The sequence below is a fragment of the Geodermatophilus sp. URMC 65 genome, from assembly GCF_053502545.1.
The window spans coordinates 5,560,314-5,616,346 of sequence record NZ_CP199954.1; the positions used below are offsets into that span (position 1 = coordinate 5,560,314).

General features: G+C 74.6%; 52 protein-coding genes, 1 pseudogene and 1 riboswitch (2 of these 54 cut by a window edge). Of the genes and pseudogenes, 21 read left to right on the plus strand and 32 right to left on the minus strand.

Annotated features, from left to right (window positions below):
• On the plus strand, window positions 1-171 hold the end of the coding sequence (locus ACWIX7_RS26770; RefSeq protein WP_448619430.1) for a CocE/NonD family hydrolase. 1,494 nt of this gene lie to the left of the window's left edge; the window shows 171 of its 1,665 coding nt (coding positions 1,495-1,665); the start codon falls outside the window, past its left edge; it ends in the stop codon at window positions 169-171.
• A 117-nt stretch (window positions 172-288) separates the two neighbouring features.
• Here ACWIX7_RS26770 and ACWIX7_RS26775 read toward each other — a convergent pair whose 3' ends face one another.
• Genes ACWIX7_RS26775 through ACWIX7_RS26785 form a run of 3 tightly spaced genes read right to left on the minus strand, consistent with a single transcriptional unit; the run spans window position 289 to window position 3,163 of the window.
• On the minus strand, window positions 289-1,314 hold the full coding sequence (locus ACWIX7_RS26775; protein WP_448619431.1) for an NAD(P)-dependent alcohol dehydrogenase: 1,026 nt from the start codon (window positions 1,312-1,314) through the stop codon (window positions 289-291).
• Entirely contained in the window at window positions 1,311-2,108 is a 798-nt protein-coding gene (locus ACWIX7_RS26780; protein ID WP_448619432.1) for a metal-sulfur cluster assembly factor, read from the minus strand. Before ACWIX7_RS26780 ends, ACWIX7_RS26775 begins: the two co-directional genes overlap by 4 nt.
• An 11-nt stretch (window positions 2,109-2,119) precedes the next feature.
• Entirely contained in the window at window positions 2,120-3,163 is a 1,044-nt protein-coding gene (locus tag ACWIX7_RS26785; RefSeq protein WP_448619433.1) for an amidohydrolase family protein, read from the minus strand.
• Window positions 3,164-3,351: 188 nt separating this feature from the next.
• Here ACWIX7_RS26785 and ACWIX7_RS26790 point away from each other — a divergent pair, with 188 nt between their 5' ends.
• Window positions 3,352-4,830 (plus strand): helix-turn-helix domain-containing protein, encoded by a 1,479-nt coding sequence (locus ACWIX7_RS26790; protein WP_448619434.1) that lies wholly within the window; start codon window positions 3,352-3,354, stop codon window positions 4,828-4,830.
• On the opposite strand, the gene acnA is transcribed toward ACWIX7_RS26790, so the two are convergent.
• Complete coding sequence (gene acnA, locus ACWIX7_RS26795) at window positions 4,805-7,555, minus strand: aconitate hydratase AcnA (RefSeq protein WP_448619435.1); 2,751 nt, start codon at window positions 7,553-7,555, stop codon at window positions 4,805-4,807. The genes ACWIX7_RS26790 and acnA overlap by 26 nt on opposite strands.
• A gap of 78 nt (window positions 7,556-7,633) precedes the next feature.
• Between acnA and ACWIX7_RS26800 the strand changes: the two genes are divergently transcribed.
• On the plus strand, window positions 7,634-8,296 hold the full coding sequence (locus ACWIX7_RS26800; RefSeq protein ID WP_448619436.1) for a GntR family transcriptional regulator: 663 nt from the start codon (window positions 7,634-7,636) through the stop codon (window positions 8,294-8,296).
• Window positions 8,297-8,315: 19 nt separating this feature from the next.
• Here ACWIX7_RS26800 and amaB read toward each other — a convergent pair whose 3' ends face one another.
• Window positions 8,316-9,845 (minus strand): L-piperidine-6-carboxylate dehydrogenase, encoded by a 1,530-nt coding sequence (gene amaB / locus ACWIX7_RS26805; protein ID WP_448619437.1) that lies wholly within the window; start codon window positions 9,843-9,845, stop codon window positions 8,316-8,318.
• 140 nt (window positions 9,846-9,985) lie between these two features.
• Window positions 9,986-11,152 carry an NAD(P)/FAD-dependent oxidoreductase gene (locus tag ACWIX7_RS26810; RefSeq protein WP_448619438.1) on the minus strand — a complete coding sequence of 389 codons (1,167 nt, stop codon included), beginning with the start codon at window positions 11,150-11,152 and terminating at the stop codon, window positions 9,986-9,988.
• A 110-nt stretch (window positions 11,153-11,262) separates the two neighbouring features.
• On the opposite strand from ACWIX7_RS26810, the gene ACWIX7_RS26815 reads away from it, so the two are divergent.
• Window positions 11,263-12,174, plus strand: a complete 912-nt coding sequence (locus ACWIX7_RS26815) for a LysR family transcriptional regulator (RefSeq protein WP_448619439.1) — start codon at window positions 11,263-11,265, stop codon at window positions 12,172-12,174.
• 54 nt (window positions 12,175-12,228) lie between these two features.
• On the plus strand, window positions 12,229-13,629 hold the full coding sequence (locus tag ACWIX7_RS26820) for a threonine/serine ThrE exporter family protein (RefSeq protein ID WP_448619440.1): 1,401 nt from the start codon (window positions 12,229-12,231) through the stop codon (window positions 13,627-13,629).
• 15 nt (window positions 13,630-13,644) lie between these two features.
• On the opposite strand, the gene ACWIX7_RS26825 is transcribed toward ACWIX7_RS26820, so the two are convergent.
• Window positions 13,645-15,171, minus strand: coding sequence for an amino acid permease (locus ACWIX7_RS26825; protein WP_448619441.1), 1,527 nt, complete (start codon window positions 15,169-15,171; stop codon window positions 13,645-13,647).
• A gap of 202 nt (window positions 15,172-15,373) precedes the next feature.
• Window positions 15,374-15,652 (minus strand): hypothetical protein, encoded by a 279-nt coding sequence (locus ACWIX7_RS26830; protein WP_448619442.1) that lies wholly within the window; start codon window positions 15,650-15,652, stop codon window positions 15,374-15,376.
• 335 nt (window positions 15,653-15,987) lie between these two features.
• Here ACWIX7_RS26830 and ACWIX7_RS26835 point away from each other — a divergent pair, with 335 nt between their 5' ends.
• Entirely contained in the window at window positions 15,988-16,728 is a 741-nt protein-coding gene (locus ACWIX7_RS26835; RefSeq protein ID WP_448619443.1) for a VOC family protein, read from the plus strand.
• Between the two features lie 70 nt (window positions 16,729-16,798).
• Here the strand turns inward: ACWIX7_RS26835 and ACWIX7_RS26840 are convergent, their stop codons facing one another.
• The 4 genes from ACWIX7_RS26840 to rocD form a co-directional block, all read right to left on the minus strand.
• A complete protein-coding gene (locus ACWIX7_RS26840) occupies window positions 16,799-17,914 on the minus strand; it encodes an NAD(P)/FAD-dependent oxidoreductase (RefSeq protein WP_448619444.1) in 1,116 nt (371 codons plus the stop codon).
• Complete coding sequence (locus ACWIX7_RS26845; RefSeq protein WP_448619445.1) at window positions 17,911-18,156, minus strand: helix-turn-helix domain-containing protein; 246 nt, start codon at window positions 18,154-18,156, stop codon at window positions 17,911-17,913. Before ACWIX7_RS26845 ends, ACWIX7_RS26840 begins: the two co-directional genes overlap by 4 nt.
• Entirely contained in the window at window positions 18,156-18,635 is a 480-nt protein-coding gene (locus ACWIX7_RS26850) for a DUF2975 domain-containing protein (RefSeq protein ID WP_448619446.1), read from the minus strand. Before ACWIX7_RS26850 ends, ACWIX7_RS26845 begins: the two co-directional genes overlap by 1 nt.
• Window positions 18,636-18,711: 76 nt before the next feature.
• A complete protein-coding gene (gene rocD, locus ACWIX7_RS26855) occupies window positions 18,712-19,950 on the minus strand; it encodes an ornithine--oxo-acid transaminase (protein ID WP_448619447.1) in 1,239 nt (412 codons plus the stop codon).
• A 153-nt stretch (window positions 19,951-20,103) separates the two neighbouring features.
• Here rocD and ACWIX7_RS26860 point away from each other — a divergent pair, with 153 nt between their 5' ends.
• Window positions 20,104-20,574, plus strand: a complete 471-nt coding sequence (locus ACWIX7_RS26860) for an Lrp/AsnC family transcriptional regulator (protein ID WP_448619448.1) — start codon at window positions 20,104-20,106, stop codon at window positions 20,572-20,574.
• 73 nt (window positions 20,575-20,647) lie between these two features.
• Here ACWIX7_RS26860 and ACWIX7_RS26865 read toward each other — a convergent pair whose 3' ends face one another.
• Window positions 20,648-22,168 carry a cation:proton antiporter domain-containing protein gene (locus tag ACWIX7_RS26865; RefSeq protein WP_448619449.1) on the minus strand — a complete coding sequence of 507 codons (1,521 nt, stop codon included), beginning with the start codon at window positions 22,166-22,168 and terminating at the stop codon, window positions 20,648-20,650.
• Between the two features lie 220 nt (window positions 22,169-22,388).
• Between ACWIX7_RS26865 and ACWIX7_RS26870 the strand changes: the two genes are divergently transcribed.
• Both ACWIX7_RS26870 and ACWIX7_RS26875 read left to right on the plus strand, forming a co-directional pair.
• A complete protein-coding gene (locus tag ACWIX7_RS26870; protein WP_448619450.1) occupies window positions 22,389-23,390 on the plus strand; it encodes a HAMP domain-containing sensor histidine kinase in 1,002 nt (333 codons plus the stop codon).
• Window positions 23,387-24,046, plus strand: a complete 660-nt coding sequence (locus tag ACWIX7_RS26875) for a response regulator (protein ID WP_448619451.1) — start codon at window positions 23,387-23,389, stop codon at window positions 24,044-24,046. The genes ACWIX7_RS26870 and ACWIX7_RS26875 overlap by 4 nt, the downstream gene beginning before the upstream one ends.
• 105 nt (window positions 24,047-24,151) lie before the next feature.
• Here the strand turns inward: ACWIX7_RS26875 and ACWIX7_RS26880 are convergent, their stop codons facing one another.
• Window positions 24,152-25,747 carry a carboxylesterase/lipase family protein gene (locus ACWIX7_RS26880; protein ID WP_448619452.1) on the minus strand — a complete coding sequence of 532 codons (1,596 nt, stop codon included), beginning with the start codon at window positions 25,745-25,747 and terminating at the stop codon, window positions 24,152-24,154.
• Between the two features lie 145 nt (window positions 25,748-25,892).
• Complete coding sequence (locus ACWIX7_RS26885) at window positions 25,893-26,330, minus strand: response regulator (RefSeq protein ID WP_448619453.1); 438 nt, start codon at window positions 26,328-26,330, stop codon at window positions 25,893-25,895.
• A 435-nt stretch (window positions 26,331-26,765) separates the two neighbouring features.
• Between ACWIX7_RS26885 and ACWIX7_RS26890 the strand changes: the two genes are divergently transcribed.
• Both ACWIX7_RS26890 and glpX read left to right on the plus strand, forming a co-directional pair.
• Window positions 26,766-29,324, plus strand: a complete 2,559-nt coding sequence (locus ACWIX7_RS26890) for an HAD-IC family P-type ATPase (protein WP_448619454.1) — start codon at window positions 26,766-26,768, stop codon at window positions 29,322-29,324.
• 243 nt (window positions 29,325-29,567) lie between these two features.
• The gene (gene glpX, locus ACWIX7_RS26895; protein ID WP_448619455.1) at window positions 29,568-30,575 is read left to right on the plus strand and encodes a class II fructose-bisphosphatase; all 1,008 of its coding nucleotides are present in this window, start codon (window positions 29,568-29,570) and stop codon (window positions 30,573-30,575) included.
• Between the two features lie 79 nt (window positions 30,576-30,654).
• Here the strand turns inward: glpX and ACWIX7_RS26900 are convergent.
• The 3 genes and pseudogenes from ACWIX7_RS26900 to ACWIX7_RS26910 all read right to left on the minus strand — a co-directional run.
• Window positions 30,655-30,894: pseudogene (locus ACWIX7_RS26900) on the minus strand (amidohydrolase family protein); the annotation flags it as partial.
• Window positions 30,895-30,927: 33 nt separating this feature from the next.
• Window positions 30,928-31,107, minus strand: coding sequence for a hypothetical protein (locus ACWIX7_RS26905; protein WP_448619456.1), 180 nt, complete (start codon window positions 31,105-31,107; stop codon window positions 30,928-30,930).
• A gap of 137 nt (window positions 31,108-31,244) precedes the next feature.
• Window positions 31,245-32,774, minus strand: a complete 1,530-nt coding sequence (locus ACWIX7_RS26910; RefSeq protein WP_448619457.1) for an aldehyde dehydrogenase family protein — start codon at window positions 32,772-32,774, stop codon at window positions 31,245-31,247.
• Window positions 32,775-32,863: 89 nt separating this feature from the next.
• On the opposite strand from ACWIX7_RS26910, the gene ACWIX7_RS26915 reads away from it, so the two are divergent.
• Both ACWIX7_RS26915 and ACWIX7_RS26920 read left to right on the plus strand, forming a co-directional pair.
• Complete coding sequence (locus ACWIX7_RS26915; RefSeq protein ID WP_448619458.1) at window positions 32,864-33,373, plus strand: PucR family transcriptional regulator ligand-binding domain-containing protein; 510 nt, start codon at window positions 32,864-32,866, stop codon at window positions 33,371-33,373.
• Window positions 33,306-34,046, plus strand: a complete 741-nt coding sequence (locus ACWIX7_RS26920; protein ID WP_448619459.1) for a hypothetical protein — start codon at window positions 33,306-33,308, stop codon at window positions 34,044-34,046. The genes ACWIX7_RS26915 and ACWIX7_RS26920 overlap by 68 nt, the downstream gene beginning before the upstream one ends.
• On the opposite strand, the gene ald is transcribed toward ACWIX7_RS26920, so the two are convergent.
• Window positions 33,976-35,106: an alanine dehydrogenase gene (gene ald / locus ACWIX7_RS26925; RefSeq protein ID WP_448619460.1), complete on the minus strand. Its 1,131-nt coding sequence runs from the start codon at window positions 35,104-35,106 to the stop codon at window positions 33,976-33,978. The two genes, ACWIX7_RS26920 and ald, sit on opposite strands and share 71 nt — an antisense overlap.
• A 109-nt stretch (window positions 35,107-35,215) precedes the next feature.
• On the minus strand, window positions 35,216-36,610 hold the full coding sequence (locus tag ACWIX7_RS26930) for an aspartate aminotransferase family protein (protein WP_448619461.1): 1,395 nt from the start codon (window positions 36,608-36,610) through the stop codon (window positions 35,216-35,218).
• Window positions 36,611-36,982: 372 nt separating this feature from the next.
• Between ACWIX7_RS26930 and ACWIX7_RS26935 the strand changes: the two genes are divergently transcribed.
• The gene (locus tag ACWIX7_RS26935; RefSeq protein ID WP_448619462.1) at window positions 36,983-37,186 is read left to right on the plus strand and encodes a hypothetical protein; all 204 of its coding nucleotides are present in this window, start codon (window positions 36,983-36,985) and stop codon (window positions 37,184-37,186) included.
• Window positions 37,187-37,227: 41 nt separating this feature from the next.
• Here ACWIX7_RS26935 and amrB read toward each other — a convergent pair whose 3' ends face one another.
• From amrB to ACWIX7_RS26965, 6 genes are all read right to left on the minus strand, one after another.
• Window positions 37,228-38,028 (minus strand): AmmeMemoRadiSam system protein B, encoded by an 801-nt coding sequence (gene amrB, locus ACWIX7_RS26940; protein ID WP_448619463.1) that lies wholly within the window; start codon window positions 38,026-38,028, stop codon window positions 37,228-37,230.
• Window positions 38,029-38,037: 9 nt separating this feature from the next.
• A complete protein-coding gene (gene amrS, locus ACWIX7_RS26945) occupies window positions 38,038-39,138 on the minus strand; it encodes an AmmeMemoRadiSam system radical SAM enzyme (protein WP_448619464.1) in 1,101 nt (366 codons plus the stop codon).
• 13 nt (window positions 39,139-39,151) lie between these two features.
• A complete protein-coding gene (locus ACWIX7_RS26950) occupies window positions 39,152-40,210 on the minus strand; it encodes an anti-sigma factor RsbA family regulatory protein (protein WP_448619465.1) in 1,059 nt (352 codons plus the stop codon).
• Window positions 40,207-41,031, minus strand: coding sequence for an MEDS domain-containing protein (locus tag ACWIX7_RS26955; RefSeq protein WP_448619466.1), 825 nt, complete (start codon window positions 41,029-41,031; stop codon window positions 40,207-40,209). The genes ACWIX7_RS26950 and ACWIX7_RS26955 overlap by 4 nt, the downstream gene beginning before the upstream one ends.
• 110 nt (window positions 41,032-41,141) lie before the next feature.
• Window positions 41,142-41,594, minus strand: coding sequence for a DUF5313 family protein (locus ACWIX7_RS26960; RefSeq protein WP_448619467.1), 453 nt, complete (start codon window positions 41,592-41,594; stop codon window positions 41,142-41,144).
• Window positions 41,595-41,717: 123 nt separating this feature from the next.
• Window positions 41,718-42,239: a MarR family winged helix-turn-helix transcriptional regulator gene (locus ACWIX7_RS26965; RefSeq protein WP_448619468.1), complete on the minus strand. Its 522-nt coding sequence runs from the start codon at window positions 42,237-42,239 to the stop codon at window positions 41,718-41,720.
• A gap of 160 nt (window positions 42,240-42,399) precedes the next feature.
• On the opposite strand from ACWIX7_RS26965, the gene ACWIX7_RS26970 reads away from it, so the two are divergent.
• A complete protein-coding gene (locus ACWIX7_RS26970) occupies window positions 42,400-43,944 on the plus strand; it encodes an MFS transporter (RefSeq protein WP_448619469.1) in 1,545 nt (514 codons plus the stop codon).
• Window positions 43,941-44,567 (plus strand): TetR/AcrR family transcriptional regulator, encoded by a 627-nt coding sequence (locus tag ACWIX7_RS26975; RefSeq protein ID WP_448619470.1) that lies wholly within the window; start codon window positions 43,941-43,943, stop codon window positions 44,565-44,567. The genes ACWIX7_RS26970 and ACWIX7_RS26975 overlap by 4 nt, the downstream gene beginning before the upstream one ends.
• A 224-nt stretch (window positions 44,568-44,791) precedes the next feature.
• Here the strand turns inward: ACWIX7_RS26975 and ACWIX7_RS26980 are convergent, their stop codons facing one another.
• Both ACWIX7_RS26980 and ACWIX7_RS26985 read right to left on the minus strand, forming a co-directional pair.
• The gene (locus ACWIX7_RS26980) at window positions 44,792-45,388 is read right to left on the minus strand and encodes a polysaccharide deacetylase family protein (RefSeq protein ID WP_448619471.1); all 597 of its coding nucleotides are present in this window, start codon (window positions 45,386-45,388) and stop codon (window positions 44,792-44,794) included.
• Window positions 45,389-45,698: 310 nt separating this feature from the next.
• A complete protein-coding gene (locus tag ACWIX7_RS26985; protein WP_448619472.1) occupies window positions 45,699-46,199 on the minus strand; it encodes a hypothetical protein in 501 nt (166 codons plus the stop codon).
• Window position 46,200: 1 nt separating this feature from the next.
• Window positions 46,201-46,384: riboswitch (cyclic di-AMP (ydaO/yuaA leader) on the minus strand.
• Between the two features lie 285 nt (window positions 46,385-46,669).
• Here ACWIX7_RS26985 and ACWIX7_RS26990 point away from each other — a divergent pair.
• Together ACWIX7_RS26990 and ACWIX7_RS26995 are read left to right on the plus strand one after the other, a co-directional pair.
• Window positions 46,670-47,884, plus strand: a complete 1,215-nt coding sequence (locus tag ACWIX7_RS26990; RefSeq protein ID WP_448619473.1) for an FAD-dependent monooxygenase — start codon at window positions 46,670-46,672, stop codon at window positions 47,882-47,884.
• 40 nt (window positions 47,885-47,924) lie between these two features.
• Window positions 47,925-48,218 carry an acyl carrier protein gene (locus ACWIX7_RS26995; protein WP_448619474.1) on the plus strand — a complete coding sequence of 98 codons (294 nt, stop codon included), beginning with the start codon at window positions 47,925-47,927 and terminating at the stop codon, window positions 48,216-48,218.
• Between the two features lie 41 nt (window positions 48,219-48,259).
• Here ACWIX7_RS26995 and ACWIX7_RS27000 read toward each other — a convergent pair whose 3' ends face one another.
• From ACWIX7_RS27000 to ACWIX7_RS27010, 3 genes are all read right to left on the minus strand, one after another.
• On the minus strand, window positions 48,260-49,534 hold the full coding sequence (locus tag ACWIX7_RS27000; RefSeq protein ID WP_448619475.1) for a benzoate/H(+) symporter BenE family transporter: 1,275 nt from the start codon (window positions 49,532-49,534) through the stop codon (window positions 48,260-48,262).
• A gap of 227 nt (window positions 49,535-49,761) precedes the next feature.
• Window positions 49,762-50,220, minus strand: coding sequence for a universal stress protein (locus ACWIX7_RS27005; RefSeq protein ID WP_448619476.1), 459 nt, complete (start codon window positions 50,218-50,220; stop codon window positions 49,762-49,764).
• 75 nt (window positions 50,221-50,295) lie between these two features.
• Complete coding sequence (locus ACWIX7_RS27010; protein WP_448619477.1) at window positions 50,296-51,699, minus strand: MFS transporter; 1,404 nt, start codon at window positions 51,697-51,699, stop codon at window positions 50,296-50,298.
• Between the two features lie 458 nt (window positions 51,700-52,157).
• Between ACWIX7_RS27010 and catA the strand changes: the two genes are divergently transcribed.
• From catA to pcaD, 3 genes are all read left to right on the plus strand, one after another.
• Window positions 52,158-53,027: a catechol 1,2-dioxygenase gene (gene catA / locus ACWIX7_RS27015; RefSeq protein ID WP_448619478.1), complete on the plus strand. Its 870-nt coding sequence runs from the start codon at window positions 52,158-52,160 to the stop codon at window positions 53,025-53,027.
• A gap of 128 nt (window positions 53,028-53,155) precedes the next feature.
• On the plus strand, window positions 53,156-53,443 hold the full coding sequence (gene catC / locus ACWIX7_RS27020) for a muconolactone Delta-isomerase (RefSeq protein ID WP_448619479.1): 288 nt from the start codon (window positions 53,156-53,158) through the stop codon (window positions 53,441-53,443).
• Between the two features lie 52 nt (window positions 53,444-53,495).
• Window positions 53,496-54,260 carry a 3-oxoadipate enol-lactonase gene (pcaD, locus tag ACWIX7_RS27025; RefSeq protein ID WP_448619480.1) on the plus strand — a complete coding sequence of 255 codons (765 nt, stop codon included), beginning with the start codon at window positions 53,496-53,498 and terminating at the stop codon, window positions 54,258-54,260.
• Between the two features lie 77 nt (window positions 54,261-54,337).
• On the opposite strand, the gene ACWIX7_RS27030 is transcribed toward pcaD, so the two are convergent.
• Window positions 54,338-56,033, minus strand: partial view of an AAA family ATPase gene (locus tag ACWIX7_RS27030; protein ID WP_448619481.1) — the 3' portion only. Its footprint extends 1,082 nt past the window's final position; 1,696 of the gene's 2,778 nt are visible here — the last part of the coding sequence; its start codon lies beyond the right edge, outside the window; its stop codon occupies window positions 54,338-54,340.

Here is a 56,033-nt window from a genome sequence, read left to right on the forward strand (position 1 = left end):
GCCGGGCACCGGCTGCGGGTCCAGGTCAGCGGCGGCGCCTTCCCCCGCTACGCCCGCAACCACGGCACCGGCGAACCGCTGGCGACCGCCACCACCGGGCGCACCTGCCGGTTCGAGGTCCGCCACGACGCCGCGCACCCGTCGTGGCTGGAGCTGCCCGTCCTGTCCTGACGCAGAGCGGCCCGGGTCCCGGGGAGGGACCCGGGCCGCACGGCCAGAGGACCGGTCGGCCACCCTTCAGGGACCCGCGCCGAGCCTGCGAGGCGTGGGGGGAAGGGTGGTCCTTGTTCAGGGTACGAGGATCGCCCGGCCCCGGACCTTCCCGGCGTCGAGGTCGCGGAGCGCGTCCACGGCCCTGTCCAGCGCGTACTGCTGGGTGTGCAGGGTGACCTTCCCGGCCTGCGCGAGCACCATCAGCTCGGCCAGGTCGGTGTAGGTGCCGACGATGTTGCCGACGATGTTCTTCTCGCCGGCGACGAAGTCCAGCGTCGGGATCCGGAGCTCGCCGCCGTACCCGATGACGTAGTACGAGCCGGCCGGGCCGGTCATGTGCCAGCCGTCCATCTCCGCGCCCTGCTCGGCGACGAAGTCGAACACGACGTCCGCGCCCCCGCCGGTCAGGTCCTGGACCGCCTGCACCTGGGTGCCGTCGGCGACCACGGTCTCGTCCGCGCCGATCTGCCGGGCCAGCTCCAGGGCGTCGGGGTTGCGGTCGACCACGATGATCCGGGTGCCCGACAGTGCGGCCAGGCACTGGACGCCGATGTGGCCGAGACCGCCGGCGCCCTGCACGACCGCCGTCGTGCCCGGGTGCAGCAGCGGCAGGGCCTTGCGCACGGCGTGGTAGGCGGTGATGCCGGCGTCCGCGAGTGCGGCGACGTCGGCCGGGTTGGTGCTCGGGTCGAGCTTCACGCAGGCGCGGGCGGTGGTGCGCAGGTACTCGGCCATGCCGCCGTCGTTGTTCGACAGCCCGGGGAAGAAGGCCTGCTCGCACTGCATGTCCCGGCCGGCGCGACAGGCCGTGCACAGGCCGCAGCTGGGCTGGGGGTGCAGGATCACGGTGTCACCGACGGCGACGTTGGTGACACCCTCCCCGACCTCGTGGACCCACCCGGCGTTCTCGTGCCCGATCACGTAGGGCAGGTCCGGATTCTGCAGGTCGGCCCACTGACCCTCGAGGATGTGCAGGTCGGTGCGGCAGACCCCGGCGCCGCCGATCTTGACGATGACGTCGAGGGGACCCTGGATCTGCGGTTCGGGGATGTCGTCGATCGTCGGGTCGGCGTGGTACTCGTGCACGCGGACGGCCTTCACGGGTGGGTTCCCTTCGAGACGGTGAGCGGGAGCAGGGGACGGTCCTCGGGGCGGGGGGCCTGGTCGGCCTCCGACCCGGGGTAGCGGGTGGTGAGCAGACCCCGGCAGAAGTGCGCGTTGCCGTCGACGGAGATGCGCACCGAGCGGGCCCGGCGCAGCACCAGCTCCGCCTGCGCGGGGTCGGGGCGGGTGCCGTCGTCGTGCACGAGCACCGGTGCGGCGTCGTCCACGGGCAGGCCGAGGGTCGCCCGCCGGCGCAGCAGCGCGTCGGTGGTGTGCTCCCCCGCCGGCAGGTCGCCGAGGGTGAGCGCCGCGACGTCCACCGTCGGGTCGGTGCGGAGCAGCGCGGTGAGGGCCCGCTCCATCGCCGCGGTGTGCGCCTTGCGCCGGAAGGTCGCCCGCAGCTCGTCGAGCGACTCCTCCGCCTCGTGCCCGAAGGTGCCGCGGTAGCCCAGCCCGGCCGCCATCCCGCGGTTGATCAGGTCGGAGTCGTGGTGGTCGTCGAGCTCGACCACCACCGACTCCACCCCCGGGACGGCGGACACCGCGTCGTGGGCGTCGGAGACCATCAGCCAGGCGAAGTTGGGCGCGCAGAACGAGGTGGGCAGCCGCAGGTGCACCTCGACGGCGCGTCCCTCGACCGACACCGAGCGGACGAAGCCGACGTCGGTGATCGGCTCGTCCAGCTCGGGGTCGACGACGGTGCCCAGCGCGGCCCTGACCTCGGCTTCGGAGACCTCGGCTCCAGAGACCTCGGCCTCGCTTCCGATCAGGCCGGGGAGGACGGCGGTCATCGGCGGCCTCCTCAGACGCCGGCGAGGTCGGCGGCGGCCGGCTCGCGCGGGCCGGTGGCCGTCTCGTCGGCGTCGGGCAGCTGCAGGTGGGCCGGCACCGGCAGGTCGTAGAGCTTGGCCGCGTTGAGACCGAGCACCTTCTTCTTCTGCGCGGTGGTGATCGGGGCGTACTCGGTCAGGTCCTCGGGGATCTGGAAGTCCACGAAGCGCTCGACCAGCCACTTGGGCGTCCACAGCGCGTAGTCGCTGGAGAAGAGGATGCGGTCCTCGCCGAGCCAGTAGAGGAGCTCGCCCATGATCTGGGCGAAGTACCGCGGCCGGGTGTGGATGAACGGCATCGCGACGGCCAGGCCGGCGTAGACGTTGGGCTCCTGGGTGGCGATCCAGCAGAAGTCCTCGAGCCGCGGCAGCCCGCAGTGCTCCACGACGAAGTTCAGGTCGGTGAAGTCCGTGGCCGCGTGGTCGACGTCGGCGACGTCGAAGGCGTCCCGGTCCAGCGGGCGGATGGTCGGGCCCTTGTGGACGTGGATGTTCCTGATGCCCAGCTCGCGGCAGGCCTCGAAGTAGCGGTAGGCCATGGGGTCGGTGAGCTTCCAGCCGCGGGACTCGCCGTGCCAGTCGGCGGTGTAGAGCTTCACGCCCTTGAGCTGCATGCGCTCGGCGTTGGCGCGGAGCGCGTCCAGGCCGTTCTCGCCGTCGCGCGGGTCCCAGTAGTGGTTGTAGGTCAGCTTGTCCGGGTGGGCCTGGGCGAGGCCGAACGCCTCCTCGGTCTGCCCGAAGCCCCGGTGGTAGAACTCGGCCAGCCGGGCCGGCTGGAAGATCGCGTGGTCGACGATCCCGTCGACGAACACGTCGCGCATCAGCCGCTCGCCGCCCTGGTAGAGGTACTCCTCGTAGGGCCACACCTCGGACTCGGGGCTGAGGTTGCGGTGGTAGTCGTAGAAGCAGTCGATGAACTGCTTGCCGTGGATGTTGCGCTGGTTCTCCGGCCGCGCGTCCCACAGGGCGATGTGGGAGTCCACGACGTAGTACTGCTCGCCGTCCTTGCTGTACATCTCCGGCCTCCGTCGGCTCACTGTGAGCGCGGTCACGCTCCCTGGCCGACGACGCTAGGCACCGGTCACCTGCAGCGGAACCGGTCGCTGTCTCACTTTGGGACGCCGCCCGGGCCGGACCGACGCGTACAGTCCGGTGACACACGACACAGCGGGTGAGCCCTCGCCCGCGGCCGGCGGAGGTGCCCGTGGACGTGCCCCGGGACGAGGTGGCGACCGCGGTCGGCCCCGTCCCGGCGGGGTCGGCGGCGACGCCGCGGGTGCGCGCGTCGTGGCGTCGCAGCCAGGGCTACGGCGTCCCCCCGGACGAGGTCGTCCCGGTCTTCAGCGGCTCGCCGGACACCGGGTCGCTGCTCTACGAGTGCGCGCACCGGGTGCTCACCGACCTGCAGGCCACGATCCCGAACGAGCCGGTCAGCCTCATGGTGGCCGACTCCGAGGGGCTGGTCCTGGCCCGGATCGGCGACGACCGCGACATCCAGCGGTCGCTGGACCGGGTGCACCTGGCACCGGGCTTCTCCTACAACGAGCGCAACGCCGGCACCAACGGCCTGGGGCTCTCCCTCGCCGACCGGGCGCCCTCGCTGGTGCGGGCCGAGGACCACTACTGCACCGACCTGCGCGGCTACACCTGCGCGGCGGCACCGGTGATCGAGCCGGTGACCGGCGAGCTGGCCGGCAGCATCAACCTCACGACCTGGTCGAGCAGCTCCTCCGGACTGCTCCTGGGACTGGCGCAGACGGCGGCGAACGCCACCAGCGCGCTCATGCTCGTGCGCGCCGGCGGCCGGACGGTCCGGCCGGTGCCGCGCGGCGAGGTCTTCCACGTCATCGGCAGCCACCTCGCGCCGGACGCCGGGGACCCGTGCGTGTCGGCGAGCTGGCGGGCCGCGACGGAGGAGGCGGCGGCCGCCGTCGCCGCCGGCCGGGTGACCGCGGTCGTGGGCGAGCCGGGCGCGGGCAAGGCCACGCTGGCCGCCCTCGCCCGCCGGCGGCTCGCCTCGCGCCAGCGGCTGCTGCACGCGCGGGCCCCGGAGAGCGGCGACGTCGCGGCCTGGCTCGAGCTGTGGACCCCGGAGCTGCGCGACGCGGACACCTGCGTGATCGTGTCCGGGCTGCAGCACCTGCCGGCGTGGGCGGCGGGCGAGCTGGCGCAGATCCTGACCGCGGTCCGGCGGGCCGGGTCGCCCCAGCCGTTCGTGCTGGCCGCACCCGAGTTCGCCGCGATCCCCGAGCAGCTCGCGCAGCTGGCCGACGCCGTGGTCGAGGCCCCGCCGCTGCGGCTGCGGGCGGACGACGTCCTGCCGCTCGCGCACTGGTCGGCCCGCCAGGAACGGCACCGCGCGGTCGACGTCACCCCGCGGGCGGCCCGCGCGCTGACCGGCTACGCCTGGCCGGGCAACGTCCGGCAGCTGCGCCGCGTCGTCCGCGACGCCGTGACCCGGGCCGACGTCGTCGACGTCCACCACCTGGCGCCGGAGGTGCTCGACGGCGGCTCCCGCCCGCTCAGCCGGCTGGAGCGGCTCGAGCGGGACGAGATCATCCGCTGCCTCACCCGGCCGGACACCACGGTGACCCGCGCCGCCGAGGAGCTCGGCATCGGCCGCGCCACGCTCTACCGGAAGATCGCCCAGTACAAGATCACGGTGCCGCGGGCGACGGGCTGAGCACCCGGGGCTCCGTGCCCTCGGCGAGCCGGCGGGCGACGTAGGGCAGGATCCCGCCGTGGCGCAGGTGGAGCGCCTCCCGTGCGGTGTCCACCCGGACGGTGGCGGCGAAGCGCACCAGGCTCCCGTCGTCGGAACGGGCCTCGACGACGACGCACCCGGGTCGGTCCCCCTCGCCCAGGCCCTCCAGGCCCGTGATGTCGAAGGTCTCCCGCCCGGTGAGACCGAGGCTCTCCACGCTGTCCCCCGCTCGGAACTGGAGGGGCAGGACGCCCATCCCGACGAGGTTGGACCGGTGGATCCGCTCGAAGCCCTCGGCGAGGACCGCGCGGACCCCGAGCAGCGCCGTCCCCTTGGCCGCCCAGTCGCGGGAGGACCCGGTGCCGTACTCCCGGCCGGCCAGCACGAGCAGCGGCGTCCCCGCCGCGCGGGAGTGCTCCGCCGCCTCGAACACCGGCTTCTCCCGGCCGTCGAGGTGGTCGAGGGTCCAGCCGCCGCGCTGGTGCGGCACCAGCCGGTTGCGCAGCCGCGGGTTGCCGAAGGCGCCGCGGAGCATCACCTCGTGGTTGCCGCGCCGGGAGGCGTACGTGTTCAGGTCCGTCTCACCCCGCGCGCGCAGGAACTCCCCCGCCGGGCTGTCGGCCGGGATGCGACCGGCCGGGCAGATGTGGTCGGTGGTGACGGAGTCCCCGAGCACGGTCAGGGCGCGGGCGCCGGTGATGTCGCCGACCGGCTCCGGGACCGGGGACAGGCCGTCCAGGAACGGCGGACGCCGCACGTAGGTCGAGTCGGGGTCCCAGTCGAAGGTGGCCCCTCCCCCGGCCGGCAGCTGCGCCCATCGCTCCTCACCGGTGAAGACGTCGGCGTAGCGGTCGGCGAACATCGCGGGGTCGAGGTTCCCCCGGACGACGGCCTCGATCTCGACGTCCGGAGGCCACAGGTCGGACAGGTGGACCGGCTCCCCCGAGCTGCCGACTCCCAGCGGTTCGTGCAGCAGGTCGACGTCCATCGACCCGGCCAGGGCGTAGGCGACGACGAGCGGCGGCGAGGCCAGGTAGTTGAGGGCGACGTCGTTGTTGATGCGGCCGTCGAAGTTGCGGTTGCCGGAGAGCACCGAGGCGACCAGCAGGTCGCGGTCGGCGACCGCCTGGCTCACCTCCGGGGTCAGGGGTCCGGAGTTGCCGATGCAGGTCATGCACCCGTAGCCGACGGTGTGGAAGCCGAGCTGCTCGAGCGGGGCGTCCAGGCCGGCGCGGCGCAGGTAGTCGGTGACCACCTTCGAACCGGGCGCCAGGCTGGTCTTGACCCACGGCTTGGCCGCCAGCCCCGCGGCGACCGCGTTCCGCGCCAGCAGCCCCGCGGCGACCATGACGGAGGGGTTGGAGGTGTTGGTGCAGGAGGTGATGGCGGCGATCGCCACCGCCCCGTGCCCGAGCTCCACCCGGTCCACCCGCGGCGACGGCACGGGGGGCAGGGCCGGCGGGTCACTGGCCGGGAAGGACTCCTGACCGGCCTCGTCCACGGCGTCGGGCGGAGCCCCCGGCGTCCGGTCGGCCAGCAGCTCGGCGAGCGCACTGCGGAACCGGCTGCGCGAGCCGGCCAGCGGGATCCGGTCCTGGGGACGGCGCGGACCGGCCAGCGACGGCTCCACGGTCGAGAGGTCCAACCGGACGAGGTCGTCGAAGCGCGGCCGTGCCGCCGGGTCGTGCCAGAGCCCCTGCTCCTTGGCGTACCGCTCGACCGCCGCGACGTGCTCGGGGTCCCGGCCGGTGAACCGCAGGTAGTCCACCGTGACCCGGTCGATCGGGAAGATCGCACAGGTGGAGCCGAACTCCGGGCTCATGTTCGCCAGCGTGGCGCGGTCGGCCAGCGGCACGGCGCCCACCGAGGGGCCGGTGAACTCCACGAAGCGACCGACCACGCCGTGGGCCCGCAGCAGCTCGGCGATGGTGAGGACGAGGTCCGTGGCGGTCACCCCGGGACGCCGCTCCCCGACGAGCTCCAGCCCCACGACCGGCGGGACGAGCGTGCTGACCGGCAGGCCCAGCATCGCCGCCTCGGCCTCGATGCCACCGACCCCCCAGCCGAGCACACCCAGGCCGTTGATCATCGTGGTGTGGGAGTCGGTACCCACCAGCGTGTCCGGGAAGACCTGCCCGTCGCGGCGCACGACGACGTCGGCGAGGTACTCCAGGTTGATCTGGTGCATGATCCCGGTCCCGGGCGGGACGACCGCCAGCCGGTGGAACTGCTGCTGGCCCCACTTGAGGAAGCGGTAGCGCTCCTCGTGGCGGGCGTACTCCCGCGCCACGTTGAGCGCCATCGCGTCGGAGCGCCCGGAGACGTCGGTGACCACCGAGTGGTCCACCGTCAGCTCTGCCGGGATCACCGGGTCGACGACGGCGGGGTCGCCGCCGAGGTCGCGCACCGCCTCGCGCATCGCCGCCAGGTCGGCCAGGACCGGGATGCCGTTGGTGTCGTGGAGGAAGACGCGGGCCGGCGCGAACGACACCTCGCGCCCCCGGCCCGCACCGGACGCCAGGTCCCGGATGTCCTCGGCGGTGACCGTGACGCCGTCCTCGTGCCGGAGCAGGTTCTCGAGGACGATCTTCAGCGAGAACGGCAGGTCCTCGGCGCCCGGGACGGCGTGCACCGCCCAGGTCTCGAACTCCTCGCCTCCGAGGTCGAGGACCTTCCGCGCACCGAAGCTGTCGTACCGGGCCATGCCCACCTCCCAGGGGTTCCTTATAGGCTACAGCCTAGACGTGGACGTAGACTGACCGCCTCCAGGAGAGGGGGACGTGTGGCCGCGCCGGTGTTCACGAAGGCCGACTACGCCTACAGCGAGGTGCGGGACCGGATCATGTCCGGCGCCCTGCCCCACGGCGCCGTCCTCAACCAGGAGGCCCTCGCGGCCGAGCTCGACGTCAGCACCACGCCGCTGCGCGAGGCCATGCGCCGGCTCTCCGCCGAGGGGTTGGTCCTCCTGGGCGCCCACCGGGACGCCCGCGTCGCCCCGCTCACGGCCGCCGAGGCCCGCAGCCTGTTCGAGGTGCGCCAGCAGCTCGACCCGCTCGCCGTCCGGCTGGCCGCCGAGCGGCGCGACGAGCGCGACCGGGCGCGGATCCGCGAGGCGGCCGCATCGCTGGAGCCCCTGGACGCCGGCAGCGGCCTCGCCGCCCTCGAGGCGCACCGCGCGTTCCACACCGCGCTGTACCGGGCCAGCCACAACGACCTGCTGATCGGCCTGCTCGACGGCCTGTGGGACAAGGCCGACCGCTACCGCCGCGCGGCCCTCGAGGCGCGCGAGGACTCCCCCGACGACCGCGCCCGGGTGCAGGCCGAGCACGCGGCGATGATGACCGCCGTCCTCGACGGCGACCCCGATGCCGCGGAGGAGCAGATGCGCCGCCACGTGGCGGGCAGCCTCGGCCGTCGCGCGATCGACGTCCTCGCCGGCAGCTGAGGGAGGGCCCCGCCCTCCCTCACACGGTGAACTCCACGCCCTGGGCCAGGGGCAGCTCGCCGGAGTAGTTGATCGTGTTGGTCGCGCGGCGCATGTAGCTGCGCCACGCGTCGGAGCCGGACTCCCGGCCGCCCCCGGTCTGCTTCTCCCCGCCGAAGGCGCCGCCGATCTCGGCACCGGAGGTCCCGATGTTGACGTTGGCGATGCCGCAGTCGGAGCCGTCGGCGGCGAGGAAGCGCTCGGCCTCGGCCTGGTCGGAGGTGAAGATGCTCGACGACAGGCCCTGCGGGACGTCGTTGTTGAGCGCGATCGCCTCCTCCAGCGTCCGGTACGGCAGGACGTAGAGGATCGGCGCGAAGGTCTCCTGGCGCACGATGTCGGTCTGCCCCGGCATCCGCACGATCGCCGGTTCGACGTAGTAGGCGTCCGGCGCCTCGTCGGCCAGCCGGCGCTCCCCGCCCACGACCACCTCGCCGCCCTGCTGCCGCGCGGCCTCGAGCGCGTCCTGCATCGCCTTGAAGGCGGCGTCGTGGACGAGCGGGCCGACCAGCGTCCCCTCCTCGGTCGGCGAGCCGATCGGCAGCCGGCGGTACGCGGCGGCCAGCCGGTCGGTGAGCTCGTCGACGACGTCGACGTGGGCGATGACCCGGCGCATGGTGGTGCACCGCTGCCCGGCCGTGCCGGCGGCAGCGAAGGCGACCCCGCGCGTGGTGAGGTCCAGGTCGGCCGACGGCGTCACGATCGCGGCGTTGTTGCCGCCGAGCTCGAGCAGGGAGCGGCCGAAGCGCTCGGCCACCCGCGGGCCCACCGCCCGTCCCATGCGGGTCGACCCGGTGGCGCTGAGCAGGGCCACCCCCGGGGAGTCCACCAGCGCCTCGCCCACGTCGGCGCCGCCGAGGACGACCTGGCTCAGGTCGGCGGGGGCGCCGGTCTCGGCGATCGCGCGGTCGAGCAGGGCGGCCGAGGCGAGGGCCGACAGCGGCGCGAGCTCCGACGGCTTCCACACCACCGGGTCGCCGCAGACGAGGGCGATCGCGGTGTTCCAGGACCAGACGGCGACCGGGAAGTTGAAGGCGCTGATGACCCCGACGACGCCGAGGGGGTGCCAGGTCTCCATGAGCCGGTGGCCGGGGCGCTCGGAGCTGATCGTCCTGCCGTAGAGCTGCCGCGACAGCCCGACGGCGAACTCGCAGATGTCGATCATCTCCTGGACCTCGCCCCGGGCCTCGGAGGTGATCTTGCCGACCTCGAGGCTGACCAGCGTGCCGAGGTCGGCCTTGTGCTCGCGGAGCAGCTCGCCGAGGCGGCGCACCAGCCCGCCGCGGACCGGCGCGGGCACCGTCCGCCACGCCCGGAACGCCTGGCCGGCGCGGGTGACCGCGTCGTGCACGTCGGCCGCACCCTGCCAGCGGACGGTGGCCAGCGGTGCGCCGGTGACCGGGGAGGTCACCGGGTGGTCGCCGGCGACGGCGTCGAGGTCGACGCCGCAGTGGGCGGCGGCCTCCCGCGCCGCACGGCTGAGCTCCTCGGCGGTGGGCAGGGCGGTCACGTGTGGCTCCTCACGGATCGGGGGTCGGTGGCCACCGTGCCCCGGTCCCGCAGGCCCCGTCCAGGGGCCCGCCCCGAGCGTGCGAGGGGTGGGGAGGACGGGGTCCTTCCACGAGTGGCGGGGGGCATGGGGGTCCTCTCTCAGACGATGTTCAGCTCGGGCCGGACGTCGGCGCCGGCGAAGCGCGCGGCGCCGAGTCCGGAGACGTCGACGAAGGGCTCCCGCCCCAGGTACAGGTCGCGCACGACCTCGCCCACGGCCGGCCCCATCAGGAAACCGTGTCCCGAGAACCCGGTCGCGTACAGGAAGCCCTCCACCGTGTCGGCGCGGCCGATGAGGGCGTTGTGGTCGGGGGTCATCTCGTACAGCCCGGCCCAGCCGCCGGCGACGCCGACCTCGGCCAGCGCCGGGGCGCGCCGCTCGATCGCCGCCCCGAGACGGGGCAGCCACGTGTCCGACCGGGACAGCGCGAAGCCCGGCGTCTCGTCGGGGTCGGACATGCCCAGCAGCAGGCCCGCCCCCTCGCGGTGGAAGTAGAAGCTGGTCTCGAAGTCGATGGTGAAGGGCGTGTGCGGGTCGAGGCCGGGCACCGGCTCGGTGACCAGGATCTGCCGTCGCAGCGGGGTGACCGGGAGGTCGACGCCCGCCCAGGAACCGACCTCGGCCGACCAGGCTCCCGCGGCGCAGACGACCGCGTCGGTCCGGATCGTCCCGGCTGCGGTCCGCACGCCGGTGACCCGGCCGTCCCGGACGTCGATCCCGGTGGCCGGGCAGTGCGGCAGCAGCGTGGCGCCGGTCCGGCGGGCTGCCGAGGCGTAGCCGAGGACGACGGACTCCGGCGTGCAGTGCCCGTCGGTCGGCGAGTACGCCGCGGCGAGCAGCCCCTCGGCGTCGATGAGCGGGGACAGGCGCCGGGCCTCGTCGACCCCGACCATGCGGCTGGGGACGCCGAGGGAGTTCTGCAGCGCCACGTTGGCCTCGAAGGCCGCCACGTCGTCCGGGGTGCCGAGCAGGAACAGGTAGCCGACCTGCTGGAGGTCGATCTCCTGGCCGAACAGCCGCGGGAAGTCGCGGAACGTCTCCAGGCTGCGCGCGCCGAGCGCGATGTTGACGGGGTCGGAGAACTGCGCCCGGACGCCGCCGGCCGCCCTGCAGGTCGAGCCGGACCCGAGGGCGCCGGCGTCCAGCAGCACGACGTCCCGCACCCCGGCCCGTGCCAGCGCGTGGGCCGAGCTGAGGCCGGTGATGCCGCCGCCGATGACGACCACCGAGGCCGAGGACGGCGGCGGGCGCCGGGGAGCGGTCATCACGGTCCTCTCGGGGAACGGGAGCGGACGCCGGGTGCGCTGCGATCATGCTGCCCTGCGGCGTGCAGCACCATCCACGGTTCGTCGACCCCGCCGTTCAGCGTTCCTGCATGGACGCCGGCCTCGACCTGGTCAAGCTGCGCACCCTGGTCGAGGTCCGGGAGACCGGCAGCATGACGGCGGCCGCGGCGGCCCTCGGCTACACGACCGGCGCGGTGTCCCAGCAGATGGCCGCCCTCGAACGATCGGTCCGGGCCGAGCTGTTCACCCAGGTCGGGCGCCGCCTGCAGCTCACCGACGCCGGCCGTCTCGTCGCCGACCACGCGGTGGAGCTGCTGTCGCTGGCCCGGCGGACCGAGCTCGCGCTGGCGGGTCTGTCCGGGGGCCCGCGGGCGCAGGTCCTCATCGGCGTCTTCGGGACGGCGGCGGCGCTGCTGCCGCGGGCCCTGCTGCGGGTGCGGGAGGACTGCCCCGGCGTCCGCCTGCGGTCGGTGGAGGTCGACGTGGACGACGCCACCTCGGCCGTGGCCGCGGGGCGCGTCGACGTGGCCTTCGGCGTCGACTACCCGCAGGCACCCATCCCGCGGGCCCGGGACGTGGCGCTGCTCGTCCTCGGCACCGAGCGGTTCGCGATGGCCACCGCCGCCGGCCGCGCGACGCGGGAGGGCCCGGCGTCGCTGCGGGACTTCGCCGACGAGCCGTGGATCCTGCCCCCGGAGCAGAGCTCCTACGGCCGCGCCGTACGCCTGGCCTGTCGCCGGCTGGACTTCGAGCCCCGCGTCGACCACGTCGTGACCGACACCGCCTCGACGCTGTCCCTGGTCGCCGCCGGCCTCGGCGTCGCGCCGGTCACGGACCTGATGCTCGCGCTGCGCCGGGAGGGCCTGGCCACGGTCCCGCTGCGCGACCGGGTGGAGCGGACCATGGTGCTGGCGCACCGCCGGGAGCCCCCGCCGCAGCCGGGGGTGCGCGCGGTCATCGACGCGATCGGGCAGTCGGTGACACCCGGCAGCACCGGCTGACCGGGCGCGGGATCGTTCCCCGACCCCCGGGCGGTGCCGACCTAGCCTGAGGGCGTGTCCACCCGTGCCCAGTTCCGTCTCTCGACGTACGCGCGCCTCCCGGAGCGGGCGTGGCGGGCCATCGCGGGGAACGACCCGCCGACCGCGCCGATCGGCCTGCGGGCCCAGCGCGGCGGGATGGACGACCTCACCGCGCACGCCGCGCTGGGGCTGGCCCTGCGCATCGGCGAGTCGATGCTGGCCGTCGGGGCGCCCGCGGCCGACGTGACTGCGACGGTGCTGCGGGTCGCCGCCGCCTACGGGCTGACCAGCTGCCAGATCGACATCACCTACACGTCCATCACGGTCAGCTACGACCGGGAGGACGCGGTGCCGCTCACCGCGATGCGGATCGTCCGCACGAGCCGGACCGACTACACCCGGCTGCAGGGGATCACCGACCTGGCCCGTGCGGTCGGCGCGGGCGGCCTCGATGTCGAGGAGGCACACCACCGGCTGGACCGCGTGGTGTCGGCGCCCGCCACCTACCGCCGCTCCGTGCACGCGTTGGGCTGGGCCGCGCTGGCCGGCTCCGTCGGGTTCGTCCTCGGCGGCGGGTGGCTGGAGGCCCTCATCGCGGCGTTGACCACCGCGCTGATCGAGCAGGTGCTGCGCGTGCTCGGCCGGCGCAGCCTGCCGCTGTTCTTCCAGCAGGCGGCCGGGGCCGCGATCGCCACCGGCGTCGCCGTCCTCCTGCTCGCCTGGGACGTCGACGTCCGGGGCTCCCTGGTCGTCGCCGCCGGCATCGTCGTGCTGCTCGCCGGGCTGTCCCTGGTCGGCGCCGCCCAGGACGCGATCAACGGGTTCCCGGTGACCGCCGCGGCGCGGGCCTTCGAGGTGGTGACGCTGACCGCCGGCATCGTCGTGGGCATCGCCGGCGTGCTCGACCTGGCCCTGCGGGCCGGGATCCCGTTGACCGTCGTGACCTCGCCCTCCCCCGTGCCGTTCCCCGTCGCGCTGGCCGCGTCGGCCGGCATCGCGGGGTCCTGGGCCCTGGCCTGCCACGCCCGCCCGCGCGCCATCGGTGTCGCCGCGATGGCCGGCGCGCTGGCCTGGACGGCGTACTGGGCGTCCGGCGAGACCGGTGCCGGGCCCGCGCTGGCCAGCGGGGTGGCGGCCGTCGTCCTCGGGTTCTGCGGGGAGCTGCTGACCCAGCGGCTCTGGGTCCCCACGCAGGTCATCGCCGTCTGCGGCATCATCCCGCTGCTGCCCGGTCTGGCGATCTACCAGGGCCTGTTCGCGATCGTCGTCGACGCCGACATCGAAGGTGGGCTCACCGCCCTCGTCGGTGCCGCCGCCGTCGGGCTCGCCCTCGCCGCCGGAGTCACGCTGGGCGAGTACCTCGGCAGACCGGTCAGTGGCGCACGGGACCGCTACGACGAGCGCGTCCGCCGTCGGGCCATGACCGCCGACTGACCTCCGGTCCCGCGGTCACGGGCCCTCGGTCGGGTAGCCCTCCTCGTCCATCCGGCGCACCACCTTCGGGTCGAGGCGCCCCTCCCCCACGGCGGCGTCGACCTCCACGTCGACCACGGCGCCGTGCTCGTGCATCCACCGGTCCGCGCGCTGCTCGGCGGCGGTCCCCTCCTGCGTCAGGTGGGCCTCGCCGATCGCCTTGCGCCGGACGACGTAGGCCACGAGCACGAGCGCCCAGGCGAGCAGGCTGAGCAGGATCTGGGACCGCGTGTCCGGGTCGAGGAACATCTGGACGAGGATCGCGACGATGGCGGCCGCCGTGAGCAGGGTGAGGACGGGGTAGAACCACATCTTCACCCGGAGCCGCTCCGGCGGGATCGTCGGCCGCATCCGCAGCTGGGACAGGGCGATCAGCAGGTAGACGAACAGGATGATCGCGCCCGAGGAGTTCAGCAGGAACAGGAACACGGTGTCCGGGGACACGTAGGCGGCGACCACGCAGAGGAACCCGATGACCGACGACGACAGGATCGCCCACGCGGGCACCCCGCGCTTGCTGATGCTCAGCATCCGGCCCGGGGCCTCGTGCCGGGCGGCGAGCACGAAGAGCATGCGTGAGGCCGTGTAGAGCCCGGAGTTCAGGCAGGACAACACCGCGGTCAGCACCACCGCGTTCATGATCTCGGCCGCCGCCGGGATCCCCATCTCCTCCATCGCGGCCACGTACGGCGACCCGCCGAGCTCGGTGGCGTTCCAGGGCAGGATCGTCGCGATCAGGAAGATCGAGCCGACGAAGAAGACCGAGATCCGGAAGACCACCGAGTTCGTCGCCTTGACGATCCCCCGCTCGGGCTCGTCGGACTCGGCCGCGGCGATGGTGGCGATCTCCGCGCCGACCATCGAGAAGATCACGATGACGATGCCGGAGAAGAGCGCGCCGACGCCGTTGGGGAGGAACCCGCCGTGCTCGGTGAGGTTGGAGAAGTCCAGGTCGCGGCCCGGCCACAGGCCCAGGACGAAGAACGCGCCGAGGGCGATGAAGACCATGATCGTGGCGACCTTGACGCCGGCGAACCAGTACTCGAACTCGCCGTAGGAGGCCACCGAGAACAGGTTGGTCGCCGTCATGAGCACCATCAGGACGAGCGCCATGACCCACAGTGGGATGTCAGGCAGCCAGCGCTGCAGGATCTCCGCCCCGGCCACGGCCTCGAAGCCGACGACGATGACCCAGAAGTACCAGTACAGCCAGCCCACGCTGAAGCCCGCCCAGCCGCCGAGCGACTGCCGCGCGTAGTCCGCGAAGGACCCCGTCGACGGGTTGGCGACCGCCATCTCGCCGAGCATCCGCATGACCATGACGATCAGGACGCCGGTGATCGCGTAGGTGAGGAAGGCGGCGGGGCCGACCCTCCCGATGACCGCGCCGGAGCCGACGAACAGGCCCGCGCCGATGACACCGCCGATGGCGATCATCGTGAGGTGGCGCTGCTTGAGGCCCTTCTGGAGGTGGCCGCCCTCGGCGGCCGGGCCGTGTGCCATGTCCACTCCCTCGTCGTGCTCTGCAGGACGGTTGGGGTCCAGGCGTCAGCCACGAATCATGCGGGATGGCGAGAGGCTCCGCAGAACGACAACGTTCCGTGGACGGAGGTGTCCACGCAACGGGACGCACCTCGCCCGCCGCAGCCGGGCCGGCCACTCCTGCTGCCCGCCGGAGGTGAGCCGGTCGGCGCGGGACCGGTGGTCACACCTGCCAGGGCGTCGTCTCGTCGAGGGCCACCAGCGCACGCGCCTGGGACTCGGTGAGCTCCCCGGAGCGGGTCCACTCGTCCCGCAGCTGCCGCCGCGCGGCCGGGGGCGAGCCCAGGCGGTGGCTGTCCGGCGACCAGGAGTCCAGGAGTGCCAGCTGCCCCACCCACCGGACGACGGCCGCGTGGCGGACGCCTCCGCGGGACGCGCGCACCAGGCGGCGCACCAGGCGGTGGGTCCGCCGCGCCGCGTCGGAGGCGGAGGAGTCGGGCATGTCGCTGTCCTCGGTCTCGCAGGGACGCTGTCGTCCCGCTGCGCTGGGTCTGGGAGGGCCGGACGCCCGAGCCACTGGTCGGCGTCCGACGCGCTCCCTCCACCGTACGAGCGGGCCGGGTCCCGCCGGCGGATCGCCGCGGTGAGGCCCCGCACACCGCGCGGAGCACCGCCGCTGCGGCGTACCGGTCCGGCCCTCGTCCCACCGGACCACCGCGCCTCGGACCGTGCCGCCGTCCGCCGCGGCGCCTGACCACGGCGCCTGACCGCGGCGCCCCGGACGCCCCGGGAGCGCCGGGCTGTGCCGGCCGCGGCGGATGTGCCAGCCTCGCCCTCGTGCCGACACCGGTGGCGTGGGTGCACGCCTTCCTCGACGTGCCCACCCGGCACGTCGGGGCGACGCGGGCGTTCTGGTCGGCGGTGACCGGCTGGTCCCCGGGCGAGGCGTGGCCCGGCCACCCCGAGTTCACCTCGCTTCCGCCGCCGACCGGCACCCCGTACCTGCACGTGCAGACCATCGAGGGTGCGCCGCGGGTGCACCTGGACCTGCTGGGCGACCTCGACGTCGACCCCGCGCGCCTCGAGCGGCTCGGTGCGGTCCGCGGGCACCCCGGGGACGGGTGGCAGGTCATGACCTCCCCGGCCGGGCTGCCGTTCTGCGTGTGCGCCGAGTCCTCCCCGCACCAGCGGCCGGCCGCCACGACGTGGCCGGGCGGGCACCGCAGCCGGCTGGTGCAGCTGTGCGTCGACGTCCCCGCGGAGCGGTACGACACCGAGCTGGAGTTCTGGCGATCGGCGACCGGATGGGCCGACGAGCGGGTGGACTCGCCGGAGTTCCGCCGTCTGGTGCACCGTTCCGAGAGCCCGGTGCAGCTGCTCGTCCAGCGGCTGGGCGAGGACGACGGGGCTCCGCGGGCGCGTGCCCACCTCGACCTGGGCACCGACGACCTGGCCGCCGAGGTCGCGCGGGTCCAGGCGCTGGGCGCCCGGGTGCTCTGGCCCGGGAACGGGTTCGTCGCCCTGGAGGACCCGGTGGGCCTGCCGTTCTGCGTGACCGCCAACGACCCGGACCGCTGACGTCACGCTGGGGCGCCTGCCAGCACCGGCCCGGTCCGGTGAGCTCCGCCGAGCGCCGACCCGGACGCCGTCAGGGGGCGGGGAAGGACCGGTCGCCGAAGAGGATGCGGCGGGCCGCCGCCCGCCCGACCGGCGTCCGCAGCAGGGTGAACGCCGCCGCGGCGACGGCCGGCGTGCGCACCTGGGCCAGTCCCCGGCGCAGCGCGAGCCGCCCCCGGAAGCGGGCGCGCAGCGCGGCACCGTCGTACCGCTCGAGCGCATCCGGCCGCCCGCTGCGCAGCGCGTCGTCGAGGACGTCGGCCGCGTGCACCGACAGTCGCAGGCACGGGTCCAGGCCGCCCGCGGTGAGCGGGGAGACCGCACCCGCCGCGTCCCCGACGAGCAGCCCACCGGGACCGCTGATCCGGCGCAGCAGGCCGCCGACGGGGATCGGGCCACCCCGCCGCTCGACCTCCCCGGGACGGTCGGCGTCGGGCAGCCCGGGCGCCGAGGCGCCGAACCGGTCCAGCGCCCGTCGCATGCCGTCGGGGAAGCGGTCGGGGTAGCCGGCGACGCCGACGTGGGCGTGCCGCCCGTCGTTCACCACCCAGGCCAGGTAGCCGGGCGCCAGGGAGGGGTCGAGCACGCAGTGGAACGTGGGCGGCTCCGCGCCACGCGGGATCGCGAAGACCTCCTCGGCGCCGACCAGCAGGTGCCGGTTGCGGTCCAGCCCGAGGTCGCGGGCCACGCGCGAGCGGGCGCCGTCCGCGCCGACGACGAACCGCGCCCGCACCCGGGTCGGCCCGTCCGGGCCGGCCAGCAGGTGCGCGCCGTCCCGCCGCCCCTCGTAGCGGGTGCCCAATGCGATGCGGACGCCGGCGTCGGCCGCCTCGCGGGCCGCCGCCATGTACAGCGGACCCATGTCGCCCACCCGGTACTCGTCGCGCTCGCTCTCCAGGGTCACCGGACGGCCGCGTCCCGGGGGGTGCAGCACCACGCGCCGGATCGGCGGGCCCAGGCACTCCGGTGGCAGCGGGAAGTCGTCGAGCGTCTTGCGGACGAAGATCCCCGTGGTGCGGATCGAGCCGGTCAGCCCGGGCCGCCGCTCGGCCAGGAGCACCTCGTGCCCCCGGCGGGCGAGCAGCGTGGCCGTGTGCAGCCCGGCCAGGCCGGCCCCCACGACGAGGACGTCGGCGTCGTCCCTCACCGGCGGGCCTCGTGCGCGGCGTGCGGCGCCTCCTGCTCGTCGGGGACCCACTCGAGCAGGTCGCCGGGCTGGCAGCCGAGCACCCGGCACATGGCCTCCAGGGTGCTGAACCGGACGGCCTTGGCCCGGCCGTTCTTCAGCACCGCGACGTTGGCCGGCGTCAGCCCGACCCGCTCGGCGAACTCGCCCACGCTCATCTTCCGCTTGGCCAGCTCGACGTCGATGCGCACGACGATCGGCATCAGATGACCGCTTCCAGGTCCGCCCGTAGAGTCGTCGCCTGCTGCAGCAGCGCACGCATCACGACGACGAGCAGCCCGACCACGGCCCCGGCCACGAGCAGCAGCAGGAGCACGAGCGGCGGTCCGGGGAGGCCCACGCTCACGAGGGACCAGACGAACGTGCCGAGGAGCAGGAGCCACGCGGCGGCGATCGCCCCCACGATGGCGTCCACCCAGACCATGGACGCCGCACTGAAGATGCGGTCGTCCTCGACGAGGGTGAGCAGCTTCCAGGTGCACACGATGACGACCTGGACGCAGCCCAGCCCCAGGACGGCGACCACGAGCGTCGGCCACCGCAGGTGCGCCAGCTCGGGCGAGTCCTCGGCCATCGCCGCCGACAGCGCCGGCAGGAAGAACACCTGCGCCGGCACGAGGGCGGCGAACGCCACCGCGAGCAGGAACCTGAGCGGGCCGACCACCCGACGCGTCGTCGTCACGCATCGAGTCTCGGCAACTAGCTATCGAAAGTCAATCGACCGCCCGGGTGTGTCCTCCAGCGCGTGGCGCCCGGGATCAGCGCCCCGCCTCCTCGAGGACCGCGGCCAGCGCGTCCACGGCCCGGTCGACGTCAGCGGGCTCGACGACCAGCGGTGGGGACAGCCGGATGGTCTGCCCGTGGGCGTCCTTGACCAGGACGCCGTGCGCGGCCAGCCGCTCGCACGCGGCGCGCCCGGTCATCAGCGCGGGGTCGACGTCGATCCCGGCCCACAGCCCGCGCGTCCGCACCGCCTGGACGCCGTGCCCGACCAGGTCGTCGAGCCGGTCGCGCAGCTGCACGCCGAGCTTGGCCGCGCGCTCCTGGTACTCGCCGGTCTCCAGCAGCCCCACCACGGCGTGCCCGATCGCCGCCGCGAGCGGGTTGCCGCCGAACGTCGACCCGTGGCTGCCCGGGGTGAGGACGTCGAGGATCGCGGAGGTGGACACCACCGCCGACACCGGGACGATGCCGCCGCCCAGGGCCTTGCCCAGCAGGTAGACGTCGGGGACGACGCCCTCCAGCTCGCAGGCGAAGGTGGCCCCCGTGCGGCCCAGCCCGGACTGCACCTCGTCGGCGATGAACAGCACCCCGGCGTCGGTGCACGCCTGCCGGACCGCCGCGAGGTAGCCGGGCGGCGGCACGACCACGCCGGCCTCCCCCTGCACCGGCTCGAGCAGCACCGCGACCGTGTCGGGGGTGAGCGCGGCCCGCAGCGCGTCGGCGTCGCCGTAGGGCACCACGGTGAAGCCGGGGGTGAAGGGGCCGAAGCCCTCGCGCGCCGAGTCGTCGGTGGAGAAGCTGATGATCGTGGTGGTGCGGCCGTGGAAGTTGTCCGCCGCGACGACGATCCGCGCCCGGTCGGCGGGGACGCCCTTGACCCGGTAACCCCAGCGCCGGGCGACCTTGATCCCCGTCTCCACCACCTCGGCCCCGGTGTTCATCGGGAGCACGAGCTCCATCCCGGCCAGGGCGGCCAGGTCGCGGGCGAACGGGCCGAGCCGGTCGTTGTAGAAGGCGCGGCTGGTGAGCGTGACCCGCTCGAGCTGCTCGCGGGCCGCCCGGAGCAGGACCGGGTGCCCGTGGCCGAAGTTCAGGGCGGAGTACCCGGCCAGGCAGTCGAGGTAGCGACGGCCGTCGACGTCGGTCACCCAGGCCCCGTGCGCCTCGGCCACCACCACCGGCAGCGGGGCGTAGTTGTGCGCCGTCGCCGTCTCGGTGAGCGCCACGTGCTCCCTCGAGGACAGCGGCCTGTTGGCGCGCCGCGGCGTGGTCATGGGGGGCCTCCTCCGGATGGGCGTCGGACTCCACCGCCCGGCCCCGGGGTCGCCGGTCGCCGGCCGTGACCAGAGGCTAGAGAGGCCGGACACGTGCATCAATGCACCTGCGTTGCGCTTCCACCGCGCATCCGTTGCGTCTCAGGGCCTAAGGTGAGCGATGTGTTGCAGCGGCCCGCGGACCGCCTGGACCCGCTCGACCGGCAGATCATCGGCTGCCTGACCCGCGACGCCCGCGCCACGTACGCCGTCATCGGCGACGAGGTCGGGCTGTCCGCGCCGGCGGTGAAGCGCCGCGTGGACCGGCTGCTGGCCGACGGGGTGCTCCGGGGCTTCACCGCGCTGGTCGACCCGGAGGTGCTCGGCTGGACGACCGAGGCCTACGTGGAGGTGTTCTGGGAGGGGACGCCGTCCCCGCTGGAGCTGCGGCGCAGTCTCGGGGAGGTCCCCGAGGTTGTCGGCGCGTGGAGCGTCACCGGCTCCGCGGACGCGCTGGTCCACATCCTGGCCGCCGACATCCCGCACCTGGAGGAGGCCATCGAACGGCTGCGGCAGCAGCCCAACGTCCACCAGACCCGCAGCGAGGTCGTGCTGTCCCGGCTGATCGACCGCGCGCGCCCCTGAGACGGCGGCGGCACGGTCAGCACCGACGACGGCCGGGCGGGCCGTCCGGACGCGTCGCGGTCCGGCCGTGCGCTCACGAGCCGGTGTCGCCCAGCCAGTGGGCCAGCCGGCCGCTGCGGTGGACGGCGAGGATGCGGCGTTCGGTGTCGGGGCGCTGGGCGGGCCGCGTGAAGACCAGCAGGACGTCGCCGGTGCGCAGCCGGGTGTGCGGCGCGACCGCGGAGGTGGTCCCGTCGCGCGCGAGCAGGCCGGGGGTCGCCCCGTCGGGGAGGCGCAGTTCGCTCATGTAGACGCCGTGCAGGCGGGACCCGGGCAGGACCCGGACCTGCAGGAGGTCGGTGCCCAGTTCGTGCAGGGACGAGGTCCCGACGTCCAGGTCCAGCGGCACGCCGTCGGCCCCTCGGACCGGCTCCCGGCCCCCGGGGACGAGGCGGCGCGGGATCAGCCGGGCCAGGCGCGGGGAGGAGTAGACCGCGATCGGGCCGAGGACGGCGAGGACGAGGACGTAGCCGGCGGCGAACGAGCCGAGCCGGGGATCGAGTCCGGCGGCCAGCGCCAGCGAGGCGAGGACCAGGGAGAACTCGCCGCGGGTCAGCACGGTCAGGCCGATGTTCGCCGCTCCGAGACGCCCGAGGCCGTGCAGGCGGGCGGCGACGATGCCGGCCACGACTGCCAGCACGACCGTCGCGGCGGCGGCGACGAGGACCTGCGGGAGCACCGCGAGGACGTCCCCGATGTCGATCGTCAGGCCGAAGTGGAAGAAGAAGATCGCCCCGAAGCCGTCCCGCAGCGGGTGCGTGAGCTGCCGCAGCCGGCGTGCGGCCGGGGTGGAGGCCAGGATCAGGCCGATCATGAACGCGCCGATCGCGTCGGAGACGCCCAGGTGCTCCCCCGCGCCGGCCGTGCTGATCGCCAGCCCCAGGGCGAGGACGACGACGATCTCGTCGTCCTTCGTCCGCAGCAGGGCACCGACCCACCGTGTCCCGTGCCGGGCCACCACGGTCAGCACCAGCAGGAACGCGAAGGCGACGCCCATGCCGAGGACGGCCTCGAGCACGCCGGAGGCGCCGCCGAGGACCGGCTGCAGCAGGGCCAGGTAGAGGGCGAGGAACAGGTCCTCGATGACGATGATCCCGAGGATGACGCGGGTCTCGGGGTTGCCGAGCCGCCGCGTCTCGACCAGCAGTTTGGTCACGATGGCGGACGAGGAGATGCCGACGATGCCGGCCACCACGAAGGCCTCCGACGTCCCCCAGCCCAGCGCGGAGCCCAGCGCCAGGCCACCGCCGACGTTCAGGCACAGGTAGACCGCGGCCGCGACCGCCAGGCGCCGCCCGCCGGACGTCAGCTGGCCGAGCGAGAACTCCAGGCCCAGGTAGAACAGGAGGAACACCAGGCCGAGGCGGGCGACCAGCGCGAGGTCCGCCGGGTCGCCGACCAGGACGAACCCCGGCGTGTTCGGTCCCAGCAGCAGGCCGGCGAGCATGAACAGCGGGATGGTCGGCAGCCCGATGGGCACACCGGCGCGCGCGACCAGACCGCACACGAGGAAGGCGCCGCCGAGGGCGAGGAGTGCCTCAGCGACGTGGTGCACCCGGCCTCCTCGTGGACGTCCTCCTGCGCCTGCCGATCACCGGCCCACACGGGAGATCCTGAGGCGGCGGGTCGGCTGGCCGGAATCCGTGGCAGCACCCATTCCGGCCGGAACGGCATGGGTGGTGGGCCCCATCTCGGGCACGGGACCTTGGCCGGCGGCGTCCGGTGTCCGAGGCTCTACGGCATCGGGCACCGGAGCCGGGCGGCAGGGGCAGCGGATGGGGCAGGGACCACGGCGCGAGGCAGGGCGGGGTCTGCCGCTGTTCTGGCGGGTGTGCCTGGTGAACGGCGCCGTCTTCGCGGTCGGCACCGCGGTGCTGGCGGCCTCGCCGGCCACCGTCTCCACGCCTGTGCTCGCCCGCGAGGCGCTGGTGCTGTCCGTCGGCCTGACCGTGATGCTGGTGGCCAACGGGCTGCTGCTCCGCGCGGTGCTGGGGCCGCTGGACCGGTTGCGGAGCCTGATGGAGGGCGTCGACCTGCTCCGCCCCGGCCAGCGGCTGCCGGAGCCGGGCAGCGGCCCGGCCGCCGACCTCATCAGCAGCTTCAACGCCATGCTCGACCGCCTCGAGGCCGAGCGCGCCGCCTCCAGCGGGCAGGCGCTGGCCGCGCAGGAGGCCGAGCGTCGCCGGGTCGCCCAGGAACTGCACGACGAGGTCGGGCAGAGCCTGACCGCGGTCCTGCTGGGCATGCGGCAGGTGGCCGACCGGGCACCGGCCGAGCTCCGGCACGAGGTGCTGCTCGTGCAGGAGACCGCGCGGGCCAGCCTCGACGAGGTGCGGCAGGTGGTCCGGCGGCTGCGCCCGGGCGTGCTCGACGACCTGGGCCTGGTCAGCGCCCTGACCTCGCTGGCGACCGAGCACGCCCGGCTCACCGGCGCCCAGGTGTGCCGGCGCCTCTCCCCCGACCTCCCTGCGCTCGGGCCGGACGCCGAACTGGTCGTCTACCGGGTGGCCCAGGAGGCGCTGACCAACGTCGCCCGGCACGCCGCCGCCGGCCGCGTGTGCGTCGACCTGACGCCCACCTTCGCCGGCGACGCCGTGCAGCTGCGGGTCGCCGACGACGGCTGCGGTCTCGGCGACAGCCGCGAGGGAGCGGGGATCCGCGGCATGCGGGAACGGGCGGTGCTCGTCGCCGCGACGCTGACCATCGGACCCCACCAGGACGGCGGGACCGAGCTGCGGCTGCTCGTCCCGGCGCCGGGGACGGCGGGCCGCCAGTGACCCGCCCGGCTCCCACCCGGATCCTGCTCGCGGACGACCACGCCCTCGTGCGCCGCGGCGTGCGGCTGATCCTGGACGGCGAGCCGGACCTGACCGTCGTCGCCGAGGCCGGCGACGGAGCGGAGGCACTGGCCCTGGCCCGGGTGCACGCCATCGACCTCGCCGTCCTCGACGTCGCCATGCCCCGGCTCACCGGCCTGCAGGCGGCCCGGGAGCTGTCCCGCCGCTCCCCGGGCACGCGCATCCTGCTGCTGTCGATGTACGACAACGACCAGTACTTCTTCGAGGCGCTGCGCGCCGGCGCCTCCGGCTACGTGCTCAAGTCCGTCGCCGACCGCGACCTCGTCGAGGCCTGCCGTGCCGTCATGCGCGAGGAACCGTTCATCCACCCGGCTGCTCTGACCGCGCTCATGCGCGAGTACCTGCAGCGCGCCGGCCGCGGGGAACGCCTGCCCGGCAGCATCCTCTCGGCACGCGAGACGGAGGTCGTCAAGCTCATCGCCGAGGGCCGCTCCTCGCAGGAGATCGCAGCCCTGCTCGTGATCAGCGTCAAGACCGTCGAGCGGCACCGGGCCAACGTCCTGCAGAAGCTGGAGATGCGGGACCGGACCCAGCTCACCCGCTACGCCATCCGCACCGGCCTGATCGAGCCCTGAGCGTCCCCGCCGCTGCGCGGACGTGGGCAGCCCCGCAGCGGGCCGGGCGGGAACGAACCCGGAGCACGGCCCGGGTGGGGTCTCCGCCGTCGGCCGACCGCCCGGTCAGGCGCCGTCGGCGGCCAGCGGGTCCCAGAACGCGCACTGGTGCTCCTCGGCGACCGCGGCGTCGGGGACGGCGGCGCTCCGGCCGGCCGGCTGCAGGGAGAGCACGACCTGCTCGGCGTCGTACGACGGCCAGGCCGCCTGCCCGGGGACGCCGGGGTCACCCTGCCGGACGAAGGCGCCCCAGTACTGCTTCATCTCCGCCGCCAGCTGCTGCTCCCCCGCGTCGAACGTGGGCGCGATGGGCACGCCGTTGTCGAAGCTCGGGAACAGGTACGCCAGTTCGGCGGCGTGCCCCGCGCCCCACTCGTAGCCCGGGATCGGCTGCAGCCCGGGCCCGGTTCGGGCGGCGAACTCGTAGGCCCAGGTCGGCACGTGCGCCGCGAGGTCACGGGTGAGCGCCCGGTTCGGGCAGCCGCCGATGCCGAACCCGAGGCCGGCATCGGTGAGGATCGCGCCCGAGAGGTAGGCGGGCGTGAACTCGTCCGCGTCGGCCGGCCACGGGTAGCGGGACAGGACGGCGTCGGCCTCCTCGACGAAGGCGTCGCGGACCCACGTCTCGTACTGCTCCCGGGTCCAGCCGATGCTCCCGGCCATGAAGGTGCGGCCCTCGTCCCGGGTGGCCCCGACGACCACGGGGACGTCCGCGAAGTCCCCGGTCGCGATCGCTGCGCGCGGGTCCGACGGGAGGAACGGCGTGCCGGCGACCGGCGGGACGAGCGGGGTCGGGGCGTCGATCAGCTCACCCACCGGTTTGCCGCGCAGGCAGGCCACCGCGCCCGCGAACGGGGTGCACCCCACCGCCTGCGCGACGACCTGGCCCGCGGAGTCCGCGGCGTCCTGGCTCCGGCTGGGACAGGAGCCGCTCTGGATCATGGCCCCGGCGAACAGGTCCCGGGACCCCGGGGCGACGAGGTGGGAGCAGACCGACCACCCGCCGGCCGACTCCCCGCCGATCGTCACCCGCGCGGGGTCGCCGCCGAACGCGGCGATGTTGTCCTGGACCCAGCGCAGCGCCGCCTGCTGGTCCATCAGGCCGTAGTTGCCGGACTCGCCCTGGCGCGCGGTGAGCTGCGGGTGCCCCAGGAAGCCGAGGACGCCGAGCCGGTAGTTCATCGTGACCCCGACGGTCCCGGTCGCCGCGACCATCGCGGCCATGTCGGCCTGGTTGGAACTGCCGTTGACCAGGCCGCCGCCGTGGATGAACACGTAGACCGGCAGGCGGTCCTCCGGCGTGGTGCCGGCCGGGCGCTGCACGTTGACGAACAGGCAGTCCTCGGTCTCCGAGCGCGGGCCGTTCGTGCTCTCGGTCGCCGGGCAGCGGTTGCCGTAGGCGTCGGCCGCCCGGACGCCGTCCCACCGCGCGGGCGGCTGCGGTGGGCTCCACCGCAGCTCTCCGACGGGCGGTGCGGCGTACGGGATGCCGAGGTAGCCGTCCACACCGTCGGCCTGCACGCCGCTCACCGCACCGGACCGGGTGTGGACGACCGGCGGCTGACCCGGCGCGGGCGCGGCCAGGGCCGTCGGCGCGGGCAGCCAGGTGAGCAGGAGACCGGCCAGCACCGCGGCCGACGTGCTCCGGAGGGAACGGGACATCTCGGCGCCTCCTGGCCCGCTGCGAGCGGCTGGGGAGGTCAGGTGCGGACCGCGGTCCGCACCGTCCGTTCGGGTGGCTGCGAACGGCGCCGCCCATCCTGCTCCGGGCCGGCCGCCGGCGACAGCCGACGGCGGCCGGAGGCCGTCACAGGCAGTAGGGACAGTCCGAGCCGCCGTCGGCGACCGTGCGCAGGCAGCGGAGCAGCGGACCGAGACGGGTGCCCTTCGGCACCAGGGCGTGCGCACCGGCGACCACGGCCTCGGGTCCCACCTCGGGGCCCTCCCCGGTCAGCACGATGACCCGGGCCTCGGGTCGGGCCGCACGCAGCGCCGCCGTGGCCGCCAGCCCGTCCGTCCCGGCCATGGACACGTCCATGAACACGACGTCGGGCCGAAGCCGCTCGGCGGCCTCCACCGCCTGCTCCCCGTCCTCGCACTCGCCGACGACGGTGAGGTCGTCCTCCTCGGACAGCGCTTCGGCGAGTGCCCTGCGCACCATCGGGTGGTCGTCGACGAGCAGGACCCGGATGCCGGCGGAGCCGCCCCCGGCGCGGCCGTCGCCGGCGCAGCAGTTCCCCGTCACCCGTCCACCTCCTCGCCGTGCGGCGTGACCGCCGGCCGGTCCCCCACCTCGCGGACGGGCGGCGCCCCCCCCCCCCCCCCCCCCCCCCCCGCGAGCCGCGGGTTGCCCCCCACGCCGGGCTCACCGCCCGGCCCGCCCACCCGGCGCCGCGCTGACGTCCCCAGCCTAGGCACACCGGCCGTCCAGGGCGGTTCCACAGCAGGCAGGGCTCGCCGGTTCGGCCGCCGCCCTCCGGGCCGCCTCGCCGCTCCGGGTGGGCGCGCCTGCCGGCGTCCGGCCGTCCGGTGGGGAACGCTCCCGCGCAGCGGTCCCGCGCGCTGCGGGAGAGACTCCGGACGGCACGAGGTCCCGCCGGGGGCGGCCGCGGACGCGCCGGGCCGACCGGCCGGTCCGCACCCCGGCGCGGCGGGACGACCTCCGGGGGGAACGAGCGGGATGGACGTGCAGGAGACCGACGCGGGGACCGACCTCGCCGGGGTGGCGGGCCTCACCTCGCGCGAGGCCGAGGCCCGGCGGCGGCGCGGTGAGGGCAACGTCGCCGTCAGCGCGTCGTCCCGCGGCTACGCCCGGATCCTGCGCACCAACGTCTTCTCGTTCTTCAACGTCATCCTGTTCGTGATCGGCGCGGCGCTGCTGGCGCTGGGCCGCTACAACGACGCCTTCACCAGCGTCGGGCTCGGGCTGGTCAACGCGGCGATCAGCGCCGTCCAGGAGATCCGGGCCAAGCGCAAGCTCGACCGGTTGCAGCTGCTGGGCCGCAGCCGGGTCACCGTGCTCCGCGACGGCCGGGAGACCTCGGTGGCGCAGGAGGACGTCGTCCGCGGGGACGTGGTGCGCGTGCGTCCCGGCGACCAGGTCGTCGTCGACGGCCCGCTCCTCGACGGCGGCCGGGTCGAGGTGGACGAGTCGCTGCTCACCGGCGAGTCCGAGCCGCAGCTGCGCGGGCCCGGCGAGGACCTGCTGTCGGGCAGCTCCTGCGTCGGCGGCGGGGGCTCCCAGCTCGCCCGGGACGTCGGCGCGTCGAGCTACGCCAGCCGGCTGACCGCCGAGGCCCGCCAGGCGTCCACGGACACGACCCCGCTGCAGCGCCGCATCGAGTTCGTCGTCCGGCTGGTCATGGTCCTGGTGGCGCTGATGAGCGCCACGATCCTGCTGCAGGCCGCGCTGGAGGGGTTCTCGCTGGTGCGCGTCGTGCAGACCACGGCGGTGCTGTCGGGGCTGGTGCCCTACGGGCTGTTCTTCCTCGTGGCGGTGGCCTACACCGTCGGCGCGGCGAAGAGCTCGGGCAGGGGCGCCCTCGTGCAGCAGGTCAACGCGGTGGAGTCGATGAGCAACGTCGACGTCGTCTGCACCGACAAGACCGGGACGCTGACCACCGGCCGCCTCTCGCTCGCGGAGGTCCGGCCGGTCGGCCCGCTCGGGGCCGCGGCCGTGGAGCACCTGATCGGCTCCCTGGCCCGCAGCACCACCGCCACCAACCTGACCTCCTCGGCACTGGCCGCGGCGCTCCCCGGCGCGCCGTGGGAGGTGCGGGAGGAGGTCCCGTTCTCGTCGTCGCTGCGGTGGAGCGCGGTGCGCACCGACGACGACGGGGTCCTGGTCCTGGGCGCGCCGGACGCCCTGGCCCCGGCCCTGTCCGGCGCACCCCTCACCGACACGGTGACCGCGCTGACCGGGCAGGGGCTGCGGGTCCTGGTCGTCGCGCGCGCCGCCGATCCGGCTGCCCGGCTGCGCGACGACACCGGGCGGCCGCGGCTGCCGGCGCTGGATCCCCTGGCCGTGGTGGCCCTGGCCGACGAGCTGCGGCCGGACGTGCCCGGGACCCTCGCCGGACTCATCGCCGGCGGCACCGCGGTGAAGGTGGTCTCCGGCGACGACCCCCGCACGGTGGCGGCGCTCGCCCGGCAGGCCGGGCTGGACGGCGGGGAGCCGGTGACCGGCGCCGACCTCGACGCGCTCACCGACCGGGAGTTCGACGACGTGGCGGCCCGGACGACGGTGTTCGGCCGGATCGCCCCGGAGCAGAAGGAGCGGCTCGTCGCCTCCCTGCGCCGGCAGGGCCGCTACGTCGCGATGGTCGGCGACGGGGTCAACGACGCCCGCGCGCTCAAGCGGGCCCACGTCGGCGTGGCGATGCGCAGCGGCAGCGCCGTCACCCGCGACGTCGCCGACATCGTGCTCACCGACGACTCGCTGACCGCGCTGCTGCCCGCGCAGCAGGAGGGCCGGCGGATCATCTCCGGCATCGGCACCTCGATGCAGGTGTTCCTCGCCCGGGTCGGCACGCAGGGCCTGGTGATCCTCGCGGTGACGATGCTCGGCCTGGGGTTCCCCTACTCCCCCGCCAACGTCGGGCTGACCCTGCTGACCGTCGGCCTGCCGACCCTCTTCCTCACGATGTGGGCCCGCCCCGCGCCGCCGGACCCCCACCTGCTGACGTCGCTGTGGCGGTTCGTCGTCCCGGCCATGGTGGTCACCGCCGCAGGCGGCGTCGCGGTGTACGCCCACCACTACACGACGCTGCTCACGGGGTTCAGCGGCTCCGCCGTCCCCGGCTTCGTCGTCAGCGAGTTCGAGCGCTACACCGGGGTCTCCTCCAGCGACGTCGGCTTCGCCGAGGCGGCGGCGACGATCGGCGCCCAGACGGCGCTGTCCACCTTCGTCTCCTACGCCGCGTTCCTGCTGATCCTCTTCCTCAAGCCGCCGAACCGGCTCCTCGCGGCGTGGACCCGGCCCGACGGCGACCGGCGGCCGGCCGTGCTCGTGGCCGTGCTGGTCGTCGCGTTCACCGGCGGGTTGTTCGTCGAGCCGTTCACCGACTACTTCGGGCTCACCCACGCCGCCGACCCGGTCTTCCGGACGGTCCTGCCGGCGCTGGTCCTCTGGTTCGTCCTCCTGACGGCGGCCTACCGGTTGCGGCTGCTGGAGCGGGCACTGGGACTGCACCAGCTCCCCGCGGCGAGCGTCGCCGGACGCGGGCCGACGCGGAACTGACGCCCCGGCCACCGCCCGGTCGGGACAGCTGGTCGGCCCGACCACCACCGCTGACCGGAGGCAGCGACGTCGGGGTCGCGGATGTCGCGGTCCGACCGCAACGCACGCAGCCACGCCACGAGCGCTGGTGTGTCACGCTGACGCGCTGCCCGCAGCTGCTCCGCCCGTCCGCACCCGCGACCTGGTCCCGCAGGACCGCCTCGCGGGATCCCGAGCGCCGTCCCCTCCGACAGGACCTCAGGCATGAGTCACATCGCGTCCCGAGCCCCCGGCCAGATCACCGCCGACCCCGAACGCAACCTCGCCCTGGAACTCGTCCGCGCCACCGAGGCGGCAGCGATCAACTGCTCCCGCTACCTGGGGTACGGGGACAAGGACCAGGTGGACGCTGCGGCCGTCGACGCCATGCGGCCCGTCCTCGGCTCGGTCCGGATGAACGGTGTCGTCGTCATCGGGGAGGGCGAGAAGGACCAGGCCCCGATGCTCTACAACGGGGAACGCGTGGGTGACGGCACCGGACCCGAGTGGGACATCGCCGTCGACCCCGTCGACGGCACCACCCTCACCGCGAGGAGCCTGCCCGACGCCGTCAGCGTGCTCGGGGTGGCCCCGCGGGGGACCATGTTCGACCCCGGACCGGCCGTCTACATGAAGAAGCTCGTCGTGCCCGGGAGCGTGGCCGCGTCGGTGGACCTCGACGCACCCATCGGCGACACGCTCTCGACGATCGCCGCAGCGAGCGACCGGGCCGTGCCCGACCTGACGGTCGCGGTGCTCGACCGCCCGCGGCATGCCGGGCTCGTCTCCGACATCCGTCGCGCCGGCGCCCGGATCCGCTTCCTCCTCGACGGCGACGTCGCCGGCTCCATCATGGCCGTCACTCCCGGGACGGGTGTGGACCTCCTCGTCGGGACCGGAGGCACCCCCGAGGGCGTCCTCGCCGCCTGCGCACTGAGGTGCCTCGGCGGTGAGCTCATCGGCCAACTGGTCGCCCGGGACGACGACGAGCGGCGCGCCGCGCTCGACAGGGGGTACGACCTCGAGCGGGTCCTCACCACGACCGATCTGGTCAGCGGCAACGACGTGTTCTTCGCGGCGACCGGCGTCACCGACGGAGCGCTGCTCAAGGGCGTGCGCTTCGAACCGCACCGCATCGTCACCCACTCGCTGTCGATGCGCTCCCGCTCGCGCACGGTGCGACTGATCGAGGGACACCACGATCCCGAGCACTCGTTCCTCGTCAACTTCTGAGGGCTCGCCACGGGCGCCACCACCGGCCCCTCCACGGGTGCGTCGCACCCCGACCGTGGTGCGCGCGTCGTCCCCCTGATCACCGCCCCCGTGCCGCCAGGGCGGCGTCCAACCGCGGGTGCACGCGGCGGGCGTCGAGCTCGAACACCTCCTCCCGGTCGCCGGGCGCCAGCCCGACCGCCTCGACGTGGCGGCGGGTGTCGTCGAAGTGGTGGCCGGTGCGCGGGTCGATCCCCCGCACGGCCCCGACCATCTCGGAGCCGAACAGGATGCTGTCGACGTCGACGACCTCGAACAGGAGGTCGATGCCGGGCCGGTGGTGAACGCAGGGTCGGAGAAGACGGTGCCCGGATCAGACGATGCGCACCTGGAGGTGCACCTCCTCGGGGGCGGTGTGGGTCATCGCGACGACGAGATCGAGCGCCATCTCCTCGACGTCGTCGACGCTGTCGGCGTGGGTCGTACCGACACCCGCGACGTCGACCACCCAGTGGTCGCCCTCGCAGATCGCGGTCGCGGTGTAGCTGGCCATCCGTCCTCCACGGTCAGGTCATCGCCAGGTCGTCGCTGAGGCGACGGGGCAGCCGGGTGCCGACCGGCCCGCCCCTCCGCTGAGCGCCACGCCGCGGACGACCGCGGCGGAGCAGGTCACGGTGGTGCCGCGCCCGATCAGGGTCCCGTGCGCGGCGCGGGGGTCGCTCCGTGGCCGAGGCGCACGTTGATCTGCTTGGTCTGGGTGAAGCCGGCGATCATGCCCTCGAGGGACACCTCCCGGCCGATGCCGCTCTGCTTGTAGCCGCCGTAGGACTGGCCGACCACCTGCCCGCCGCCCTGGTTGACCTGCACCCAGCCCGCCTCCAGCCGGTGGGCCGTGGTGATCGCCAGGTCGATGTCGTGGCTCCAGACGTAGGCCCCCAGCCCGTAGGCGGTGTCGTTGGCCATGCGGACGACGTCGTCGACATCGGTCCAGGCGATGGCGACGACCACGGGCCCGAAGATCTCCTCGCGGGCCAGGCGGAAGCTGTTGTCGCCGCCGGAGAACAGCGTGGGCACGTGGAAGAAGCCCTCGGTCAAGGGGCCCTCCGAGGGCGGCAGCCCACCCACCTCGACGTGCAGCGCGGGGTCGGCCAGCCCGTCCTCCAGGTAGCCCCGGATGGACTCGAACTGGGTCTCGTTGATGACCGAACCGATGTCGCTGGCCTCGTCCAGCGGGTTCCCGACCCTCATCGCCCCCAGCCGCTCCGACAGCCGGGCGAGCACCTCGTCGTGGACGTCGCGGTGCAGGAACAGCCGCGAGCCGGCGGTGCAGCTCTGGCCCTGCCGGCTGATCCGCGAGGACAGCACCAGCCCCTCGATCAGCTCGTCGGTCACCGCACCGGGGAACACGATCGACGGGTTCTTGCCGCCCAGCTCGAGGGACAGGTGGGCGAGCCGCTCCCCCGCCTTGCTGGCGATGCCGCGGCCGACCTCGGTGGAGCCGGTGAAGGAGATCTTGTCCACGCCCATGTGCTCGACCAGGGCGTTGCCCGCGGCCCGGCCGGTCCCGGTCACCACGTTGAGGACGCCGGGCGGCAGGGACTCCTCGCAGATCTCCGCCATCAGCAGGATCGACAGCGGAGCGTCCTCAGCGGCCTTGAGCACGATGGTGTTGCCCGCGGCCAGGGCGGCCGGGACCTTGAAGCCGGCGATCATCAGCGGCGAGTTCCACGGCAGGATCGCGCCCACCACCCCGAGCGGCTCCTGCCGGGTGTACTGCAGCTGCGACGCCCCGGCCGGCAGGGTCGTGCCCTTCACCTCCCCGGCCACGCCGCCGAAGTAGCGGAACAGGTCCACCAGCAGCGCCGCCTCGGGCCGCGCCTGGGTGCGCAGCGCGTTCCCGGTGTCCTCGGCGGTGACCCGGGCGAGCTCCTCCGCGCGGCCCTCGAGGGCGTCAGCGATCCGCAGCAGCACCCGCTGGCGCTCCTTGAAGTGCTGGTCGCGCCAGGCGGGGAAGGCCTCCCGGGCGGCGGTGACGGCGCGGTCGACGTCCGTGGCGTTCCCGCGTGGGACGCGGGCGATGACCTGGCCGCGGCGGGCCGGGCTGGTGATGTCCCGCCACTCGCCGTCGGCGGCCTCGACCCAGTTCCCGCCGATGAGCATCAGCCGGGTCGGAGGGGACGTCGTGTCGGTGGACGGGCTCAGGACGTCCTGCTGGGACATGGACTCCTCCTGTGGCTGGGTGGTGGGGAGCCGGCTGGGCCGGTCGTCCCGCTCGGCGTGCGGTGCGTCGAGTCGTCAGCCTGCACCCGATGGTCGGCGACCCGGAACCCCGGCGTCGCGACGTCTCGGGGACGAGGACCTGGCCACGGACGAGGTGCCGCTGGCCGAGGGTGACGCCGGCCCATCCGGCGGTGGGCGACGTTCCCTGGGCTCGTTGCCCACCGCCACCGTGCTGTGGAGCGGATCGGCTCCGCGGCGCCGTCCGGCCGGCCCTGCGCAGCGCCGGCCCGGTGGTGCTGGCGGGTGTCGCGGATCTGGGCCGCCAGGTGCGCTGGGTCCACACGACCGAGCTCGTCGACACCGCTCCCCTGCTGCGCGGCGGCGACCTGGTGCTGAGCACGGGGATCGCCTCCCGGACCGTCCCGACGACCTGGCGGCGTTCGCCGGCAGCCTCGACCGCAGCGAGGCTGCCGGACTCGTCATCGAGCTGGGACGGCGCTGGACCGAGGTCCCGGCAGGGCTGGTGGCCGCGTGCGAGCGGCTGTCGTTGCCGCTCGTCGCGCCCTGGCCCTCCACCGGCTGCGCGACCGGCAGCGTGACAGCCTGGTCCGGCGCACGCACCACGAGCTGCTCGTCCGGCTGCTCGCCGACCGCGGCGCGCCGGACGTGCTGCAGCGCTGCGAGCTCGCCGCGGTCTCCCTGACCGGCGGCGCTCGTCGGCCTGGCCCTGCGCGCACCCGTGGGAGCGGACGAGCCCGGCCGGCGCTCCGGCAGCTGGACCCGTCGGTGGCCGCGGTCGTGCACGCGGTGCACGAGATGCGGGTGCCCGCCCTCGTCTGCGCGATCGACGAAGCTGTGCGGGCCCTGCTCCGTCAGCCCTCGGCCGCCAGCACGCAGGTGACGGAGGACATCGCCGGCCGCGTGCACCGGCGGGTCCGCGTCCTGATCGGCGCAGGCCGCTCGGTGGACCGCGTCGGCGACGTCGGGCGCACCCTGCGCGAGTCGCTGCACGTCCTGGACCCGGTGCGGCCGGGGCCGCGGGCGCGCCCGGTGCACCGCCTGGAGGACGTGCACCTGCGCGGCCTGCTGACCATGCTGGCCGAGGACGAGCGGCTCCGGCTGCCCGTCGCTCCCACCGGCAGGACCTCCACGGCGTCCCCCCTGCGCTCGTCGTCCACGACCGCGCCCTCCACCCGGCGGCTCACCGCGCCGCGAGGAGTTCGGCGGGGTCGGTGGAGGGCAGCTCGTGCGCCTCGGCGACCGGCCGGTTGACGAGGTGCCCGTCCAGCGTGCTCAGCCCGAGCCGCAGGGCGGGGTCGACCTGCGCTGCCCCGGCCACACCGTGCTTCGCGACCCGGACCAGGTACGGCAGCGTGGCCGAGGTCAGGGCCAGCGTCGAGGTGCGGGCGACCGCGCCGGGGATGTTGGCCACGCAGTAGTGGACGACTCCCTCCTCGACGTAGGTCGGGTCGGAGTGGGTGGTCGGCCGGCTGGTCTCGAAACAGCCGCCCTGGTCGATGGCGATGTCGACGACCACGCTGCCCGGCCGCATCGCGGCGATCATCTCCCTGCTGACCAGCTTGGGTGCCTTGGCGCCGGGAACCAGGACCGCCCCGATCACGACGTCCGCCTCGGCGACGTAGGCCGCCGTCCGGGCCCGGTTGGGCGTCACGAGGTCCAGCCGCCCGCCGAAGATGTCGGACAGGTAGGCGAGCCGGCTCGGGTTGGTGTCGAGGACGCGGACGATGGCCCGCATGCCCAGCGCGATCTTCGCCGCCTCGGTGCCGGCCACCCCACCGCCGATGATGAGGACCTTCGCCGCGGGGGTGCCGGGGACGCCGCCGAGCAGGATCCCTGCTCCACCGGCAGGGTTCTCCAGGTGGTGCGCCGCGGCCTGGACGGCCATCCGGCCGGCGACCTCGCTCATGGGGGTCAGCAGCGGCAGCTTGCCGTCGGCGTTCTGCACGGTCTCGTAGGCGATGGAGTCGATCCGCCGCTCCAGGAGGAACTCGGTCAGGCCGCGGTCGGCGGCGAGGTGCAGGTAGGTGAACAGCTGCTGGCCCGGGCGGAACCGGTGGTACTCCGCGGGCACCGGCTCCTTGACCTTGACGATCAGGTCGGCCCCGCCGAACACCTCGTCGGCGGTCGGCACGACCTTGGCGCCGGCGGCGGCGTACTCGTCGTCGGCGAACCGGGACCCGGCCCCGGCGCCGGCCTGGACGACGACCTGGTGACCGTCGTGCACCAGTTCCACGACGCCGTCCGGGGTGAGTGCCACCCGCCTCTCGTTGTCCTTGATCTCGCTCGGTACTCCCACGACGAGCGTGCTCATGGCGTGTCTCCTGCGGTCGGGACCGGTGCGGTCGCACCGGAGCGGTTGTCCGGGCCACGACCGCGCGGGTGCGGTGGTGGCTGCGGTGGGACGAACGGGTCTGCGTGCGTCAGAGCAGGTCCTGGGCCTCGGTCAGCGTCTGCCGCAGGACCTGCTCGATCTGATCGAACTCCGCCTGGCCGCAGATGAGCGGCGGAGCGACCTGGACGACCACGTCGCCGCGGTCGTCGGGCCGGCAGTACAGGCCGTTGTCGAACAGCGCGCCGGGCAGGAAGCCGCGGACGAGTCGGTCCCGCTCCGCGGCGTCGAACGTCTCCCGGGTGGCCTTGTCCTTGACCAGCTCGACGGCCCAGAAGTAGCCGTCGCCGCGGACGTCACCGACGATCGGCAGGTCCAGCAGCTTGCGCAGGGTGGCACCCAGCGCCGCCTCGTTGTCCAGCACCCGCTGGTTGAGCCCCTCGTTCTCCATGACGTCGAGGTTGGCCAGCGAGACCGCCGCCGCCACCGGGTGGCCGCCGAACGTGTAGCCGTGCGGGAACGCGACGTCCGGGCGCAGGAAGGGCTCGATGACCTTCTCCGAGGCGATCATGGCGCCGATCGCGCCGTAGCCGGAGCTCATCCCCTTGGCACAGGTGATCAGGTCGGGGGTGTAGCCGAACTTCTCGCAGGCGAACGTCGCACCGTGCCGGCCGAACGCGCAGATGACCTCGTCGGACACGAGCAACACGTCGTGCCGGTCGCAGATCTCGCGGACCCGCTCGAAGTAGCCCGGCGGTGGCACGAGGCAGCCGCCGGAGTTCTGCACCGGCTCGAGGAAGACCGCGGCGACGGTGTCGGCGCCCTCGAAGAGGATGGCCTCCTCGATCCGGTCGGCGGCCCAGCGGCCGAAGGCCTTGGGGTCCTCGGCGAACTCGGGGTGGCGGTAGAGGTTGGTGTTGGGCACCCGGAACCCGCCCGGGGCGAGCGGCTCGAAGTCCTTCTTCATGGCGGGCAGCCCGGTGATGGCCAGGGCGCCGTGGGGGGTGCCGTGGTACGCCACCGCCCGGCTGATCACCTTGTGCTTCTGCGGCTTGCCGACCAGCTTGAAGTACTGCTTCGCGGCCTTCCACGCCGACTCCACCGCCTCTCCCCCGCCGGTGGTGAAGAAGACCCGGTTCAGGTCACCGGGCGCGAGGTCGGCGACCCGCTCGGCCAGCTCGGCCTGCACCGGCGTGGTGTAGCCCCACACCGGGAAGTACGCCAGCTCGGCTGCCTGCTTCGCGGCCACCTCGGCCAGCTCCCGGCGCCCGTGCCCGACCTGGACGACGAAGAGCCCGGACAGTCCGTCGAGGATCCTCCGTCCCCGGTTGTCCCAGATGTAGGCGCCCTCCCCGTGGGTGACGACCGGGATGGGTGTCTCCGGGTGGCGGCCCTGGCGGGCGAAGTGCATCCACAGGTGGTCCGCGGCGCGGGCTGCCGTCGCGTCCGGCACACCGGCCGGGGGCTGCTCGATCGAGGTGGTCATCCCACGCTCCTCATGGCTTCGGGTCGGGCGGGCGATGCCCTGAGTCTGCGGACGCCTGCCCCCGTAGTCACCAGCGATCTGTGCGGCACCGCCGCGCCGACCGGACACTCCGGTGCGGAGACGGCGGGCCACGCCGATGCGCTCCGAGTGAGCCGGCGCAGCACCGCGTCGCGCTCCGGGTCGTGACGCACGGCCTGGTCCACGGTCGGCGTGATGTGCACCTGCGGGCCCCGCGTGGGGGCCCTCTCGCCTGAGGGCTGTCCCCCTCCCGGAACGGGGCTCCCGCCCGTGCCCGGAGAGGCCGACCCGGTGTATCAGGCGGGCGTGCCCGCGGCTCCTGTTCTCGAGCGAACGGCGACCACGGAGCCCCTGATGAACACGTACGACCCCTCGGACCACATCCGCTACGTGCACCTGTCCGGGCCGGCGGCCGCCCGCTCGGCCCCTGCGGCCGGCGCGATCGCGTGCGCCACGTTGCCCGCCGGATACGCCAACCAGTCGCCGCGGACCCGCCTGCAGCGCCGTCCGGCCCACTCCGTCGGAGCCCGGGCGGGAGTCGCCTCGCTCACCGCGTGAGCGATCACGAACGCGCCGGCCGCCTCGAACGGGTCATCCCCTCAGCAGCTCCGTCCCCCTGCCGCTCCGTGCAGGACGAATGCGCCGTAGCCGACGACGCGGGCGCGCCCCGCTCCGCTGTCCGCCGACGTGGCCAGCCGGAGCAGCTCGACCGTCCAGCAGCGCTCGGCGGCGTGGTGCAGCAGCCCGCGCAGGGGGTGGTGACCGCAGGCGTCGTCCGGTCCCAGGGCGCCGGCGTCGCGGGCCAGGACCGCCCCGGCGGTGCGCCGGTCCCGTTCGCGGGCCGAGCGCTCGTCGAGGTGGTGGCTCAGGTCGGTGGAGACGACGGCGACCGCGCCGTCGACCGCCAGCAGAGCGGTGAGGAGAGCCGACACGGACTCCGGCCGCGTGCGGCCGACCAGCACCGGCAGCACCGGCACCTCGGGGCCGAGGACCCGCTGGAGGAACGGCAGCTGCGTCTCCAGGGAGTGCTCGCCGTCGTGGGGACGGTCGTCCACCACCACGCCGGGCAGCCCGGTGGCCGCCGTCCGGGCGTCGTCGTCGACCGCCACGGTGCCCAGTGGTGTGGCGAGGGCGTCCACGGCCGGCACCGCCATCCCGTCGAGCGGCCAGAGGTGTGCCGGTCCGAGCAGCACGACCCGGGGAACGGCGTCCGGTAGCCGCGCGTACGCGGTCGCGGCCACCGCGCCCGAGTACCGGTACCCGGCGTGCGGCGCGACCACGGCAGCGGGGTGGATCGGCTGCGGCCGGTCCCGGACCTCGCCGAGCAGCCGGTCCACCAGGTCGCGCAGGTCCGCCGGGTCAGCCGGGTAGAACCGGCCGGCGACCGCGGGCGGGCGCACGCGCACCGATCAGCCCCCGGCCACGGACACCGGCAGCCGGCGCGCCCCCCACCGGCCGACCGGCCCGTCGTAGCGGCCGGGGACGGCGGCACCGCAGGAGGCGCAGCGCCCGTCGTCGGTGAGCCGGTAGCGCCCGATGACGTACCAGTCCCGCTCCACCACCACCTCACCGCAGGCCGGGCACGTGGTGCGGCCGCCCGCGGCGTCGTGCACGTTGCCCGTGTAGACGAAGCGCAGCCCGTGGTCCAGGGCGATCCGCCGCGCGCGGGTCAGCGTCGCCGGCGGCGTGGGCGGGACGTCGCGCATCTTGTAGTCCGGGTGGAAGGCGGTGAAGTGCAGCGGGACGTCGGGTCCCAGGTTCTCGGCGATCCACGCGCACTCGGCGCCGATCTCCGCGTCGGAGTCGTTGTGCCCCGGGATGAGCAGCGTGGTGATCTCGAACCACACGTCGGTCTCGTGCCGCAGGTGCACCAGGGTGTCCAGCACCGGCTGCAGGCGGGCGGCCGACACCCTCCGGTAGAAGTCGTCGGTGAACGCCTTGAGGTCCACGTTCGCCGCGTCGACGTGCGCGTACAGCTCCCGTCGCGCGTCGTCGCCCACGTAGCCGGCGGTGACCAGGACGGACCTGACGCCCCGTGCCCGGCAGGCGTCGGCGACGTCCACCGCGTACTCGAGGAAGATCGTCGGGTCGTTGTACGTCATCGCGATGCTGCGGCAGCCCAGCCGCTGGGCGGCCGCGGCGATGTCCTCCGGGCCGGCGGCGTCGGAGAGCCGCTCGATCTCCCGCGACTTGGAGATGTCCCAGTTCTGGCAGAACCGGCAGGACAGGTTGCACCCCGCGGTGCCGAAGGACAGCACCGCGCTGCCCGGCAGGAAGTGGTTGAGCGGCTTCTTCTCGATCGGGTCCACGCAGAACCCGCTCGAGCGCCCGTAGGAGGTCAGGACGACCTGGTCGTCGACGCGGCCGCGCACGAAGCACAGGCCCCGCTGCCCCTCGTGCAGCCGGCACTCCCGCGGGCAGACGTCGCACTGCACGCGACCATCGTCGAGCCGGTGCCAGAACCGGCCCGGCACCGTGAAGGGGTCCCGGAGACTGATGTCGGCCGTCATGGCGCCTCCCCTGCTACTCCACCGGGTCGAGGAACTCCGCGGCCTGCCGGGGCGCCGCTCGGGCGGCGTCCCCCGGAGCGCCGTCCCCTGCCCGTGGCCCCTCCTCGGCCCGGGCGACCGCGGGCACCGCGGAGCTGAGGCGCACGGTGAACCCGCCCGGTGTGGGGTAGGCGTCGAGTCGGTCGCAGGTCTGCCGGGCCAGCCACAGTCCCGCTCCGGTCGGCTCCGCGTCGATGTCCCCCCGGCTGTACCCGGCGAACAGCAGGTCCGCCCCCGGCCCCTGGTCGGTCACCGTGCACAGCAGCCGCGACGGGGTGGTCCACACCCGGACGTGCACGGGTGGCCCGCCGTAGTGGAGCGCGTTGGTGATCACCTCGGCGACCGCACCGACGAACTCCTCGCCGACCCGGGTGTCCGGGCAGGCCGCATCGACCACGGCGCGCACCCGGCCCCGTGCGCGGACCACGCCGGCCCGATCGGCGATGCCCTCCAGGTCGAGGGCGGGAGGCGTGGCCTCCAGCGGGTCCGGCCGGGAAGGGGTGGCGCCGAGGAGGTCGGCCGGCGACACGTAGGCACCGCTCGGGACGGGGCCGTCCCCGGTCAGGAGGTGGGGGTGGGCGCGCTGGACGTCGCGCACCATCGACGCGGACAGCCCCCGGACGTCGTACCCGCAGACGCTGGACAGCCGGAGCGCCGAGAGGGTGACGTTGGAGACGGACTCGAAGTCCGCCCACGTCTCCCACGCCCCCGGCGCGCTGCCGTAGGCGGGCTCGCTGACCAGCCGCGCCCCGCGGGCACCCTCGGCGAGGAGGCGGTGCACCAGCCGTTCGTAGGTCACGCCGACATGGGCTGCGCGGGTGTAGACGGCGTCGCGAGGGAGGACCAGCACGTTGGCGTCGTCGGGCAGCGCTCGGGCCAGCAGGGCGTTGTGCGCCTCGTCGCACACGACGAGCCCCGCCTCCCCCGCGGACAGGCCCGCCTCGAGGAAGGGCAGGGCCCGGGCCACGAACTGCTCGTCCGAGCGGAAGAGGAGCGCGGCGTGCCGGTACCCCCCGCGCGTCCCTGGGCTCACGGGTTCTCCCCGATCAGCTGGAACCCCGGCAGGTCGCTCAGACCGAGCAGCCGCAGCGTCCGCTCGACCGGGGGTGGGGGCGCGACGAGCAGGAGCTCCCCGCAGCGCGCACGGAAGTCGCAGCTCCCGTGCGCGAGTGCCCGGCAGGCCGCGACGTCCAGGAAGGTCAGCTCCGCGAGGTCGAGGGACAGCACGCACGTCGGGACGTCGGTGAACGCGGCCACGGCGGCCTCGAGGACCTCGGCGTTGCCGGCATCGACCTCCCCCCGCAGGACCAGTCCCCGCTCGTCGGCGCCGGTGCTGAAGCACGCCTCGCGGATCCCCGGCACGTGCACGTCGACGGCGTCGCGGAGTGCCGGCCCTCGGGTGGAGCTGCGCGCGTACTGGCACAGCGCGGAGACCGGGAGGCTGCGGACCAGTTCCTCCAACCGCCGCTCCACGGTGAGGTGGTGCCCCGGCGAGAGGATGGTCACCGCGCCGAGGGCGCCGACCGACATGCGCACCGCCGGGAACCCCTCGGCCAGGGCGCGGTCGACGACCAGCCGCTGTCCGTCCGTGGGGTAGAACTCGGCCAGCGGCAGCAGCGCGAGGCGTCCTTCACCGAGCGCGGTGGCGGCGTCCACCCCGTGGACCTCGAGAGCCACCATCAGTGAGCCCTCCCGCTCCTCGGGACCCTCGGCGTAGAGGACCTTCTCGCCGAGGTCGAGGCCCCGCTGCACCCACGCGGCCACGCCGGCCTGCCGCTCGGCGGCGGACTCGTGCAACAACATCAGGTGGCCGTCCCACTCGGGGCCGGCCGTGGCGCCGTCCACGCCCCACACGAGGAGACGCTACCCCCGTGGAGCGCCTGGCATGCCGGCCGCGCCCTCGGATCGCCCGGTCCCGGAGGACGACCGTGGGGCACGAGCTCCGGGGGCGCCGGCCACGCCGGTCAGCGGCCCCTGCGGTCGCGGTAGCGGGCGGCGCGCCGGGCGTTGGCGGCCCGGCGGCGCTCGCTGTCCCGCAGGTCGCGCCGGTGGGCCGCCTCCTCACGACGGGCGGTGGCGGTGCCCGCCGGGTACCCGGCCTTCACGACCCGGTTCTCGGTGGTCTCGGGCATGTAGGCCAGCGAGTAGATGAGGCCGAGGAAGACGCCCCCGCCGGCGACCGCCGCGCGCAACCCCAGGGGAGCCGGCAGGAAGACCATGATCAGCGCGATCGGGATCGACATCTGCACGAGCATGCGGGCGATGTGCCGCGCCCACCACGTGCCGGTGGTGGTGTCGAACAGCACCCAGCCGCGGTGCCGCGCGGGCAGCCGGCCACCGAAGGCGTACCACAGCCAGCGGTGAGGAGCGGGCCGGACGACCGGCTCGGAGGTGTCGTGCTCTGCCGGCTCTGCCATGGCCCCTGGGTGCTCCTGCCCGACGACGGTCACCCCCTCATGGTGCCACGATGCCTGGCACCCCAATGGTTGGTGCGCAAAGTGTGAGCGGCCTCACAGCCGGTGGTGGCGACGCAGCACCTGTCAGGCGACCGTGGCCTCCGGCCCGGCACCCTCGCCCGCCCCGGGGTGCGCGAGGGCCTGCTGGGAGGCCGCGATCACCTGGGTGAGGGCTGCGTGCAGGTCCATCAGCTGCTCCACCGGCATACCCAGGCGCTCGACGATCCCGGCGGGGATCCTCTCGGCCTGCTCGCGCAGCGCCGTGCCCTTCTCGGTCAGCGCCAGGGCGAGGTTGCGCTGGTCCCTCGGGTCCCGCTCCCGGCGCAGCAGCCCGGCCGCTTCGAGTCGCTTGAGCAGCGGCGAGAGCGTGCCCGGGTCCAGCTGCAGCAGGCCGGAGAGCTCCTTGACCGAGAGCGTCCCGTGCTGCCACAGCGCGAGCATCACCAGGTACTGCGGGTGGGTGAGCCCCAGGGGCTCGAGCACCGGACGGTAGACGGCGACCACGTTGCGGGCGGCCACCGACAGCGCGAAGCACACCTGCCGGTCCAGGGCCAGCACGTCCTCGGGCGGGAGCGGGGCCTGGGGCGTCGGGCTGGTCGTCGTCACCCCCTCAGCGTAGGAGCCGTGGCGGCCCAAGCGTTGGCTCGCCAACCGTCGAGCACCATGCCTGACGACGGTTTTGGTCATCCGACCAAAACCGTGGCACGATGGCGTCGCCGCCCGGTCGGCCGGCGCCCCTGTCCCACCTCCGTCCCGAGGATCTCCCGTGAGTCCGCTCCGTCGCTGGTCCGCTCTCGCGGTGCTGGCGCTCCCGGTCCTGCTGATCAGCATCGACATGACCGTGCTCGGCTTCGCCGTGCCCGCCCTGACCGCCGACCTGGGCCCGACGTCGACCGAGCTGCTGTGGATCGTCGACATCTACTCGTTCCTGCTCGCCGGCCTGCTGGTGCTCATGGGCAACCTCGGCGACCGCATCGGCCGCCGCCGCCTGCTCGTGATCGGCGCCGCCGCCTTCGGGTGCGCGTCGGTGGTCGCGGCGTTCTCGACGACCCCCGGGATGCTCATCGGGGCCCGTGCGCTGCTCGGACTCGGCGGGGCCACGCTCATGCCCTCGACCCTGGCGCTGCTGCGCTCGGTGTTCACCGACGCCCACGAGCGGCGTCTGGCCATCGCCGTCTGGGCGGCCGCGTTCTCCGGCGGCGCCGCCCTCGGCCCGATCATCGGTGGCGTCCTGCTCGAGCACGCCTGGTGGGGCTCGGTGTTCCTGGTGAACGCGCCCGTCATGGTCCTGCTGCTCGTCGGCGCCCCGTTGCTGCTGCCCGAGTCGCGCAACCCCGAGCCCGGCCCCTTCGACGCGCTCTCCGCCGTCCTGTCCATCGCCGGCGTGCTGCCCCTGGTCTACGCCCTCAAGACCACAGCCCACGACGGCGTCAGCGTGCCGGTCCTCGTCGGCCTCGCGGCCGGCCTCGGCCTGCTGTGGACCTTCGTGCGCCGGCAGCGCCGGCTGGCCGAACCGCTGCTGGACCTGCGCCTGTTCCGGTCCCGCGCGTTCTCCGTCGCGGTGACGACGAACCTGCTCACGGTCTTCGCCCTGCTCGGCCTGATGTTCTTCCTCCCGCAGTACCTCATGCTCGTGCTCGGCATGAGCCCGCTGGCCGCAGGCCTGTGGATGCTGCCGCTCGCCGGCGCGACCGTGGCCGGGTCGCTGGCCGCTCCGTGGCTGGCCCGCCACCTGCAGCTGCGGTGGGTGATCGGCGGCGGGATGGCCCTGACCGCCGCCGGGCTGGGCCTCGGCACGGCGCTCGGGGTCGACGGCGACCGGGTCGTCCTGGTCGTCGCCGGCCTGCTCATCGGCGGAGGCGTGGGAGCCGCGGAGGCGCTGACCAACGACGTCATCCTCGCCACGGCGCCGCCCGAGCGGGCGGGGGCGGCCGCCTCGGTCTCCGAGACCGCATACGAGTTCGGTGGGGCGATGGGCACCGCGGTGCTCGGCACCGTCGGGCTGTCGGTCTACGCGGCAGACCTCGGCTCCGTCGACGGCGTGCCGGCGCAGGGCACCCAGGTCGCCCGCGAGACCCTGGGTGGCGCGGCGGAGGTCGCCGCACAGCTGCCGCCGGACACCGCCGCGGCCTTCCTCGCCGAGGCCGGACAGGCGTTCGTGACCGGCATGCACGTCGTGCTGCTCATCGCCGCCGTGCTCGCGGCCTACGTGGCGGTGCAGGCCGTCGTCCTGCTGCGCGGGACCCCGGTGGCCGGTGCGGAGCCCGCGCCGGCCGGTCACCACCGGACACCTGAGACGGTGGCTCCGTGACCGAGCCGAGGCGCGCACACCTGCCCGTCGAGCAGCGCCGGGCCCAGCTCGTGGCGGCGGCGATGCGGGTGATGCAGCGCGAGGGGGCGTGGTCGCTCACCACCCGGGCGGTCGCGAAGGAGGCCGGCGTCCCGCTGGGGGCCGTGCACTACGCCTTCGGCTCCAAGACCGAGCTCGTGCGTGCGGTCTTCCGCGCCGACCGGGACCGGTCGACCGCGCTGCTCCGGCGGGCGGTGGAGGCCGGCGGCACCCCCGCCGAGATCCTGACCCGCGCCCTGGTCGGCTACGCCGACAGCGTCATCGCCGACCCCGGGGCCGAGATCGTGCTCCAGGAGCTGACCATGATGGGCGGCCGGGACGACGACCTGCGAGCCGCGGCGCGGGAGTCCACCGAGCAGTACCGCGGCGACGTCCTCGACCTGCTCGACCGCGTGGCCGAGGCCGCCGGCGGCACCTGGTCCGGGGACGTCGAGGTGCTGGCGGAGTCGGCGCTGGGGCTGCTCTTCGGAGCGTCGGTGAACTGGCTGTGCACCGGCGACGACGACCTCTTCCGCCGGTGTGCCGGCGACGCCGCGCAGGTCCTCGCGGCCCGCCTCACGCGGGACGCCGCCGCCCGGGGCTGAGCCGAGCGGGGTCCGTGGCCACCGCAGCCCGGGGTGGTCACACCGGTGGTCGGAGCACCTCCGGAGGCGGTCGGGCCGCGCCGGCCGGCAGAGGCGCGGGTCCGCGGCGGCCCGCGCCCGCCGGTGGCGAGCCCGGGGGTGAGGGTCAGGGGGCTTCCTCCTGCCGCACCGGGGAGCGGCCCGGCAGCACGCCGCCGGGAGTGGCACGTCCTCACGAGGGCACCTCACTGCGTGCAGTAGCCCCTCTCGGCCAGCCCGTCCAGGATCATGGGCAGGGCTGCGGGGGTGTTCTGCCCCGTGGCGTCGTGCAGGAGCACGACGCTCCCCGGCTGCACGCTCTGCAGCACCCGGTCCCGGATCGTCGTCGCCGGCGGATCCGCCCAGTCGCGGGGGTCGACGGTCCACAGCACCATCGAGTCCAGGCCGACCTCCCGGGCGGCCGCCGCCACGAGGTCGCTGGTGGCGCCGTACGGCGGGCGCCACTCGCTCGGAGAGCTCCCCGTGGCCTGCTCGATGGCCTCGTTGGTGCGCCGCAGCTGGGATTCCACCTGCGCCCGGTCCAGCGTGGTGAGCTTCGCGTGGCTCCACGAGTGGTTCCCGATCCGGTGCCCCTCCTCGCGGGCGCGACGCACGATGTCGGGTCGGGCGGCGGTCATCTCACCGGTGACGAAGAACGTCGCCTCCACTCCCCGTTCCGCCAGCGTGTCCAGGATGTCGGGCGTGGCGGACGCGTGGGGCCCGTCGTCGAAGGTGAGCCGGACGGAGCCGGCTGCACACTGCTGCGGTGCCGACGCCGCCTGAGCCGGCGCACCGAGCAGCACCAGCAGGAGTGCGCCACTGACGAGGCAGACCCAGCGGTTGGGACCTGGTCTCGGGCGCGGGCGTGTCGGTGCGGGGTCCCGACCCACCCCGACGCCGCCGCTCCCCCTCGCCTGAGCCCTGGTGGCCCTGCGCCGACCCGGGCGCAGGGGGTCCTGCGACCGGGCACCGGGAGGCGTTGCGGGAGCCCGGCTCGGCTCGCCGGGCCGACGGGGTCGTCCGGACGGGTCTGCCGTGGGAGGGCACGCTGATCCCGCCGGCGTGCCCCCGCAACGCCTCCTGGGTGCGGGCACGGTGAGGTGCTCCGGTGGATCAGGTCTGGGTGAGTCGGCCGACCGCGGCCCGGGCCGCTTCCAGGTGGTTCCGGTACGAGCCGTTGGTGTAGGCCACCCACGGCCTGAAGTTGGTGCCCTTGGCGGAGATCCGGTAGGCGGCGTTGGCGTTGCACTGGGCGTCGTAGGCGCAGCTCTTGGAGACCGAGGGGTGCCAGCAGCTGTTGATCTGCCAGAGACCGCGGTCCACCGAACCGTTCGGACAGCCCTTCGTCGGACCGTTGGCGTTCTGGGCGTCCGGACGGCAGGACGACTCCCCCATGCCGACCGCGACCGCGGTGACGAGCCTGTCGCCGCTGAATCCGGCTCGCGAAGCGACGCTCGCGCACAGGTCCGCTGCTGCACTGGTCGAGGCGTCGGACGCGGCCATCGCCGGGGCCGGTACGGCAAGGGCGACGAGCGCCAGGACCACCACGATGCCCAGACGGAGGGGTGGCACCGCCCGGACCGGACGGGGCATGCCGAAGATGTGCTGGTGCATGAGATCCTCCGAGCGCGCCTGCGGGATGAGCTGTCGGGTTCGGGCGGGAGGACTGCCCGGCCGTGACGGTCACGGCTTCACCCCGAGGGCCGCTGACGCGACCCGGAGGGCCTGCGATCTCCCGTTCCTGCCTCAGGTGAGTCGAGGTCGGCCCGGCCAGCGGCAGGATTCGGCGTGCTGCCAGACCGTCCCGCGAATGCGAGCGGCCTGAACGTAGGTTGTGACGCACGTCACAGCAAACGGAGAGGAGGAAGACGGTCGGCGGCCGCAGCGCCGTCACTCCTCCCGGACCGTGCGCTCACTGTGCGGGACCGGCTCGGCGAGGACCACACCCACCAGCCCGGCGGGACGCCGCGGCGGAACGCCGCACAGGCGGTGGCGAAGCGCTCGCGACGAGTCACGGCGGCCGACGAGTGACCGGGCCGGCACTCCTGTCCGGGACTGCGCCGCACTGGCTAGCGTCCAGCCGCATGAGGCACACCGACCTCCGGATCGCGATCGTCGGAGCCGGCATCGGAGGACTGTCCCTGGCCCTGGCGTTGCGGGAACGGGGTGTGCGGGCCGAGGTGTTCGAGCAGGCCGCGCACCTGACCGAGATCGGCGCGGCGATCGCGCTGTCGGCCAACGCCACCCGGGAGTACGCCCGGCTGGGCCTGCTCGACGAGCTGGCCGCGGCCGCCACGATCCCCACCGAGCTGGTCCACCGCCACTGGCAGGACGGCAGCCGCATCGCCGCCCACCCGGTCGCCGAGGGCAACGCCTACGTGGACCGGTTCGGCGCGCCGTACTTCGGCATCCACCGCGCCGACCTGCAGAAGACCCTCAGCGGCGCGTTCGGCGCCGAGCACCTGCACCTCGGTTGCCGGCTGACCGATCTCGTCCCCGAGCGCGACTCGGTCGTCCTGGAGTTCGCCAACGGCCGGGTGGAACACGCCGACGTGGTCGTCGGCGCCGACGGCGTGCGGTCCACCGTCCGCCGGTGGGTCACCGGCGCGGACGACGCCGTCTACTCCGGCACCAGCGCCTTCCGCGGCATCGTGCCCACCGAGAACCTGCCCTCACTGCCGGACCCGCGCGCCATCCAGTTCTGGATGGGCCCCGACGCGCACCTGCTGCACTACGCGATCGGCGGCACCGGAGAGCTGGTCAACTTCTTCGCGGTGGTGGAAGGCCCTCCGAGCTGGCTGCACGACGGCACGGTGGCCGAGGTCCACGAGGACGTCCCGGTCGCCTCCTTCCGAGGCTGGCACCCCGCCGTCACCGAGATGATCAGAGCGGCCGAGAGCCCCATCCGCTGGGGGCTGTTCACGGTGCGCCCCCTGCTGCGCTGGTACCGGGGCCGGGTCGTCGTCCTCGGCGACGCCGCCCACGGCATGCTGCCGCACCAGGGACAGGGCGCCAACACCTCGATCGAGGATGCCTTCGCCCTGGCCGCACTGGTCGCCGACGCCGGACCCGGCGAGGACCTGGCGCCGGTGTTCTCCCGGTACCAGACGCTCCGCCGGGCCCGGACGCGCGCGATCCAGCGCAGCTCCTGGGTCACCAACTCCCTGCTCCACCTGCCCGAGGGACCGGCTGCCCGGATGCGGGACGCGAAGATGGCGAGGTTCCCGGAGGACTTCGGCTGGATCCACGAGTACGACGTGCAGCAGGCGCTCCAGGCGTCCGCTCCCGCGTCCCGCTGAGCGACGGAGCGCCCCCGCACCGACCGGAGGCAGGATCCCGATGGCACGAGACGAGCTGGAGCAGGGGCTGGCGGAGGTCCTGGGCACGGTCGCCGGCATCGACCCCACCGACATCGCCCCGGAGAAGTCCTTCACCGAGGACCTCGGCATCGACTCCCTGACGATGGTCGAGGTCGTCGTCGCGGCCGAGGACCGCTTCGGCGTGCTCGTCCCCGACGACGAGTGGGCGCGGTTCACCACGGTCGGCGACGCCCTCCAGTACCTCGAGCGGTCGACCACCACGCCACCGTGGACGCCTCGAGCTCGACGGGTGCAGCCCGCCCCGGGGGGCTGATCCCCGACCGTGCGTGCGGTCGCCGACCCCCGGGACGGCGCTCAGCTCGGGGCCGGGGAGAAGTCCGGGCGCTCCAGCAGCCCGGACACGGCCAAGCCGGCGAGCAGACCCCAGAAGGCGGCCCCGACGTTCAGCACCGTCACGTCGGCGACGGTCACCACGAAGGTGACGAGGGCGCCGAGGGTGAACCGTCTGCTGAACGCCGCGACGAAGGACCCCTGCAGCACTCGCAGCAGGGCCAGGCCGCCGAGCGTGGCGATGAAGGCCGGCGGCGTGGCCAGCATGGCGCTGGTGAACAGCGGCGCGAACAGACCGAACAGCATGGCCAGCAGGCCGCAGGCGACCCCGGCGGTGTACTGCCGGGATCGCTCCCCGGAGGCCGAGAGCAGGGCGTTCGTCGGCCCGGTCAGGCAGGTCGACACCGTGCCCACCGCCGCGGTGAGCAGCGACCAGGCGCCGCAGGCGACGGTGACGACGTTGATCGGTGGCGCGTGTCCGGCGGAGCGCAGCACCGCGATCCCCTGGCCGTTCTGCACCACCAGCACGGTGATGGCCAGCGGCACGACCAGCTCCAGCACGGCCTGCAGCGACCACTCGGGCGCCTGGAGCACCGGCGCGGCGAACCACTCCGCGGCTCCGGCGGGGCGGAACCGGCCGGACACCACCACCGCTACCGCCCCGACGATGAGCGCCCCGATGATCGGCGGGATCCGCCGCCCCAGCCCCGGCAGCGCGCTGAGCAGCAGGAAGGCCAGGACCATGGGGGCGGCGATCCCCACGTCGTCCCGTAGGGAGTGCACCAGGTCGATCCCGAACCGCAGGAAGATCCCGGCGACCATGGCCATCACGATCGGCATCGGGACGACCGCCATGGCCCGGCGCACCCACCCGCTCAGCCCCAGGAGGAGGACGAGCAGGCCGGTGGCGAAGAAGGCGCCGACCACCTGCGGCCAGGTGAGGTGGGTCAGGGCCGGCCCGACGAGCACCGTGCCCGGGATCGTCCAGAAGAAGGCCAGCGGCTGCCGGTACAGCCAGCACGCCACGACGGTGAGGACGCCGTTGAGGAAGAAGGCGCCGAAGACCCACGAGGCCAGCTCCCGCTGGGACAGCCCGCCCTGCGCGCCCACCGCCAGGATCACCGCGACCGGACCGGTGGCCGCGAACACCAGGCCGATGAGTCCGTTGGCGGCGTAGACGCCCCCGGCGTCCCGCAGCAGCCGGCGCGGGCCGGGCAGGGGCCGGACGGGGCGCTCGAGCAGGTGCTCACGCACCGCCGCTCCGGTTCCGGCGTTCTCGTCGGCGCGCTGGGGTCTCATCTGCTCCGTTCCCGTCTGGTCGCCACGCGGCTGAGGTCGTACCCGACCCGGGAGAGGACCGCGCGCTGAGCTGCCCGCATCGGCACTCGAGGCGGCGTACCTCACCCCGCGGCCCGACACGGGAGCGGCAGGCGTCGCCGTCCCGGATCGTCGCGCACCGGCCCGGCCCGGGCCGGTCGGGGCCGCCCACGGGCCAGTGGGTCGAGCCGGGCCGATCGACCGGGCCCCTATCGCCGCTGCTGCTGGGGAGGCCGGGCCAGCAGGATCGAGTACGGCGGGTGCCGGTGGATCACCCGTTCCGCGGTCCAGGATCCCCGGTGGTGCTGGTGGCCCAGCACGAGCAGGTCCACGTCGAGGGCCTCGGCCCGCTGCAGGATGACGTCGGCGGCGTCGTGCTCCGTGGCGACGACGATCTCCCCGTGGGCGTCGATGCCCGCGGCGCTCAGCCGGTCGACCAGCTGCTGCACCGCCGCACGGTCGGCGTCCTCGGCGTCGTCCTCCGCCGACCAGACGCCGAGGCGGGCCGAACCGCCGGTGATGTCCTCCGGGACGATGTGCCCCCGGGCCACGTGCAGCACGTGCACCGTGGCTCCGGTCAGCGTGCCGATCTGCTCGGTGCGCCGGATCGCCGACGCGTTCTCCTCCGTCGGGTGCGCATCGATCGCGACCAGGATCCGCTCATACACCGTTGCCCACCTCCGTGGACGAGTAGGGGACCGCCGGACCGGCCGCTGCCGCGAGCGGGTCCGCCCGACCGGCGCTCATCGCCCGGCGGAGGGCCGTGGTGCGGCGGTCGGCTCCACCGGCACGGCCGTGACCGCCGCTCCCCGTCGGGCCACGGGCACCAGCAGGGTCAGGAGGGCGCCGAAGGCCGCCAGGCCGGTCAGCACGTAGAAGATCGCCTCCAACCCGAGCCCCGCGGCGACGAGGAGGCCGCCCACCAGGGGGCCGGCGACCCCGCCCAGCCGCCCGAACCCGGCGCACCACGCCACCCCCGCGCCGCGCACGTTCGGGCGGTAGTAGTTCGCCACGAAGCCGTAGATCAGGATCTGGGTGCCGCTGGTACCCGCCCCGACGACGGCGACGAAGAGCAGGAGCAGCGCCAGCGGGGCGTCGACGGTGAGCAGCAGCAGCCCGACCGCACCGAGCAAGAAGGACGCGACGACCACCATCTTGGGCCCGAACCGGTCGGCCAGCCGGGAGGCCAGCAGGGCCGCGACGACCGCGCCGCCGTTGAGCACCAGCAGGAAGGACAGCGAGCCCTGCGTCGAGTAGCCGGCACGACCCATGAGCTCGGGCAGCCAGGTGTTCAGGACGTAGACGAGGATCAGCCCGGTGGCGCTCATCAGCCCCAGCACCACGGTGGGGAACCAGTACTCGCGCCCGAACAGGCCCGCGAAGCCCGCCCGCTGGCGCGGGGCCGGCGCCGCGGTGGTGGCGACCGGCGTGGCGGGCGCGCTGATCGGCACGCCGGTGCGCTCGGAGATCCTCCGGGCCTCCTCGGAACGACCTCGGGAGGCGAGCCAGCTCGGCGACTCCGGCATCTTGACGAAGGCCAACGGCAGCAGGGTCACCAGCGGGAGGGCGCCGATCCAGAACATGCCGCGCCAGCCGATCCGGTCCAGCAGGAGGATCGCCAGCAGCGCGGCCAGCAGGCTCCCGATCGGCACGCCGGAGTAGGTGATGGCGTTGGCGAGGTTCTTCTTCCCCGGGGGCGCGTACTCGGCGACCAGGGCGCCGGTGGTGGCGACCAGGGCCCCGACGCCGAGGCCGGTGACGAACCGCATCAGGCCGAACCCGCCGGTGCTGTCCATCAGGGCGGTCACGCCCATGCCGATGGAGAACCACGCGTACGCCGTGAGCATGACCTTGCGGCGGCCCACGATGTCGGCGACGCTGCCGGCGAGCAGGGCGCCGACCAGGACGCCGAACAGCGCGTAGCTGCCCAGTGCGCCGGCGACGGCGGGGGTGACCTGCCCGATCTCGCCGGGATCGGCGAGGAACAACGGGACCACGGTGCCGTAGACGACCAGGTCGTACCCGTCGAAGACGAGCCCGGCGGTGGCCAGCGCGACGACCCAGACCACGGTACGGCGGCGCCGGGCCTCCTGTTCCGGGCTCCGCTCCGTGGCGGCGTCCGGTGGACCACCGGTGGTGATCGACATCGAGGACCTCCTGCTGTGCTGGCGTGGCCGGACAGCTCCGTGGGCACCGCTGGGCCGGGGCCACGGGTCCGCGCCGGGTGCGGGGTGGGTCTCGAGCGGGTCGTCGGAGCGGGTCGTCGGAGGTGGGCCGTGCCGCGCCGCCGTCCGGACCACAGCGGTCACCCGGGGATGCCGGCGGGTCCGTCCGGCGGTGCGGCTCGGATCGCTGCAGCGTAGGGGTGCTGCCGCGTCGCCGTGGTGCCATCCGCAGCCTGGACGGAGGTCGTGCACAATCGCCCTGCATTGAGACCGACGACCGGTCCGCGGCGGCGAAGCTGCTGGCCAGCGGCCGGTCGAGCGCGCGACGCCTGGACGGCTCCGCACCGCGTCGGCGACGATGGCAGCTCGTCCATCCCGGAATCGCAGGCCCGGCCCCTGACGGCGGCCGGACTACCGCGCCGACATCCGAGGAGCACGCCATGACCGACACCCAGGACAGCCCCACCGCCGCCGGCTCGGGGGCCAGCGCGACGGAGTCGTTCCTGACCACCGAGATGTACGAGGCCGCCCGCAAGGTGCCCCCGGAACGGGTCGACGCGGTGGTCCGGTCGGTCCTGGACGGTGTGCACTCGGCCATCCGGGAGCACAAGGTGACCTATCCGGAGTTCCAGGCCGCCAAGGCGTGGCTGATCCAGGTCGGCGAGGGCGGGGAGTGGCCGCTGTTCCTGGACGTCTTCGTCGAGCACGTGGTCGAGGAGGTGCAGGCCGAGACCCAGCAGGGCACCAAGGGCACCATCCTGGGCCCGTACTACCTGCCCGGCCAGAAGCGGATCACCTCCCCCGCCACCCTGCCGATGCGCGAGGACGAGAAGGGCAGTCGCCTCGTCTTCGCCGGGCAGGTCCGGGACGTGGACGGCAACCCGGCCCCCAACGCCGAGATCGACATGTGGCAGGCCGACGCCGACGGCTACTACTCCGGGTTCGCCCCGCACCTGCCCGAGGGCAACCTGCGCGCCCTGGTGGTGGCCGACGACGAGGGCCGGTTCGAGATCCACACCGTCCAGCCCGCGCCGTACCAGATCCCCACCGACGGGCCCACCGGCAAGCTGATCACCGCCGCCGGCTGGCACCCGTGGCGCCCGGCCCACCTGCACCTGATCGTCAGCGCTCCGGGCCACCGGGCCATCACCACCCAGCTCTACTTCCGCGGCGGTGAGTGGCTCGACAGCGACGTCGCCTCCGCGGTCAAGCCCGAGCTCGTCCTCGATCCCCAGGAGCAGGGCGACGGCACCGGACGCGTCGAGTACGACTTCGTGCTGGAGCGCGACACCGGCGCACAGGCCGCGTGACGCAGGGGCCTCGGACCGGACGGCGGGGAGCCGGAACCGGTCCGGGGCTCCCCGCACCCGCCCGAGGGCCCAGGTCCCCGGGCGGGTCCCGACTCGGCCGCCGTCGCCCGCTCCAGGAGGAACTGAGCATGCTGTTCCACGTCCGCATGGACGTCGCCGTCCCGCACGACCTCGACCCCGAGGAGCGCACCCGGCTGATCACCACCGAGAAGGCCCGGGCGCTGGAGCTGCAACGCAGCGGCACGTGGGTGCACCTGTGGCGGGTGGTCGGCCAGTACAGCAACATCAGCGTCTTCGACGTCGGCTCCAGCGACGAGCTGCACGAGATCCTGTGGAACCTCCCGCTGTTCCCGTTCATGACGATCGCGGTGACCCCGCTGACCGAGCACCCGTCGGCGCTGTCGGCCAACCCGTGACGGGTCCCGGGGCACCGTCCGGTCGCGGGTCCGCCGTCCCCGGGGAGGTCGCGTGACCGCACGCCTGCACGCCGTCGAGGACGGCCCGGCCGGCGCCCCGGTGCTCGTGCTCGGCCCGTCGCTGGGCACCGACACCGGCCTGTTCGACCTCCAGGTCGCCGAGTTCAGCCGCACGCACCGGGTGCTCCGCTACGACCTGCGCGGGCACGGCGGCTCGCAGGTCGTGCCCGGGCCGTGCACGATCGCCGACCTCGCCGGTGACGTGCTGGGGCTGCTCGACGAGCTGGCCGTCGACCGCTTCTCCCACGCCGGTGTCTCCATCGGCGGGGCGATCGGCCTGCAGCTCGCGCTCACCGTCCCCGACCGGCTGGACCGGCTGGCCGTCATCGCCTCCGCGGCCCGGTTCGCCGATCCGCCGTCGTGGGCGGTGCGGGCCGCCCAGGTGCGCGAGCAGGGCACCGAGGTCCTCGTGCCCTCGCGCACCGGCACCTGGTTCACCGAGGAGTGGGCCGAGCAGGAGCCGGCCGCGGCCGAACGGCTGCTGGACGTGCTGAGGGCCACCTCCGCGGAGGGCTACGCCGCCTGCTGCGAGGCGATCGGCGCCTTCGACGTCCGCGACCGGCTCCAGGACATCACCGCCCCGACCCTCGTGGTCGCCGGCGCCGAGGACCCGGCGACTCCGGTCGACATGGTCCGGCTGCTCGCCGACGGCATCCCGGAGAGCCGGTTCGTCGTCGTCCCCGGGGCCGCCCACCTGCCCAACGCCACCCACCCCGGCGCAGTGGGCGCCGCGCTGCGGGAGCACCTCGGCGACTGAGGGAGGACCTCCGCGGCTGACGTGGCTGCGGGCGCTGCACCTGGACCCGCGGCGGGACCCCGCGACGGCCCGGGCTCCTACCGGGGGGCCGGGACACCGACCCCCGGACCGCGGCCCCCGTTCCCCCTGGGAGCGGGCCCGCGGGAGAAGCGTGCGGCGAGTTCGGAACGGGACCGGACACCGAGCTTGGCGTAGACCCGGGTGAGGTGGAACTGGACGGTCTTGACCGACAGCAGCATCGACGCGGCCACCTCCTTGTTGGTCAGGCCGGTCGCGACGAGGGTGGCGACGGTCCGCTCCTGCTCGGTGAGGCCCTGCGCGTCGGCCTCGGCCCCCCGGGGCGTGGGCCGGCCGGTCTTGAGCTCCCGGTCGCAGCGCTCCACGTAGACCCGGGCGCCGAGCGCGGCGAACGACTGGCGTGCCGTGGTGAGCAGCGCGGCGGCGTCCCGCCGTCGGCCGGCGCGGCGCAGGGTGATGCCGTGGGCGAAGTCCACCCGTGCGCGCTCGTACGGCAGCGGCAGCACGGCCAGTCGTGCCCGCGCCTGCTCGAACGCCTCCTCCGCGCCGGGCAGGTCGCCGCGGGCGGCCAGCAGCCGGCCGCGCACGTAGCCGAGCCGGGCGCTCACCGAGCGGTGCCCCCGGCGCCGCGCCGTGGCCTCGAGCGGGAGGAGGAACGCCTCCGCCTCGGGGAGCCGGTCGGTGACGACGAGGGCGTTGGCGTAGACGTCGTGCCAGGGCCAGAACCCCGGTTCGTCGAGACCGCCGCGCGGCGTCCGGACGGCGAGGGGGGCGAGGTGGCGGACGACCGCGTCGTAGTCCGACGCCGCCTCGGCCACGTGCGCCCGCGCGAGCAGCGCAGGAACGGTCATGACGGTGTAGTCGTGCTCGGTGGCCGCGCCGAGCTGCAGGTGGCGCTCGGCGTCCTCGTGCTCCCCGCGCAGGGCGTGGACCTGGGCGCCGGTCCAGTGGACGAGGGGACGCAGCAGGTCCAGCCCGGTGGCGCTGAGCAGGGCCTCGGCCTGACCGACCGCGTCCAGGGCCCCGGACCAGTCGCCCAGGGCGAAGCGGGTGCGGGCCAGCCACACCAGGGCCCACAGGGAGATCCGGTTCGAGCCGGCCTGCCGCACGGTCGGGACGGCGAACTCCAGCTCGCGCCGGGCTGCCTCGGGCTGGTCCTGCGCCAGGTACAACCAGCCCAGGCCCATGCGCGCGCGCTGGTGCTGGGGTCCCGCCGGGCTCTCGGCGACCGCGTGCCGGTAGGTGGTGAACGCCTCGTCGACGCAGCCCCGGGCGGCGTGGCCCAGCCCCGCGATGGCGCGGGACTCGACGGCTGCGGGCGAGCCGGGCTCGGCGTGCTCGACGGCCCGGCCGGCCCACCGGACCAGTTCGTCGCCGTCCCAGTCGGCCAGGGCGTGGAGCACGTACCGCTGGCAGACGACGGCGGCGGCTCCGCGGTCGGTCCCCCGGAGACGCCAGGCGGTGTCGAGGTGGGCGGCGGCCTCGGCGCGGCGGCCGCGCTGGACGGCGACGTAGGCCAGGACGGCGTCGCGGCGGGGGTCGGTGGGCAGCGCCTCGACCTCGGGGAGCGCGTCCACGGCCTGCCCGAGCAGACCCGCTCCGGCCAGCGCGTCGACGGCCTGGATGAGGCGGGCCTCGCGGTCGGCCCGGGTGGGGCTGATGCGGCTGGCGTCGATGAGCGCGCCCGCGACGACGGCCCACGCCCCCTCGTCGGCCTTGCGCCGCGCCAGGTCCACCAGCTCGTCGGCGAGGCGC

Bases quoted from the DNA above. Each gene is read 5' to 3' on its own strand.
- ACWIX7_RS26780 (WP_448619432.1), bottom strand. From the start codon at position 2,108: ATGACCGCCGTCCTCCCCGGCCTGATCGGAAGCGAGGCCGAGGTCTCT.
- ACWIX7_RS26785 (WP_448619433.1), bottom strand. From the start codon at position 3,163: ATGTACAGCAAGGACGGCGAGCAGTACTACGTCGTGGACTCCCACATC.
- acnA (WP_448619435.1), bottom strand. From the start codon at position 7,555: ATGGCCCGGTACGACAGCTTCGGTGCGCGGAAGGTCCTCGACCTCGGA.
- ACWIX7_RS26810 (WP_448619438.1), bottom strand. From the start codon at position 11,152: ATGACCGCTCCCCGGCGCCCGCCGCCGTCCTCGGCCTCGGTGGTCGTC.
- ACWIX7_RS26815 (WP_448619439.1), top strand. From the start codon at position 11,263: ATGGACGCCGGCCTCGACCTGGTCAAGCTGCGCACCCTGGTCGAGGTC.
- ACWIX7_RS26825 (WP_448619441.1), bottom strand. From the start codon at position 15,171: ATGGCACACGGCCCGGCCGCCGAGGGCGGCCACCTCCAGAAGGGCCTC.
- ACWIX7_RS26830 (WP_448619442.1), bottom strand. From the start codon at position 15,652: ATGCCCGACTCCTCCGCCTCCGACGCGGCGCGGCGGACCCACCGCCTG.
- ACWIX7_RS26845 (WP_448619445.1), bottom strand. From the start codon at position 18,156: ATGCCGATCGTCGTGCGCATCGACGTCGAGCTGGCCAAGCGGAAGATG.
- rocD (WP_448619447.1), bottom strand. From the start codon at position 19,950: ATGACCACGCCGCGGCGCGCCAACAGGCCGCTGTCCTCGAGGGAGCAC.
- ACWIX7_RS26870 (WP_448619450.1), top strand. From the start codon at position 22,389: ATGGGGCAGGGACCACGGCGCGAGGCAGGGCGGGGTCTGCCGCTGTTC.
- ACWIX7_RS26880 (WP_448619452.1), bottom strand. From the start codon at position 25,747: ATGTCCCGTTCCCTCCGGAGCACGTCGGCCGCGGTGCTGGCCGGTCTC.
- ACWIX7_RS26890 (WP_448619454.1), top strand. From the start codon at position 26,766: ATGGACGTGCAGGAGACCGACGCGGGGACCGACCTCGCCGGGGTGGCG.
- glpX (WP_448619455.1), top strand. From the start codon at position 29,568: ATGAGTCACATCGCGTCCCGAGCCCCCGGCCAGATCACCGCCGACCCC.
- ACWIX7_RS26905 (WP_448619456.1), bottom strand. From the start codon at position 31,107: ATGGCCAGCTACACCGCGACCGCGATCTGCGAGGGCGACCACTGGGTG.
- ACWIX7_RS26910 (WP_448619457.1), bottom strand. From the start codon at position 32,774: ATGTCCCAGCAGGACGTCCTGAGCCCGTCCACCGACACGACGTCCCCT.
- ACWIX7_RS26915 (WP_448619458.1), top strand. From the start codon at position 32,864: ATGGTCGGCGACCCGGAACCCCGGCGTCGCGACGTCTCGGGGACGAGG.
- ald (WP_448619460.1), bottom strand. From the start codon at position 35,106: ATGAGCACGCTCGTCGTGGGAGTACCGAGCGAGATCAAGGACAACGAG.
- ACWIX7_RS26930 (WP_448619461.1), bottom strand. From the start codon at position 36,610: ATGACCACCTCGATCGAGCAGCCCCCGGCCGGTGTGCCGGACGCGACG.
- ACWIX7_RS26935 (WP_448619462.1), top strand. From the start codon at position 36,983: ATGAACACGTACGACCCCTCGGACCACATCCGCTACGTGCACCTGTCC.
- amrS (WP_448619464.1), bottom strand. From the start codon at position 39,138: ATGACGGCCGACATCAGTCTCCGGGACCCCTTCACGGTGCCGGGCCGG.
- ACWIX7_RS26960 (WP_448619467.1), bottom strand. From the start codon at position 41,594: ATGGCAGAGCCGGCAGAGCACGACACCTCCGAGCCGGTCGTCCGGCCC.
- ACWIX7_RS26985 (WP_448619472.1), bottom strand. From the start codon at position 46,199: ATGCACCAGCACATCTTCGGCATGCCCCGTCCGGTCCGGGCGGTGCCA.
- ACWIX7_RS26990 (WP_448619473.1), top strand. From the start codon at position 46,670: ATGAGGCACACCGACCTCCGGATCGCGATCGTCGGAGCCGGCATCGGA.
- ACWIX7_RS26995 (WP_448619474.1), top strand. From the start codon at position 47,925: ATGGCACGAGACGAGCTGGAGCAGGGGCTGGCGGAGGTCCTGGGCACG.
- ACWIX7_RS27000 (WP_448619475.1), bottom strand. From the start codon at position 49,534: ATGAGACCCCAGCGCGCCGACGAGAACGCCGGAACCGGAGCGGCGGTG.
- ACWIX7_RS27010 (WP_448619477.1), bottom strand. From the start codon at position 51,699: ATGTCGATCACCACCGGTGGTCCACCGGACGCCGCCACGGAGCGGAGC.
- catA (WP_448619478.1), top strand. From the start codon at position 52,158: ATGACCGACACCCAGGACAGCCCCACCGCCGCCGGCTCGGGGGCCAGC.
- catC (WP_448619479.1), top strand. From the start codon at position 53,156: ATGCTGTTCCACGTCCGCATGGACGTCGCCGTCCCGCACGACCTCGAC.